The sequence below is a fragment of the Streptomyces aureus genome, assembly GCF_000725495.1.
Lineage (GTDB): Bacteria > Actinomycetota > Actinomycetes > Streptomycetales > Streptomycetaceae > Streptomyces > Streptomyces aureus_B.
In genome coordinates this window covers 1-46,623 of record NZ_JNZD01000038.1, presented here as the reverse complement: position 1 = coordinate 46,623, position 46,623 = coordinate 1, and the positions used below count along the sequence as shown (strand labels likewise).

38 protein-coding genes are annotated in these 46,623 nt (G+C 73.4%); 12 read left to right on the top strand and 26 right to left on the bottom strand.

The features are described from left to right. Window positions 1-367: 367 nt before the first annotated feature. From IO36_RS33430 to IO36_RS33395, 8 genes are all read left to right on the top strand, one after another. Window positions 368-1,591 (top strand): ParB/RepB/Spo0J family partition protein, encoded by a 1,224-nt coding sequence (locus tag IO36_RS33430; RefSeq protein ID WP_037625515.1) that lies wholly within the window; start codon window positions 368-370, stop codon window positions 1,589-1,591. Between the two features lie 689 nt (window positions 1,592-2,280). Beyond that, window positions 2,281-2,610, top strand: coding sequence for a 4Fe-4S dicluster-binding protein (locus tag IO36_RS33425; RefSeq protein WP_037625536.1), 330 nt, complete (start codon window positions 2,281-2,283; stop codon window positions 2,608-2,610). Continuing rightward, a complete protein-coding gene (locus IO36_RS33420) occupies window positions 2,607-4,535 on the top strand; it encodes a hypothetical protein (protein ID WP_037625513.1) in 1,929 nt (642 codons plus the stop codon). Before IO36_RS33425 ends, IO36_RS33420 begins: the two co-directional genes overlap by 4 nt. A gap of 101 nt (window positions 4,536-4,636) precedes the next feature. Next, window positions 4,637-6,130, top strand: a complete 1,494-nt coding sequence (locus tag IO36_RS33415; RefSeq protein WP_037625512.1) for a type I glutamate--ammonia ligase — start codon at window positions 4,637-4,639, stop codon at window positions 6,128-6,130. 105 nt (window positions 6,131-6,235) lie between these two features. Next, window positions 6,236-7,522 (top strand): adenylosuccinate lyase, encoded by a 1,287-nt coding sequence (gene purB / locus IO36_RS33410; protein WP_078943606.1) that lies wholly within the window; start codon window positions 6,236-6,238, stop codon window positions 7,520-7,522. A gap of 79 nt (window positions 7,523-7,601) precedes the next feature. Beyond that, entirely contained in the window at window positions 7,602-8,210 is a 609-nt protein-coding gene (locus IO36_RS33405) for a GNAT family N-acetyltransferase (protein ID WP_037625509.1), read from the top strand. Continuing rightward, window positions 8,207-9,250: a C45 family autoproteolytic acyltransferase/hydrolase gene (locus IO36_RS33400; RefSeq protein WP_037625507.1), complete on the top strand. Its 1,044-nt coding sequence runs from the start codon at window positions 8,207-8,209 to the stop codon at window positions 9,248-9,250. Before IO36_RS33405 ends, IO36_RS33400 begins: the two co-directional genes overlap by 4 nt. Window positions 9,251-9,437: 187 nt before the next feature. Next, window positions 9,438-10,364, top strand: a complete 927-nt coding sequence (locus tag IO36_RS33395; protein WP_078943605.1) for a response regulator transcription factor — start codon at window positions 9,438-9,440, stop codon at window positions 10,362-10,364. A 111-nt stretch (window positions 10,365-10,475) separates the two neighbouring features. Here IO36_RS33395 and pcaB read toward each other — a convergent pair whose 3' ends face one another. From pcaB to IO36_RS33375, 4 genes are all read right to left on the bottom strand, one after another. Continuing rightward, window positions 10,476-11,918, bottom strand: coding sequence for a nitrosuccinate lyase (gene pcaB / locus IO36_RS33390; protein ID WP_037625505.1), 1,443 nt, complete (start codon window positions 11,916-11,918; stop codon window positions 10,476-10,478). Continuing rightward, window positions 11,915-13,942 (bottom strand): FAD/NAD(P)-binding protein, encoded by a 2,028-nt coding sequence (locus tag IO36_RS33385; protein WP_425535566.1) that lies wholly within the window; start codon window positions 13,940-13,942, stop codon window positions 11,915-11,917. The genes pcaB and IO36_RS33385 overlap by 4 nt, the downstream gene beginning before the upstream one ends. Before the next feature lie 276 nt (window positions 13,943-14,218). Next, on the bottom strand, window positions 14,219-15,691 hold the full coding sequence (locus IO36_RS33380) for an FAD-dependent monooxygenase (RefSeq protein WP_037625502.1): 1,473 nt from the start codon (window positions 15,689-15,691) through the stop codon (window positions 14,219-14,221). Window positions 15,692-15,846: 155 nt separating this feature from the next. Beyond that, window positions 15,847-17,325, bottom strand: coding sequence for an FAD-dependent monooxygenase (locus tag IO36_RS33375; protein ID WP_037625500.1), 1,479 nt, complete (start codon window positions 17,323-17,325; stop codon window positions 15,847-15,849). Window positions 17,326-17,825: 500 nt separating this feature from the next. On the opposite strand from IO36_RS33375, the gene IO36_RS33370 reads away from it, so the two are divergent. Then, the gene (locus tag IO36_RS33370; RefSeq protein WP_078943604.1) at window positions 17,826-18,908 is read left to right on the top strand and encodes a methyltransferase; all 1,083 of its coding nucleotides are present in this window, start codon (window positions 17,826-17,828) and stop codon (window positions 18,906-18,908) included. Window positions 18,909-19,062: 154 nt separating this feature from the next. On the opposite strand, the gene IO36_RS33365 is transcribed toward IO36_RS33370, so the two are convergent. From IO36_RS33365 to IO36_RS33320, 10 genes are all read right to left on the bottom strand, one after another. Beyond that, on the bottom strand, window positions 19,063-20,583 hold the full coding sequence (locus IO36_RS33365) for an FAD-dependent monooxygenase (RefSeq protein ID WP_051901141.1): 1,521 nt from the start codon (window positions 20,581-20,583) through the stop codon (window positions 19,063-19,065). Window positions 20,584-20,712: 129 nt separating this feature from the next. After that, window positions 20,713-22,239 carry an FAD-dependent oxidoreductase gene (locus IO36_RS33360; RefSeq protein WP_051901140.1) on the bottom strand — a complete coding sequence of 509 codons (1,527 nt, stop codon included), beginning with the start codon at window positions 22,237-22,239 and terminating at the stop codon, window positions 20,713-20,715. A 2-nt stretch (window positions 22,240-22,241) separates the two neighbouring features. Then, window positions 22,242-23,186 (bottom strand): aromatase/cyclase, encoded by a 945-nt coding sequence (locus tag IO36_RS33355; protein ID WP_037625497.1) that lies wholly within the window; start codon window positions 23,184-23,186, stop codon window positions 22,242-22,244. A gap of 100 nt (window positions 23,187-23,286) precedes the next feature. Next, the gene (gene fabG, locus IO36_RS33350) at window positions 23,287-24,075 is read right to left on the bottom strand and encodes a 3-oxoacyl-ACP reductase FabG (RefSeq protein ID WP_037625495.1); all 789 of its coding nucleotides are present in this window, start codon (window positions 24,073-24,075) and stop codon (window positions 23,287-23,289) included. A gap of 12 nt (window positions 24,076-24,087) precedes the next feature. Next, the gene (locus tag IO36_RS33345) at window positions 24,088-24,357 is read right to left on the bottom strand and encodes an acyl carrier protein (RefSeq protein WP_037625492.1); all 270 of its coding nucleotides are present in this window, start codon (window positions 24,355-24,357) and stop codon (window positions 24,088-24,090) included. Between the two features lie 63 nt (window positions 24,358-24,420). Continuing rightward, on the bottom strand, window positions 24,421-25,635 hold the full coding sequence (locus IO36_RS33340; protein ID WP_037625490.1) for a ketosynthase chain-length factor: 1,215 nt from the start codon (window positions 25,633-25,635) through the stop codon (window positions 24,421-24,423). Next, window positions 25,632-26,903 carry a beta-ketoacyl-[acyl-carrier-protein] synthase family protein gene (locus IO36_RS33335; RefSeq protein ID WP_037625488.1) on the bottom strand — a complete coding sequence of 424 codons (1,272 nt, stop codon included), beginning with the start codon at window positions 26,901-26,903 and terminating at the stop codon, window positions 25,632-25,634. The genes IO36_RS33340 and IO36_RS33335 overlap by 4 nt, the downstream gene beginning before the upstream one ends. Further along, complete coding sequence (locus IO36_RS33330) at window positions 26,900-27,229, bottom strand: TcmI family type II polyketide cyclase (protein WP_037625486.1); 330 nt, start codon at window positions 27,227-27,229, stop codon at window positions 26,900-26,902. Before IO36_RS33330 ends, IO36_RS33335 begins: the two co-directional genes overlap by 4 nt. Before the next feature lie 258 nt (window positions 27,230-27,487). Then, window positions 27,488-28,186 carry an antibiotic biosynthesis monooxygenase family protein gene (locus IO36_RS33325; RefSeq protein WP_037625484.1) on the bottom strand — a complete coding sequence of 233 codons (699 nt, stop codon included), beginning with the start codon at window positions 28,184-28,186 and terminating at the stop codon, window positions 27,488-27,490. 49 nt (window positions 28,187-28,235) lie between these two features. After that, window positions 28,236-29,708, bottom strand: coding sequence for an FAD-dependent monooxygenase (locus tag IO36_RS33320; RefSeq protein WP_037625481.1), 1,473 nt, complete (start codon window positions 29,706-29,708; stop codon window positions 28,236-28,238). A gap of 166 nt (window positions 29,709-29,874) precedes the next feature. On the opposite strand from IO36_RS33320, the gene IO36_RS33315 reads away from it, so the two are divergent. Next, window positions 29,875-30,345, top strand: a complete 471-nt coding sequence (locus tag IO36_RS33315; protein ID WP_051901139.1) for a nuclear transport factor 2 family protein — start codon at window positions 29,875-29,877, stop codon at window positions 30,343-30,345. Window positions 30,346-30,435: 90 nt separating this feature from the next. Here IO36_RS33315 and IO36_RS33310 read toward each other — a convergent pair whose 3' ends face one another. The 10 genes from IO36_RS33310 to IO36_RS33270 all read right to left on the bottom strand — a co-directional run bounded on the left by IO36_RS33310 (window position 30,436) and on the right by IO36_RS33270 (window position 42,001). Continuing rightward, window positions 30,436-30,855, bottom strand: a complete 420-nt coding sequence (locus tag IO36_RS33310) for a pyridoxamine 5'-phosphate oxidase family protein (RefSeq protein WP_051901138.1) — start codon at window positions 30,853-30,855, stop codon at window positions 30,436-30,438. 313 nt (window positions 30,856-31,168) lie between these two features. Next, entirely contained in the window at window positions 31,169-31,327 is a 159-nt protein-coding gene (locus IO36_RS47175) for a hypothetical protein (protein ID WP_158997653.1), read from the bottom strand. Window positions 31,328-31,361: 34 nt separating this feature from the next. Further along, window positions 31,362-32,849, bottom strand: coding sequence for a condensation domain-containing protein (locus IO36_RS33305; protein ID WP_051901137.1), 1,488 nt, complete (start codon window positions 32,847-32,849; stop codon window positions 31,362-31,364). Between the two features lie 195 nt (window positions 32,850-33,044). Further along, window positions 33,045-33,866 (bottom strand): 4'-phosphopantetheinyl transferase family protein, encoded by an 822-nt coding sequence (locus IO36_RS33300; protein WP_037625479.1) that lies wholly within the window; start codon window positions 33,864-33,866, stop codon window positions 33,045-33,047. A 132-nt stretch (window positions 33,867-33,998) separates the two neighbouring features. Further along, a complete protein-coding gene (locus IO36_RS33295; protein WP_051901136.1) occupies window positions 33,999-35,783 on the bottom strand; it encodes an acyl-CoA dehydrogenase family protein in 1,785 nt (594 codons plus the stop codon). After that, the gene (locus tag IO36_RS33290; protein WP_037625477.1) at window positions 35,780-36,736 is read right to left on the bottom strand and encodes an aromatase/cyclase; all 957 of its coding nucleotides are present in this window, start codon (window positions 36,734-36,736) and stop codon (window positions 35,780-35,782) included. Before IO36_RS33290 ends, IO36_RS33295 begins: the two co-directional genes overlap by 4 nt. Window positions 36,737-37,739: 1,003 nt before the next feature. Continuing rightward, window positions 37,740-38,981, bottom strand: coding sequence for a ketosynthase chain-length factor (locus tag IO36_RS33285; RefSeq protein ID WP_037625475.1), 1,242 nt, complete (start codon window positions 38,979-38,981; stop codon window positions 37,740-37,742). Beyond that, complete coding sequence (locus tag IO36_RS33280; protein ID WP_037625473.1) at window positions 38,978-40,252, bottom strand: beta-ketoacyl-[acyl-carrier-protein] synthase family protein; 1,275 nt, start codon at window positions 40,250-40,252, stop codon at window positions 38,978-38,980. Before IO36_RS33280 ends, IO36_RS33285 begins: the two co-directional genes overlap by 4 nt. Then, window positions 40,249-41,085 carry a thioesterase II family protein gene (locus IO36_RS33275; RefSeq protein ID WP_063764932.1) on the bottom strand — a complete coding sequence of 279 codons (837 nt, stop codon included), beginning with the start codon at window positions 41,083-41,085 and terminating at the stop codon, window positions 40,249-40,251. The genes IO36_RS33280 and IO36_RS33275 overlap by 4 nt, the downstream gene beginning before the upstream one ends. 94 nt (window positions 41,086-41,179) lie before the next feature. After that, the gene (locus IO36_RS33270; RefSeq protein ID WP_037625471.1) at window positions 41,180-42,001 is read right to left on the bottom strand and encodes an AfsR/SARP family transcriptional regulator; all 822 of its coding nucleotides are present in this window, start codon (window positions 41,999-42,001) and stop codon (window positions 41,180-41,182) included. A 306-nt stretch (window positions 42,002-42,307) separates the two neighbouring features. Between IO36_RS33270 and IO36_RS33265 the strand changes: the two genes are divergently transcribed. After that, window positions 42,308-42,523: a hypothetical protein gene (locus tag IO36_RS33265; protein WP_037625469.1), complete on the top strand. Its 216-nt coding sequence runs from the start codon at window positions 42,308-42,310 to the stop codon at window positions 42,521-42,523. A 194-nt stretch (window positions 42,524-42,717) separates the two neighbouring features. Next, window positions 42,718-43,671, top strand: a complete 954-nt coding sequence (locus IO36_RS33260) for an AfsR/SARP family transcriptional regulator (protein WP_037625467.1) — start codon at window positions 42,718-42,720, stop codon at window positions 43,669-43,671. A gap of 115 nt (window positions 43,672-43,786) precedes the next feature. Here IO36_RS33260 and IO36_RS33255 read toward each other — a convergent pair whose 3' ends face one another. Together IO36_RS33255 and IO36_RS33250 are read right to left on the bottom strand one after the other, a co-directional pair. Next, the gene (locus IO36_RS33255; RefSeq protein ID WP_037625465.1) at window positions 43,787-44,641 is read right to left on the bottom strand and encodes an AfsR/SARP family transcriptional regulator; all 855 of its coding nucleotides are present in this window, start codon (window positions 44,639-44,641) and stop codon (window positions 43,787-43,789) included. 993 nt (window positions 44,642-45,634) lie between these two features. Further along, the coding region (locus tag IO36_RS33250; RefSeq protein ID WP_037625463.1) for an acyl-CoA carboxylase subunit beta at window positions 45,635-46,623 on the bottom strand (989 nt) is incomplete at its 5' end.

Below are 46,623 nucleotides of genomic sequence, written 5' to 3'. Positions count from 1 at the left end.
CTCGTCCGGGCTGGTCTCAACCCGGCTGGTGTTGATGGTGGAAGTCCTCTGGGAGCGCTGCTCCCGGGGGCGGCCTGAGCCAGGAATCCCCGTCCTTTGAGGCGGGGAGGATGTCAAGCGAAGGTATGCGGAAGGCATTCGGCTGCCGCGCCGCACGGGCTTGCCGCATGTCCGCCCCATGGTCCGCCGGGATGCTCGCCCTCCGGGCGGCCGGCCTTCATCGCGGTGCTGCCACGGCGAGTGTCCGCTGGTGGGCCGGCCTTCGTCGCCGTGCTGCTTTTCCAGGAAGCCTCGATCCCCCCTCAACTGCAGCTGGAGCCCCTCCTGCGACGCTCATCGGCAGCGGCGGCAGAGAGGAAGTGAAGGAATGGCTCAGAGCAGCGCGCAGGCCATCTTGATCACGAACGCGTTCGGCTCCGTCGGGGCGGAAGACGTCGACGCGTCGGCCGGCAGCGAATTCGATCTGAAGAACCTCGAGCAGCTTCCCGCCCGCGATGTCCTCGTCACCATGTTGTCGGCGGGCATGTTCCTGCGCCAAAGCGGCACGGACGCCGCACACATCCGGCTTCTCGCCGACGCGGCAGGCTCGGTGGAGCTGCCGCCCATCCTGGTTCAGATCGACGGCTACCGCGTCATCGACGGCCTGCACCGGCTGGAGGCCGCCAAGCTGCGCGGCGACAGCAGCATCAGGGCGCGCTTCGTCGACTGCTCGAACTCCGAGGCGCTCGTCATCGCCATGAAGGCGAACGGCTCGCACGGACTGCCGCTGTCGAAGTCCGACCGCATGTCCGGAGCCCAGCGTGTCCTGAGTTCCCACCCGGACTGGTCCGACCGTGCCATCGCCCGCATCACCGGGCTGAGCGCGAAGACGATCGCGTCGCTGCGCGAGAAGTCGGGTGAGGCGACCTCGCTCGACGGCAAGCGCATCGGCGTGGACGGCAGGCGGCGTCCGGTGGGCCCGGGCGAGGGCCGGCTGCGGGCCGCCGAATACATCGCCGCGCACCCGGACGCCCCGCTCCGTCAGGTCGCCCGGGAGACCGACGTCTCGCTCGGCACGGTCCACGACGTGAGCGCCCGGCTGCGGCGCGGCGAAAGCCCCGAGCGCGGCGGCCGCCGGACACCCGACGCGGCGGCGCAGCCCCTGCGATCCGTCCCTCCCGTCCACCCTGTCCAGCCCGTGCAACCCGTCCAACCCGTGCGGTCCGTACGGCTTTCCGGGGAACCTTCGCGGCCCGTGTCGGCGGTTCCCGGCGGCACGGATCGCGACGGCGCGGCCCCTGTGCCGCTGCGGGTGGCACCGGGCATCGACGGCGCGCCGCAGCGCAGGAACCACACCGACGAGATTCCGGCCTGGACGACGGTGGTGGCGAAGATGGCCGCCGATCCCACCATCCGCTACACCGCGGGCGGCCGGGAGTTCCTCCGCTGGATGCAGTTGCACGCCGCCGAGCCGGACGACGGCTGGCGGGAGCTGGTCGACGCGGTTCCGGCCCACTGGCTCGGCGTCATCGCCCCGATCGCCGAGCGCATCGGCAAGGAATGGAGCCTGCTCGCCGAGGGGCTCAAGACCAGGCAGGACTTGATGCCTTGACCTGCGGGCACGCCCGTCACGGTACCGGCGCCGCGGACACCGGCCGAAGGTGGCCCGCGGCCCGGGGCCGGTCGTCTGCACCCTGACGCGGGGTGGCGGACGGGCGCCCGGGGGCCGGCACGAGGATGACCGGGGGCACGGGCCCGGGCCATGCCGGCAGGACCGGCCACTGGGCCGGCCGGCCCGGGCACGGCCGCACCCCCGCGCTTGCGGCGCCGTCACCAGTGACCGTCACGGACATCACGCCGCGCCCCCGACGAGCGGGGTCGGCGGGCCCCGTTCCGCGCCCGCCGCAGGAACCGGCCGGGGGACACTCCGACGCCGGCCGTGAAGCAGTTCGTGAACGAGCCGGGACTGTCGTATCCGATGTGCCCGACCGCGCAGGAATCCCCCGGTGATGCTCATCGAGGTCTTCTCGACCGGCCGCCGGAGGGGCCCAGGCCTCGTGGACGCGGACCGGGGCCGGGAACTGGCCGGGTGCCGTGTACGCATCGCGCGCGGCTTGAGTGACGCCGGCGATCCGGAGCCGTCAGTTCCACGAAACGCTCCTCCCCCGGCGTGACGGCGCCCCGCGTGTGACGCTCCAGCACGCCCCGACCGGGGTTCAGGAGTCGGTCGAGAGGAACCCCGGATGCTCGAGGCGTCCGTTCGATCCGTCATCGACACGACGCCTGAGGGGTCTCATGCCCGTGGAAAGCAACACTCCGTCAGATGTGCCGTCCGGGCGAGACCTGCGGATCGCCACGCGCAGCCGCGCCGACAACTGGACCAAGCCCCCGCGCCGCATCGAGACGTCCGAGTGCATCACCTGCGACAGCTGCCTGCGCGGCTGCCCGGAACAGTTCGGCGCGATCTTCGACCGCGGGCTCGACGTCGTGATCGTCCCCGAGCTGTGCTCGGGCTGTCCCGTCTGTGTCCTGGAGTGCCCGGTCGACTGCATCTACGTCGACGCGGACTGGACGCCCACCGACGACGCGATGTGGAGCCACATCGCACTCACCGGGGAAGGTGTCGCATGACCGCGCCCGTGGACCGCGAAGGCTCCCGTCGAGCCGCCAACTCCCGCAAGCGCCAGAGCCGGCGGCCCAGCCGCCTGGGCCTGGTGGCGGGCGCCACGCCCAAGCCGGACCGGGTACGCGAGGAGGACGCCGGGTTCCCCGGGCTGCTGGCCCGGGTGTGGCAAAAGGCCTCGGCCGCCGCCGACATGCGCGCGGCCCTGGACATCCTGCTCACGCTCGACGGACACGTGCCCGCGGAGGTCCAGGAGGGCGCCCTTCGCACTGCGGACGCCGCCGCCCTGAAGGTCGTCGCCGGTCTGTCCGCGGACGCATGCGAACCGGCCGAAGCCGTCGCGGACCCCGCGGAGCGCACCGTGTTCCTCGGTGAGATCGGCCTGACCACCGGCGGCCGGGTCGTCGTCCGCGTTCCCTCCCGGCAGCCGCTCGCCAAGCAGCACACGCTGGTCGCGGGCGTGCTGCGGGTTCCCTGGACCTCGCGGCACCTGGACGAGTACCGGCGCGAGGTGACGACGGCTCAGGAGCGGTTGGACCGCGACGCGGCCGACAGCCGCCGCTGGCTGGCCGAGCAGGGCAGCGAGGGGCGCGAGGCGCTGCTGGCGCAGATGACCGAGGGCGCGCAGCGCACCGCCCCCTTCATGCTCTACATCGAGGACAGGCAGTACACGAACTTCCGCGACACCAACACGGTCGTGGGCAAGACGCTGTGGCCGGGCCACCCGGACTGCGTGTTCGCCGGCCTGTCCGGCCTGCCGCTGGAGCTGTGGTCGGACCACGACGCCCTGCTGGTCGTGGGCATCAGCCTGCTGATCCGCTCGGCCGGGTACGGCCGCATCGAGGAAGTCAACGGCTCGCAGCTCACCCTGGAGAACGTGGGCCGGCTGCTGGAGCGCACCCGCCGCAGCTACAACGGGGCCCTGGGCGGGGAGAAGATCCCCGCGGCCGGTCCCGACGCCGGCGTCGGGGCGCTGATGGCCCTGGCCGCGGGGCTGGGCGCGCACCGCCCGGAGGTGGCCCGCACCGTCCAGCTGTACCGCGAGATCCACGGCGCCCTGATCCACAAGGTGGAGAAGGTGGCGGCCCCGTACGGCGAGGTGGCCGCGGAGCGGGACCGGCAGGTCACCGGCCATCTGCGTGCCACGCTGCCCGTGGTCGGCGACCGGCTGGCCGGGCTGCGGCTCGCCGACGACGCCGACCCGGCCTGGCTGGCCCGCCCCTACGGCGAGTTCGGCACCGGTCTGGAGGCGGTGGTGTACGAGGCGGTCGCCGCGACCACCGCCGCGTTCGGGGCCGACTTCTCGATGAGCCGCGGCATCCGGTCGCTGCCGAGACTGGTCCGCGCGCTGCGCGCGGAGGCCTGGGACGAGATCAGCGCCTGGGGCATCACGGACTTCTTCTGCTGCGTGGTCCCCGCGCAGGAGGCCCGGCGGCACTACGGCGACTCGCTCGCCACGCTCGCCGACACCGCCTGGGCGATGTCCTCGCGCATGCAGTACAACTCCTGGCACTTCATCGCCGGCAACCTGCCGCGGACCTCGAAGGTCCTGGAGCGCGACCACTTCGTACCGCCCACCATCCCCGACATCGCCCACTTCTCCGACCAGCACCACCACGGGCACGTCAACAACATGGTGCGCTTCACCATCCGCAGCCCCCACTCGGTCGAGGTGTGCGGCCGGCCCTTCAACGGATTCATGGACCTGCGCATCGTCCGCGCCGACGGGGAGCCGTACACCGAGCAGGAGATGCTCGCGGCGCACCAGGTGGCCGCCTTCATCGCCCGGATGACGCAGCAGGCGGCCGCGCTCGCCGAGCAGGGGGAGCAGGCCGATGTGACGGCCTTCGACTCGGCCTGGCACTGGAGGTCCGTCACCGGCACCCCGGTCGGGGGGGCCGCCCCGGAGCCGCCCCGGTCCTGGGCCACCTAGCCGACGCCCCGACGCCCCGTCGGCCGGCCGCCGGCCCGCGGGGACCTCCGACGCCCCTGACACGCCCCCCGTCGACCTCCTGACGAAAGGACGCTCCCGTCATGTATTCCAGATCGTGGTCGGCCCCTGCCACGGAGGGCAGCGTCGGGAGCCACGCGTTCGTCACCGAACACGGACTGTGGGACGACGCCCGCTCGGCGGCCGCCGAGCGGATCGAGGCGGGTCTCGACGGGATCGACCTCGTCCGTCTGGTGTGGGGTGACCCGCACGGCCTGGTGCGCTCCAAGACGCTGACCGCCCGCGCCTTCGGCGGGGTGCTGCGCAACGGCATGAACTACAGCCCCGGCCCGTTCCTGAAGGACACGGCCTGCACCACGGCGGTGGACTACCGGGGCGAGCACGGCATCGGCGTCGAGGAGATCGCCGGCCTGGGCAACTTCGTGCTGGTGCCCGACCCGCTGACCTTCCTGGTGCTGCCCGGCGAGGGGGCGCGCACGGCCTGGGTGATCGGCGACGAGTACCTGCGCGACGGCCGCCCCCACCCGCTGTCCTCGCGGCACGTGCTGCACCGGGTGCTGGAGCGCTACGCCGGCCGCGGGCTGACGCCCGTACTGGGCCTGGAGGTCGAGTGGTACCTGGCGCGGCGCCTGGACGACGAGCCGGGCAACGAGGGGAACGGCTTCGGCCTGCAGGGCCCGGCCCCGCGGGTGGCCGCGATGAACGCGGGCTACCAGTTCAACCTGGACGCCGCGTACGACACGGTCGCCCCGGTCACCGACCCGCTGGCCCTCGCCCTGCTCGGCCTGGGGCTGCCGGTGCGGTCGATGGAGCACGAGATGGGCCCCGGGCAGGTGGAGACCACGTTCGACCCCATGTCGGCGCTGGACACGGCGGACGCGATGCTCTTCTTCCGCGTCTTCACCAAGCGCTGGTGCGCGGCCCGGGGCCTGCACGCCTCGTTCATGTCGCAACCGGCGATCGCCGGGGCGGACCCGAGCGGCTGGCACCTGAACCAGTCCGTCCTGGAGACGGCCACCGGCCGCAACATCTTCAGCGCCGAGGGCCTCTCGGCGGGGCTCTCCCCCACGAGCAAGGCGTACGCCGAGGGCCTGCGGGACTGGCTGCGCGACCTGTTCCTGCTGTCGGTGCCGACTATCAACGGCTACCAGCGCCTGGGCACGCAGCACGCCCTGTCCCCGACCCGGGTGAGCCTGAGCCTGGAGTCGCGCACGGCCATGCTGCGCGTGGTCGGCTCGGGGGCCGGCGCGCACATCGAGAACCGCATCGGCGAGCCGAGCGCGAACCCGTACCTGAACATCGCCGCCCAGCTCTTCGCCGGCCTCGATGGCCTCGACGGGGGCTCGGCCGACGGACCCCACGAGGGCTCGGACACCGTCCCGCAGTCCCTGCGCGAGGCCCTGGAGGCATTCACGGCGGGCCGGGCCGCCCGGCTGCTGGGCGACCCGCTGGCCGCCTGTCTGGCCAGGCTCAAGGAAAGCGAGGTGCGCCGGTACGAGGCCTGGGCCCTGCAGGCCGCCCCGGTGCCGGGCCAGGTCACCGAGTGGGAGCAGCGCGAGTACTTCGCGGCCTTCTGACACCCCGCAACCCCTCCCGCGGGGTGGGCGCGCACCACCACCCCACCGTCCGCCGCCCGCTGGCCGCCCCGCCGGCCACCACCACAACCCGACGAAGGCTGTCCCATGATTCCTCGCTTCACCCTGCCCGAGATGGCGAGCCTCTTCTCGGACGAGTACCGCTACGAGACCTACGTCCGCGTGGAGATCCTCGCGACCGAGGCACAGGTGCGGCTCGGCCGCGTACCCGCCGCGGTCCTCGACGACATGCGCGCGGCCCGGACCCCGCTGCCGTCCCGTGTCGTGGAGATCCAGAAGGAGCGGGACCACGAGGTCATCTCGTTCCTCACGGCCTACACGGAGCAGATGCCGGAGTCCTCGGCCCGCTGGGTGCACCTGGGGATGACCAGCTACGACCTGGTCGACACGGCCCTCGGCTTCACTCTGGCCCAGGCCTGCGACGTCCTGCTGTCCGCCGGGCGGCGGCTGCGCGCGGTGCTGGTCGAGCGGGCCTTTGAGCACTGGGACACCGTGATGGTGGGCCGCACCCACGGCGTGCACGCCGAACCCACCACCTTCGGCCACAAGCTGGGCGGCTACGCGTTCGCCGTCGAGCGGTCCCTGGAGCGGCTGGTGGCCGCCCGCGAGGCCGTCGCGGTGGGCACGGTCTCCGGCGCGGTCGGCACGTACTCGCTCATCGACCCGGCCGTCGAGGAGTACGTGTGCGAGCAGCTGGGCCTGGGCGTGGAGCCCTCCCCCAGCCAGGTCGTGTCCCGCGACCGGCACGCGCAGTTGCTGCAGGCGGTGGCCGCGCTGGGCGCCTGCATCGAGCAGATCGCGCTGGAGCTGCGGCTGTTGCAGCGCACCGAGGTGCGCGAGGTGGAGGAGCAGCGGGTGGAGGCGTACCAGGGCTCCAGCGCCATGCCGCACAAGGCCAACCCGACCGGCAGCGAGCTGCTGTGCGGACTGGCGCGGCTGCTGCGCGGGTACGCGAACATGGCGCTGGAGAACGTGGCGCTGTGGCACGAGCGGGACCTGGCCCACCAGGCGGTGGAGAAGGTGGTGCTGCCCGACGCGATGACCGTGGCGCACTTCCAGACGGTCAAGGCCGCCGAGATCCTGGAGAACCTGCGGATCAATCCGGACCACATGCGCAACTCGCTGGCCGCCACCCACGGCCTGGTGTGCTCCTCGTCGGTGCTGGTGGAGCTGCTGGAGGCGGGCGTCGAACGCGACCAGGCCTACCGGGCGGTGCAGTCGGCGGCCCGCAAGACCGCCGAGTACGGGCAGAACTTCGGCGAGGCGCTGGCCGAGGAGGGCATCGAGACCAGTGCCCGCACGCCCGACGACTTCCTCGTCAATCACGGTGTGGTGCACACCCGGTTGGAGCAGCTTCGCAAGCTGGCTGAGTGATCACCGAGTGCTCTTGGAACGCTCTGCCCGGCCGTCCACATTGACCTTCTGTCCGCAACTCGCCACACGGAGCCCCCTTATGAGCTGGTCCGAGAAAGTCTCCACCACCCTGGAGAACGAGCACGTCCTGCTGACCCCGATCGGCGAGGCCGACCGGGAGGGCGTCCGCGCGGTGGCGCTGGACCCGGAGATCTGGCGCTACTTCACCGTGGTCGTCGGCGACGACACCGACTTCGAGGCGTTCTTCGACTCCAACCTCGCCGAGCACACGGCCGGCCGCCGCGCCGTCTACGTGATCCGGGACAAGCACAGCGGCCGGATCGCGGGCAGCATGAGCCTGCTGAGTTTCGCCGAGAAGGACCGCCGGCTGGAGATCGGGGCCTCCTGGCTGGGCCACGACTTCCGCGGCAAGGGCATCAACCACTGGGCGAAACTGCTGCTGCTCCAGCACGCCTTCGAGGTGCTGGAGGCCGAGCGGGTGGAGTTCAAGACGGACCAGCTCAACGTCCAGGCACGCAAGGGCCTGCGCAACATCGGCGCCACCGAGGAGGGCACCCTGCGCTCCTTCAACTACATGCCGGGCGGCCGCCGCCGCGACGCGGTCTTCTACAGCATCCTGCGCGCCGAGTGGCCGCAGGTGCTCGACGCCCTCTCCCACGGCCCGAAGAAGGCGGCCGCCTCCGCATGAGCGTCGCGTACGTCAAGGCCGTCGGCACCCCGTTCGAGCTGGGGCACGCCCACGGGGCGGCACTCGCCGGCCCGCTGCGGGCGTTCCTCGACGACGGCCTGGCACGGCTGGACCACCTCACCGACAGGCCGCTGACGTTCACCGGGCTGCTGCCGTCGATCTCCGCCTACCGGGCGGCGATCGCGGCGGCGGTCCCGGACCTGGCCGAGGAGGTGGCGGGGCTGGCCGCGGGGGCCGGGATCCGCGAGGACGAGGCGTGGCTGCTGCAGCTGCGCCGCGAGGTGATGGGCTGCACCGGGGTGCCCACCGCCGGGGACTGCACGTCGTACGCGCGCACCGGGTCGGCCGGCCGGCCGGTGCTGGCGCAGACGGTGGACCTCAACGCGGACATCGACAGCCATATCGCGGTGCTGTCGCTGGCCCGGGCGGGGGCGCCGCGCCGGGTGACGGTGCTCAGCTTCGCGGGCCTGCTCGGCTACCTGGGCATGAACAGCGACGGACTGGCCATCGGGCTGAACCTGGTGACCGACGGCCGGTGGCGGCCGGGCATCACCCCCTACCTGGCCATCCGCCACCTGCTGGACGGTGCCGGGAGCGTGGACGAGGCCCTGGAGATGCTGGCCGGGCTCACCCTGTCCAGCTCGCGCAACCTGGTGTTGTGCGACCGGCGGCGCGCGGTGTACGCCGAGATGTGCGGGACCGAGCTGCGGGTGACCGAGCCGGCCGCGCGGGAGGCCGTGCACACCAACCACTACCTGCACGAGGACTTCATCCCGCTCGACCGGCAGTCGGCCCCCGACCGGGTCAACTCCGACGAGCGGCTGGAGGCCGTGGCCAAGGGGCTGGCCGGGCTCGGCCCGCAGGCCGCCCCGGAGGAGCATTTCGGGGTGCTGTCCCGGCCACCGGTCTGCATCGCCGCCCACGGGGACTTCCGCCTGGAGCGGACGGTGGCCTCGGTGGTCATGCTCCCCGGGGCGGGCGAGCTGCACCTGCGGGCGGGCGACCCCAACCACGGCGCCACCGAGGTGTTCGCGGTGTAGGGCCTGTCTGACAATTCGCGTCGCCGGGCAGACGGGAATTGTCAGACAGGCCCTGGGGGGCGGGCGGGCGGGTGGCGGCCGGGCGGACCCTGGAGCGGCCCTGCACCAGGATTCGACCGCGCACCGCTAGCGTCGGCGCGGACGGCGGCCGAACCGGTCCGGCCCCGCTACGACCCCCGGGGGAGGCATGAGTCAGGTTCAGGCGCCGGCACTGCCGGAGCACCAGACGTCCGCTCCACACCCCGAGCACGACGAGCCGGGGGCCCGCGCGCCGGTGCGGGAGGCGTGGCCGCCGCGCCCCGGATCCTCCGGCGCGTGGCCCCCCGTCCAGCACGCGCCCGGCCGCAGGAGCCCCGTCCAGAGCGTGCCCGGGCCGGGCGCCCCCGGTCGGTCGTCGCCCCGTGACGGACTGGGCAGGGCCGCGCCCTGGCCGGCGCCCGCGGTCTTTGGGCGCCGCATCCTGGTCGTGGGCGCCGACGCCGGGGACGGGCTGTCGAACCAGCTGCGCCGGCACGGCCACACCTGCACCGGGGCGGCCCACGGCGGCGCGGCCCTGCAGGCCTACGGCAGCGCCGACCTGGTCCTGCTCGACCTCGAACTGCCCGACCTGGACGGGCTGGAGGTGTGCCGGGCGATCCGGTCGGTCAGCCGGGTGCCGCTGATCATCGTCACCTCCCGCGAGTCCGAGATCGACTGCGTGCTCGGACTCCAGGCGGGCGCGGACGACTACGTCACCAGGCCCTTCGGGATCCGCGAGCTGATGGCCCGGATCGAGGCCGTCATGCGCCGCGTGCAGTGGCAGCCTGCCGCCGCCGCGGGTCCGGCCCAGGAGATCCTGCGGCACGGCCGGCTGTGCATCGACGTGGGCTCCCGCGAGGTGAGCGTCGACGGCGCGCCGGTCACCCTCACGCGCAAGGAGTTCGACCTGCTGTGCCTGCTGGCGCAGCATCCCGACACCGTCGTTTCGCGCAGACAGCTGCTCCAGCAGGTGTGGGGCGACTCCTGGTCGCGCCGCACCGTGGACACCCATGTCAGCAGCGTGCGCGGGAAGCTGGGCGACCCCGGCTGGATCGTCACCGTGCGCGGCGTCGGCTTCCGCCTCGGCACCGTCTGACCCGTTGCCCCCGCCTCCCGTGCCTGCGCACCTGATTCCCGACGGGGCGCGGCCCTGCTGCCGCGGTGTCGCCGGCCCGGTGAACGGGCCGGCGACACCGCGGTGTTGTCCTCAGAGCACGCGGGCGGTACGGCCCGCCGTCTTTCGGGGCGCCGGTGCCGAGCCGGCCAGCGCCCGGTCGACCAGCGGGCCGGCCGTGCCGGTGTAGCCGGCCGGGTCGAGCAGCGCGGTCAGCTCCGCGGGCGTGAGCATCCCCCGCAGCGCGTCGGACTCCGCCAGCACCTCGGCCAGCGGGCGGCCGGTCTTTGCGGCCCGCAGCGACGCCCGGGTCAGCAGTTCCTTCGCGGCCGCCCTGCCCAGCTTCGGGGCGAGCACCGCGGAGACCCGCTCGGAGACGAGCTGCCCGCCGGTGGCCGCCAGGTTGCCAGCCATCCGCTCGGGGTCCACGGTGAGCCCGCGGACCAGTTCCACGGCGGTGTGCGCGGCCCCGCCGGTCAGCCGCAGCGCCTCGCGCAGCGGCTGCCACTCGGCGTGCCAGACCCCCGCCGACCGCTCGTCCTCGTGCGCCAGGCACTGGGCGAGGACGGCGGCCAGCGCCGGGACCTGGAGGGCGGCGGAGCGGATCAGCGTCGACAGGACCGGGTTGCGTTTGTGCGGCATCGCCGAGGAGGCGCCCCGCCCGGCCGCCGCCGGCTCGGCGACCTCGCCGATCTCGGTGCGGGCCAGCACCAGCACGTCGGCGGCGATCTTCCCCAGCGCCCCGGCGGTGTGCGCGAGGGCCGCTCCCAGGTCGGCGACCGGCGTGCGCAGCGCGTGCCAGGGCAGCACCGGTGCGGCCAGCCCGGTCTCGTCCGCGAACGCGGCCACCAGCTCGGCCAGGACGGCCGCCGGGTCGGCGTCGTCGCCCGCGTGCTGGAGGTAGCCGGCCAGCGTGCCGGCCGCGCCGCCCAGGGAGACCGGCAGGCCGCCCTCGGCCGGCCGCTCCAGCCGCTCGATGGATTCCAGGACCAGCTGGCGCCAGCCCGCCGCCTTCAGCCCGAAGGTGGTGGGTACGGCGTGCAGGGCGAGGGTGCGTCCCGCCATCGCCGTGTCCCGGTGGTCGGCCGCCAGGCCGGCGAGGGCGTCGGCCACCGCCCTGAGGTCCGCGACGATCAGCCGCAGGGCCCGGGTCGCCACCAGCATCGCGCCGGTGTCGAAGACGTCCTGGCTGGTGGAGCCGCGGTGCACGTACTCGGCCGCCTGCGGTGAGCGGGCCGCGACCCGGGCGGTGAGCGCCGCGACCAGGCCCACCACCGGATTGGCGGTCTCCCGCGAGGCCAGCGCCAGCTCCCTGGTGTCGAAGTCCGAGGCCCGGGCGGCTGCGGTGATCGCGGCGGCCGCCGCGGGCGGGACCGTGCCGCACCGCGCCTGGGCGCGGGCCAGCGCGGCCTCCGCGTCGAGCATCGCCTGGACCCAGGCCGCGTCGGCGACGGCGGCCTCGACGGGGGTGCCGGCCCGGACCGGGGACAGCAGCCCTGTGTCCGGGCCCACGGGTCGGTCGGCGGCCCGGCTCACGCGACCGCTCCCGCACCCGCGTTGCCGGACAGCGCCCGCCCCGCCGCGACCGCCGGCGCCCCGGGCAGCCGCGGCGCGGGGCGCGGCTCCGGCAGCGTCAGCACCGCCGCCGCGATGGCGTCGGAGTCCTCCAGCGTCACCGAGCCCACGCCCGGCCGGATGCCGGCCGCGGTCACCCAGTGCACGGCTTCGGTGGGCACCCCGTACGCGAACCGTCTGGGGTGCGGCGCCCCCTGCCCGTCGAGCAGGTGGTACGGGCGCTCCGTCACGGCCAGGCCGCCGGTCTCGTAGGACGAGCCGTCCGCGCCCGCGACGCGGTGGGTGCGGGCCTGGCCGGTGCTCAGCAGCCGGTCCATGAGCGGATCGGCGGTGCGCCGCAGGTCGATCTCCGGCAGCCGGGCCTCGATCAGCACCGTGGCCCGCACCCGCAGGCCGGTGATGTCCGGTGAGGTGCCGACGAAGGCCGGGCCCGCGGGGTCGAGGGGGTCGGTGGCCACGTGCAGTCCCGGACCGGTCACGTCGAGGACGCCCGCGTCGATCAGGGCGGCCATCTCCTCGATGCGGGAGGCCGGCGGGCCGATCGACAGGTAGGCGTTGAGCGGCGTGTACCAGCGGTCGAGTTCGTCGCGGTGCGAGTCGGCGTCGAGGCCGCCGTGGTCGATCGCCAGGCGCAGTTCGTTGCGCAGGTCGCGCAGCAGGTCGAGGGCCGCCTTGAACGGGCTGCTGACGTTGCCCTCCCGGGCCCGGCGCACGTCCTCGTCGAGGTAGCCGCGCAGCCAGCCGCGGAAGGAGGCCAGGTCCCGGAAGGTCCGTTCGCCGTACGGCCGGGCGACCGTGTCCCAGTCCCAGCGCTCGTCGTCGCCGATGCCGGCCGCGGTGAGCAGTGCGTCCTCGGCAACGCCCTCACCGGCCCGCAGGAACGCCTGCGCGAAGGCGGCCACCACGGCCGGTTCCGCGCGCTGCGCGAGCAGCGTCTCGTAGTAGACGGTGCGCACTTCCTTGGAGATCAGCGGCCACAGTTCGGTGCCGAAGCGGATCGGCTCCCCGTCCCGCACCCGGGCGCGCAGGGCCGCCACGAAGTCGGTGGTCAGCAGCCGCGGGTGGTAACGGCCGTGCGCGCCCTTCTCGTTCTCGCCGCGCGCCTGGTACGGCACGCCGCGGCGGGAGCCCGCGTACAGCCGCGGCTCGCGGCCCGAGGGGCGGTACACCAGGCGGCCGTCGACGCGCTCGAACAGCCCGCCGCGGGCGTGCGTGAACAGCGCCATGTAGTCGAAGAAGTTCAGGCCCAGACCGCGCAGCAGCACGGTCTCGCCGGGGGCGACGGCGGACAGGTCGACGTCCGCCGGGTTGCCCGGCGCGATGTAGGTCAGCCCGTGCCGGCCGGCGTACGCGGCGAACTCCCGTTCCGCATCGGTCGGCCGCACCTGCACGTGGCCCTGCGCGAGCACCACCGCGCCCAGGCCCGTCAGCCGGGTGCCGTCCTCCAGGAGCACGCTCTGCGCCCCGCCGGGGCCTGTGCCGGGCTCGGCGTCCTCCAGGGCCACGGCGCGCGAGGCGTGCACACGGACGGTGGTGTGCGCGGCCGCGCTCGCGGTCACCCGGCCGAACACCCAGGTCAGGTACTGGCCGTACAAGGCGCGGGTGGGGTAGGTGTCCGGCCCCAGGTCCCGGGCCTCGGCGAGGGTCTCGTCGTCGTAGGGCGTGCCCGCTCCGGGCGTCAGGGCGCTGGGGCCCAGCGCCTTGGCCCACTGGTACAGGCTCGGCCCCTCCTCCAGCGGCCCTTCGACGGCCACACTGGCGTCGGTGTAGACCGTGACCTGGCAGGAGACGGTGTTCATCAGGAGGTGCCGGGACTGGGAGGGCCGCCAGACCCGGCCGGAGCCCGGTGGGTCCGGTTCCACGATGTGCACGGTCAGCTGGTCCCAGCGGGGGGACTTCCGCTCCTGCGCGCAGAGCCGTTCCAGTACGGACAGCCCGCGGGGTCCGGCGCCGACAAGGCACACTTCCATACGTCCGCTAGTCACGAAGCACTCCGCTCAGGAGACGGGGGACGGCTGGACGTCGGGGCCGACGCGTCGGCCCCGACGGTGTGCCTGCCCGGCCTGCCCCGGGGGTCGGGGTGGTGTCCGCCAACGGTCGGTCCCGCCGCTCAACCAGTGCTCGGATCCGGGTGGAAGACCCGTCCTGGACCGGCTCGGGGCGCCTTCCCGGCCGCTCGGGCACGCGTACGGCGCCCCGCGGGGGCACCGCCGCGGGGTGCGGGGGTGCTCCCGGGGGCGCCGGCGGAGTCGTCGGGCGTCTCAGGCGGCGCCGAACCAGCGTTCCAGTGCCTCCTGCAGGCTCGCCTCGTCCGGGGCGGCCCAGGCGATGTAGCCGTCGGGGCGGACCAGCAGCGCATGCGGGGCGTCCTGCATGTCCGCCGCGTCCTGGGCCCAGTCGCCGGTGACCGTGTCGACCCGGTCGCCCCAGCGCGCCGCGGTGGCGCGCAGCGTGTCGGAGTCGGCCGCCGCGGGGGTCACGAACAGCACGCCGCGGGCCGGCTTGAGCAGGTCCCGCACGGTGGCGGGGCTGCCGTCGGTGAGCTTGAGCGGGGTGTCGGGGCGCAGTCGCAGGCCGAGCCGGGGGTGGCTGCCGGGGCCCATGTCGTAGCGGACGTCGAGGCCGGAGACCTGGCCGGCCAGGTGGCGGGCCACCGCGGCGTCCTGGACGAGCTCCTGGATGACCGCGCGCAGCGGCTCCATCTCCTGGCCGGAGAGGTAGAGCTTGGTCTGGGCGCGGGTGTTGCGCATGAGCAGTTCCCCGACCGGGTGCCGCTCGGAGTGGAAGGTGTCGAGCAGGCCCTTTGGTGCCCGGCCGTTGATGGTGGCCGCCAGCTTCCAGCCGAGGTTGACCGCGTCCTGCACGCCCACGCTCATGCCCTGCGCGCCGGCCGGCATGTGGATGTGGGTGGCGTCGCCGGCCAGGAGGATCCGGCCCTTGCGGTACTGGGCGGCCTGGCGGGTGGTGTCGGTGAAGGAGCTGATCCAGCGGACCTCGGCGTCGTGCAGGCGCTCGCCGGTCATGTCCTGCCAGGCGTCGGCGATGGTCTCGAAGGTGAGGCCGCTCTTGTCCTCCGGCGGCCGCAGCGACTCGTTGTGGATGACGATCCGGTGGACGCCGTCCTCCAGGTTGAAGGCCATGACCATGCCGCCGGGCACGCGCTCGCCGATCGGGCGCTGGCGCACGTTCGCGCCGACGATGTCGGCCATGTACATCCCGCGGGTGGGCTCCCAGCCGGGGAAGTCGATGCCGGCGAGCCGGCGGACGATGCTGCGGGCCCCGTCGCAGCCGATCAGGTAGCCGGCGCTCTCCTCGCCGCGGCCGGCGGGGCCCTCGTACTCGACGACGACGCCGTCCTTGTTCTCGCGGAAACCGAGCACCTCGTGTTCGCGGCGGATATCGACGCCCAGCTCCGTCAGCCAGCCCTCGAGGATCTCCTCGGTGCGGTACTGCGGGATGCCGCGGACGCTGAAGTGGTTGTCGTCCAGCTTGGAGAAGTCGATGTGGACCCCGCCGAAGTGGCCCTGGGCCCATTCGACGTCGCCGAAGCGCTCCAGCAGGCCGCGCTGGTCGAAGACCTCGGCCGCGCGCCGGGTGAAGCCCACGCCGCGGGACTCGCCGCTGGGCGCGGGGAGCTTCTCGAGGACGACGACGTCCGCGCCGCCCAGTTTCAGTTCGCCGGCGAGCATCAGCCCGACCGGCCCGGCGCCGACGATGATCGCGCCCTTTGCCATGTCCTACTCCTCAAGCATCAAAGCCGCCGCGCATGGGGCAGCGCCGGGTCGGCGGTGGTCGCGTACGTGTGGCGGGACCCGACGCCCGGCAGGGGGACGGTCGGCTCGGCGAGCGTCCCGCTGCGGGGTGGGGCGGGGGTGTCGTGCGGCGGGCCTCAGGCGGCCGCGGGCGTCCCGAACCAACGGGTGAGGGCGGCTTCGAGGTCGCCGCCCGCCGGCGCCGCCCAGGCGATGTGGCCGTCGGGGCGGACCAGCACGGACTGGGGGGCGCCCGGGTGGCCGGCCTCCTGGTCGGCCCAGGCGCCGGTGATGACGTCCACGCGGCCGGCCCAGCGGGCGGCGAGTTCGGCCGGGCCGCCGTCCTTGTCCGTGACGATGAGCACGCCGCGGCCTGGGTGCAGCAGTTCGGCGACCTTCGTGCGGGTGCCGTCGGCGCGCTCGACGGCTCGGTGCGGGGCCAGCCGCAGCCCCAGCAGGGGGTGTCCCTCGGCGCCCATGTCGTAGGTGATGTGCAGGCCGGAGACGCGGCCCGCGAGCCGCCGGGCGGCCTCGGGCAGGGTGACGAGTTCGCGCACGACGGCGCGCAGTGGCTCCATCTCCTCGCCGGCGAGGTACAGCATCGACATGGAGTGCACGTCGCGCATCAGCTGCTCACCGATCGGGTGGCGCTCGGTGTGGTAGGTGTCGAGCAGGGACTCGGGCGCCCGGTCCCCGAGCACGGCGGCGAGTTTCCAGCCGAGGTTGACGGCGTCCTGGAGACCGACGCTGACGCCTTGGGCGCCGAGCGGGGCGTGGTCGTGGGCGGAGTCGCCGGCGAGGAGGACGCGGCCCTTGCGGTACTGGGCGGCCAGGCCGGTGGCGTTGGTCAGGGCGCACATCCAGGAGGCGGAGGCGCCGTGGATGTCCTCGCCGGTCATGCGCTGCCAGGCGTCGGCGAGTTCCGAGAACTCCAGCTCGCCCTCGCCGTGGTGCGGGCGGACGCCGGGTTCGTGGATGACGATGCGGTCCACACCCGGCTCCAGGGTGACGGACAGCACCATGCCGCCGCCCTCGATGCGCTCGCCGATGGGCCTCATGCGGATGTCCGCGCCGACGACGTCGGCCAGGTACATGCCGCGGGTGGCCTCCTGGCCGGGGAAGTCGATGCCGGCCAGGGTGCGCACGGTGGACTTGCCGCCGTCGCAGCCGATGACGTACGTGCCGGTGGCCTCGGTGTAGCCGTCGGGGCCCTGGAAGCCGAGGACCACGCCGTCCTCGGTCTCGGTCAGGGTGGTCAGGTCGTAGCCGCGGCGCACCTGGACGCCGAGCTCGTCGGCCCAGCGGCCGAGCATGTCCTCGGTGACGGACTGGGCCAGGCCCATGATGCCGAAGTGGCTCTCGTCCAGGAGGGAGAAGTCGATGCGGACACCGCCGTAGTGGCCCTGCTTGCCCCAGCGGATGTCGCCGAGCCTTTCGAGCAGCCCGCGCTGGTCGAGGACCTCCGCGGTACGGCTGGTGAACCCCAGGCCGCGCGACTCGCCGCTGGGGGCGGGCAGCCTGTCGTAGACGACGACGTCCGCGCCGCCCAGCCGCAGCTCACCCGCGAGCATCAGACCGACCGGCCCGGCGCCCACGATGATCGCGCTCTTTGCCATTTTCGATTCCTCCATGCAGACGGTTTGATCCTCAGAAAAGACCAGGGGGGTCGAGGGGCGGTGCAGCGGGACCGCAGGATCGCTCAGGCGATCCTTGAGGTCGGCTTCCCACCCGCGTGAGGCAACTGCCGGTGTGCGGCGGGGCCGCCGCCCAAGCGGTGGAGACGGCGGTCACGCCGGTGGGGGGGCTCGCTACGAACGGACACGGACGGCCTCCAGGAGCGGACTGCGCAACGCGGTGCCGGGCCCAGGATGCCGAGTACCTCGTCCTGGACGAACCGGTCTCCGGCCCGCGTCGAGCGGGCGCCGAGCGGTTCTGGGCCAAGGCCGCCGTCCGGCGGCCGCGGCGAAACTCCTGGGGTGTGCGAGGCGTCCGGCCCGCTCCAGAGACGTACAAGTCGCTTTCCAGGGCGGGTCCATCCCTCCTCCTTACCGTGGCGGGACGGGTCCCTTCCGGCGGTTGGGACGGAGTTCTCGCTCTTGTGTCATGGAGGAACCACATGTCCGCTGTACCGCCCCCCGAAGTCGTCCGCGCCGCGGAGAAGACCCGGGCGGACCTGCACAAGCAGGTCCGGGAGCTGGCCCCGCCCCCGTTCGCCCTGCTCGAACTGGCCATGGGCTCCATGGTGACCCAGGCCCTGTACGCCGCCGCCGAACTGCGCGTGGCCGAGGCGCTGCAGGCCGGTCCGCGACCGGTCGAGGACCTGGCCGCCGAGGTCGGCGCGGACGCCGGGGCACTGGGCCGGGTGCTGCGTCTGCTCGCCTCCCAGGGCGTGTTCACGCGCCAGGACGACGGCCTGTGGGCGCTGACCCCGATGGCCGACGCGCTGCGCGCCGACCACCCGGTGACGATGCGCGACCTGTGCGTGCTGATGGGCCACCCGACGCACTGGGAGGACTGGAACGGTTTCCTGGACTCGGTGCGGACCGGGGAGCCGAGCCTGCCGAAGCGGCGCGGAATGGGCGCCTTCGAATACCTCATGCGCAATCCGGAATACGGCGCGGTGTTCATCGGCGGGATGGGCAACATGTCCGCCACCGAGACCGCACCGGTCGTGGCCGCGTACGACTTCTCGCAGTTCGGCACGGTCCTGGACTTCTGCGGAGCCGACGGCGGGCTGCTGGCCGGCATCCTCAACAGCGCGCCCGACACGAAGGGCATCCTCTCGGACCCGCGCGTCGCCACGAACGGCGCTGCTCAGTTCCTGGCGGCGCAGGGTGTCGCGGACCGGGTGACCCTGGCCGACGGCGACCTGTTCGACCCGATGCCGTCGGGTGCGGACGCCTACGTCCTCAAGCACATCGTGCACGACTGGCCGCAGGAGCAGGCCCTGCAGATCCTGCGCAACGTGCGTGCCGCGATCAAGCCGGGCGGCAAGCTGCTGCTGGTGGAGATGGTGGTCCCCGAGGGTGAGGAGCCGCACTCCGGCAAGCTCGTCGATCTGTGGCTGCTGCTGCTCGTGGGCGGCAAGGAGCGCACCCGGTCGCAGTACGCGGAGCTGGTGGCGCAGGCCGGGTTCAAGCTGGAGCGGGTCGTGGAGACCGCCGCGGCCGTCTCGGTCGTGGAGGCCGTCGCGGTCTGACGCGCCGTTTTCGGGCTGCCCCGGTTCCGTGTTTCCCCCGACACGGAACCGGGGCTTTGCGTATGCCCGTTCCCCGTACGCCGCAGCCCGCATGCAGCAAGCCCCCGCCCCGCCGTGCGAGCGGCGGGGCGGGGGCTGCGGCGCCCCGGGACGGTCAGGCCCAAGCGGCTCCCAGCCACCGCTCCAGCGCGGCCGCGAGCCCTTGCGCGGGCTCGCCGGCCCAGGCCACGTACCCGTCGGGACGCAGCAGCAGCGCGGGGACGCCGGCCAGTACGTCCGGGCCGTCGACCGGCTCGGCGGACACGGTGTGGACGTCGAGGCGGCCCTGCCAGCCGGCTGCCGTACGGCGCGCCCGGCCGTCGTCGGCGAAGTCGAGCAGTACGGCCCGGCCCGGGTGCAGCAGTCGCGCGGTGCGCTGCTCGCCGTCGGCGCCGGCCAGCAGCCGCGCCGGCATGCGTCGGCCGACCAGCGGGTGGGCGTCCTTGCCCGCGCCGAGGTCGTAGCGGATGTCGAGGTGGCTGACCGCTCCGGCCAGGTGCCGCTTGACGTCGTCGTAGCGGACCAGCTCGCCCAGCAGCTCGCGCAGCGGGTCCGACTCCGCGCCGCCGAGGAAGACGATCCCCTGGGCGCGGGTGTTGGCCAGCAGGCGGCGGCCGACCGGCCATCGCTCGGCGTGGTAGGTGTCCAGCAGCGTCGCGGGGGCGTCGCCGCGGACCACGGCGGCCAGCTTCCAGCCGAGGTTGGCCGCGTCCTGCACGCCGGTGCTCAGGCCCTGGCCGCCGGCCGGCAGGTGGATGTGCGCCGCGTCGCCGGCCACGAACACCCGGCCCCGCCGGTACTCGGAGGCCTGGCGGGTGGCGTTGGTGAAGGAGGACACCCAGTCGGCGCCACCGTGCGAGATGTCCTCGCCGGTGATGCTCTGCCAGGCTTTTGCGACCTCCTCGAAGGTGACGGTCCGCTCGCGGTCGTGCGCCGGCCGGCCGTCGGGGCAGACGATGATCCGGTCGACGCCCTCGGCGAGCGGGGCCGCCATCACCATGCCGTTGCTCAGGCGCTCGCCGAGGAACCGCGGCCGCAGCGAGCAGCCGGTGACGTCGGCGAGGTACATGCCCTGGGTGGCGTCGGTGCCCGGGAACGCGAAGCCGGCCGCCTTGCGGACGCGGCTGGAGCCGCCGTCGGCGGCCACCAGGTACGCGGCGCGCAGCCGCTGCCGGTCGCCCTCGGGGGTGCGGACGGTGATCTCGACGTGGTCCTTGTCGAGGAAGCCGTCGGCGAGCGAGACGAACTCCCAGCCGCGCCGGATGTCGGCGCCGAGTTCGGCGGCCCAGTCCTCGAGCACGGCCTCGGTCTGTCCCTGCGGGATGCCGCGGGCGCCGAAGTGGGCGCCCTCAAGGACGGTGAAGTCGAACTGGGCCCCGCCGAAGTGTCCTACGGGGCTGGTGGCGAGGGTCTCGCCCTGGCCGAAGCGGGGCAGCAGCCCGCGCTCGTCGAACACCTCCATGGCGCGGGCGGTGAAGCCCAGGCCGCGGGATTGCCCGGTGGGCGCCGCCAGTTTCTCGATCACGACGACGCGGGCTCCGCCCAGGCGCAGTTCGCCTGCGAGCATCAGTCCGGTCGGGCCGGCGCCGACGACGATGACGTCGGGGTCCGCCACTGTCCCTTCGCTCCCTTGCATGGGCTGTCCTTCCTGACAGTGGGGATCACTGGAGAGTGGGTGTGCGGGTGGGTGTGCGGGTGGGGTGCGGACGTGCGCGTGGGGACGCACTCGTGGGGGGGCGCGTACGGGCTGCCGGTCCGGGGACGCTCAGGGGGCCGGTGGGCGGGGCGGGCCGAACCAGCGGCCGAGCGCCTGGGCCAGCCCGTCCTCGTCGTGGCCGACCCACGCCACGTGGCCGTCGGGCCGTACGAGAACGGCCCCCGGTTCACCGGGGAGCGAGCCGGGCTCCGGGGCGCCGGCGACCGTGGTGACCCGGTCGGCCCAGCCGGCGGGCACCCGTAGGCCGGTCTTGTCCAGGTCGAGCAGCAGACCGCCGCGGGCGCGCAGCAGCTCGGCGGTGCTGCCGAGCTCGCGCCCGCCGGAGCGCACGACGGTGTGCGGCAGCCGGGCGCCGAGCAGCGGGTGTGCGGGGCCGGGCACCGGGTAGCGCACGTCGAGTGCGCTGATCATCCCGGCCAGGTGGGCCCGTACCTCCTCCAGGCCGGTCAGCTCGGCCACCAGTGCGCGCAGCGGTTCCACCTCGGGGCCGCCGAGCAGCAGCAGGGCCTGGGCCTCGATGTTCGCCAGGACCCGGCGGCCGGCGGTGTGCCGCTCCTGGTGGTAGGTGTCGAGGAGGGTGTCGGGAGCCTGTCCGCGCACGGTGAGCGCGAGCTTCCAGCCGAGGTTGAAGGCGTCCTGCAGACCGAGGTTGAGGGCCTGGCCTCCGATCGGCATCTGCCGGTGGGCGGCGTCCCCCGCGAACAGGATGCGCCCGTGCCGGTAGGAGGTGAGCTGGCGGGAGGCGTCGCCGAAGGAGTTCACCCACAGCGGGGTGCCGCCGCTGATGTCCTCTTTCGTGACCCGCTTCCAGGCGGTGGCGACCTCCTCGAACGGGGCGTTCGCGGTGCGCGGGCCGGCCGCCTGGCCGAACTCGTGGACCATGACGCGGGTGACGCCCTTGTCGTTGCGCCAGGCGATGGCCAGCCCCCGCTCCAGGCGCTGGAAACGCCGGTCGGGGATGTCGATGCCCTCGACGTCGGCGCGCAGCAGTTCCCGGCCGGCGTCGTGGCCGGGGAAGTTTGCCCCGGTCAGCCGCCGTACGGTGCTGTCCTCGCCGTCGCAGGCGACCAGGTAGCGGGCGCGCAGCCGCAGGACTCCGTCCCGGCCGAGGGCTTCGGCCTCGACGTACTGGCCGACCTCGCCGGCGGCGACCAGTTCGTGGCCGCACCGGATGTCGACGCCGTGCGAGATCGCCCACTCCTCCAGGACCGCCTCGGTCTTGGTCTGCGGCACCTTCCACTGGCCCGGGTGGGTGCTGGGCCAGGTGAGGTCGAGCGGGAGGCCGCCGAAGTGGCCGCGCGGTTCGTGGGGCGGCGTGCCGATGTCGGGCAGCAGTTCCCGGGCGTCGAGGATCTCCATGGTGCGGGCGTGCAGTGTGGAGGCCCGGGACTCGGTGGAGGGGGCCTTGCGTTTCTCGACCACGACCACGTCCACGCCGCCGCGTGCGAGTTCGGCGGCGAGCATCAGCCCGACGGGGCCGGCGCCGACGACCAGGACCTCGGCGGCGAGCCGGTCCGGGCGGCCCGTGCCGTCCGGTGCCGGCTCGCCGCCGCCTGTTGCAAGGTCGGGCGCCATGCTCAGGAGGCCTTCGACTCGGCGTAGGCCTTCGCGTGCGCGAGGGTGGCGCAGCTGTTGGTGGACAGTGCCGTGTGCACGTAGGCGCGGGCGTCGGCGACGGTGGCTTCGTCTCCGAGGATGCGGGCGATGTTGTGCGTGTTGAGGCTGACGGTGTGCTGCGAGGATGCGGTGGTGCCCTCGTCGGTCTCGGTGAACGTCCACTCGCCGGTGTGCAGGGTCATCAGGGCCGGCAGGGTGACCTGCTTGTAGGCGATCTTGTCGTGGGGGAAGACCACCCGGTACGACTTGGTGGTGTGCACCGAGCCGTCCTTGGCGCGGGTGTCCATCTCCAGCTCCTGCAGGCCCGGGGTGTCCTCCTCGAGGCGCACCACGGCCACGTGCGGGAGCCGCTCGGCCCACAGCTGGGCCTCGTTGATGAAGTCGAACACGTCCTTGGCGGAGCCCGCGACCTGGACGGTGTCGGTGAAGGAGAAGGTCAGTTCCTCGGTCTGCGCGGCGTGCGCCGCCTCGACGTTGACCTTGAGCGCGGCCAGTTCGGAGGTGCTGTTCTTGTCCACCGCCTGTGCGATCCACAGCAGGTCGTGCGCGTCGTCGTTGATGGCGCTGTAGTCGTGCAGCAGCCGGACGCGGGAGGCGGCCTCGCCGAGCGGCTCGATGATCCAGGTACCGCCCATGTGCTTGACGGGCTCGGCGGGGACCTCCTGGCGGAAGGTGATGCGCAGGCCCGCGGGGTCCAGGGTGCGGCGCGAGGTCCAGTTCTTCGGCCGGCCGTTGGCGGTCGCCCAGATCCGGATCTTCTCCTCGGCGCCCCGGTCCTCGATCCGGTCCACGTGGATGGTGGGCGGGAAGATGCGCGGCCAGTTGCCGACGTCCGCGAGCAACTGGTAGACGGCGGCGGCGGGGGCGCCGACGGTGATCTCGTGCTCGACCTCACGCGTGGTCATGGCGGGTTCTCCTCGGGTGGTGTTCGGGGGTGCGTGGGGGCGGGCCCTGCCGGGCGGTGTCCGCAAGGTCCCGCCTGTCCCGCGACGTTGCGGACAGGGCCTAGAAGTTGCCCAGGCCGCCGCAGACGTTGAGCGCCTGCGAGGTGATGGAGGCGGCGGTGTCGGAGGCCAGGTAGCCGACGAGGCCGGCCACCTCCTGGGGGGTGGAGTAGCGGCCGAGCGGGATCTTCGCCTGGAACTTCTCGAGGATGGCGTCCTCGGAGGTGTCGTAGGCGGCGGCGTAGCCCTGGCGGACCTTCTGGGCCATCGGGGTCTCGACGTAGCCGGGGCAGACCGCGTTGACGGTGATGCCGGTGGGGGCCAGCTCGTTGCCCAGTGCCTTGGTGAAACCGACGACGCCGTGCTTGGAGGCGGAGTACGGGGCGCCGAGGACGACGCCCTGCTTGCCCGCGGTGGAGGCGATGTTGATGATCCGGCCGCGGTTCTTGTGCCGCATGCCGCCGGTGCCGAGCACGGCGCGGGTGACGCGGAAGACGCTGTTGAGGTTCGTCTCGATGACGTCCTGCCACAGCTCGTCGGTGATGTCGGCGGTCGGTCCGCCGCCGGAGCGGCCGGCGTTGTTGACCACGACGTCGACGGTGCCGAAGCGGTCGACGGCGGCCTGGACGAAGGCGTCCACCGAGGCGGTGTCGCGGACGTCGACGACCGCGCCGTCCACGTCCAGGCCCTCGGCCTGGAGCTCCTTGACGGTGGCGGCTATGTTGTCGGCGCTGCGGGCGCCGATGAACACCTTGTGGTTCTGCGAGGCGAGCAGGCGCGCCGAGGCGAGGCCGATGCCGCTGGTGGCGCCGGTGACGACGGCGACCCTGGGGGTGGCGTGCTGGGTCATGTCCGGATCCCTTCAGGCAGCCGTGGCAGGAGCGAGCTGCATGTTGACGACGTCGATGAAGGTCCGCGGCGTGTGCGCGTCGTTGACGGCCTCCTCGTCGAGGGAGATGCCGCACTCGCGCTCGATGAGGCTGCCGGCCTCCAGCAGGGCGAGGGACTCGTAGCCGAGCACCTCGAACTCGGTGTCGAGGATGTCGCCGTCCAGGTCGACGCCCTCGGCCACGCCCGCGGCCTCCTTCAGGATGCGCTTGAGGTCGTCGAGGGTGAACGCCTTGGTGGCCATGGTGGAAGTCCCTTTCCTCAATGGTGCTTGGTGGGTGGTGGTGTGGGTGCGGGCGCGGCCGCCCTACCGGGCGGCGCGCACGACCATGGCGGAGTTGAAGCCGCCGCTGCCGCGGGCCAGGACCAGCGCGCTGCGCACCGGTGCCGGGCGCGGCTGGTCCAGGACCAGGTCGAGCAGGTGGTCCGGGCAGGGGTCGACGTGCACGGTGGGCGGGATGACCCCGTCGCGGATGGCGAGGAAGGCGGCGGCCAGGTCCAGCGGGGCCGCGCCCGAGTACAGGCGTCCGGTCATCGTCTTGGGCACGGTCACCGGGACGGCCCGGGCTCCGAAGACGGCGGTGATCGCCTCGGCCTCGGTGCGGTCCGGTTCGGGGTCGCCGGCGCCGTCGGCGAAGACGACGTCGATGTCGCCGGGGTCGGCGCCCGCGTCGGCGAGGGCGAGCTCGATGGCCTTGCGCAGGCCCGGCTCGCGGCCGCTGCCGGGCCTGGGGTCCATCGTCGAGCCGTGGCCGGCGATCTCGCCGTAGCTGCGGGCGCCGCGGGCGCGCGCCGCGTCGGCGTCCTCGGTGATGAGGATCGCGCCGCCCTCGCCGGGCACATAGCCGCGGCAGTCGCGGTCGAAGGGCAGGTAGGCGCGGGCGGGTTCGTCGCTGGTGGACAGCTTGCCGGTGGACAGCTGGGCCACCCAGCCCCACGGGCAGATGGAGGCGTCGACGGCTCCGGTGACGATCAGCGAGGTGCCCTTGCGGATCTGGCGGCGGGCGTGGGCGACGGCGTCGAGGCCGCCGGCTCCCTCGCTGACCACGACGCCGGCCGGGCCCTTCATGCCGTTGCGGATCGAGATCTGGCCGCTGTTGACGGCGTAGAACCAGGCGAAGGACTGGTACGCCGAGACGTACTGGCTGCCCCGGCCCCACAGGCTCTGCAGCTCACCCTGGCCGAACTCGAAGCCGCCCGCGGCCGAGGCCGTGATGACGCCCATGTCGAACTCGGACATCTGCGCGGGGTCGGCGCCCGCGTCCTTCAGTGCCCAGTCCGTGGCCACCAGCGCGAGCCGGGTGACCCGGTCGGTCTGCGGCAGGATGCGGGAGGGCAGATGGTCCTCGGCGACGAAGCCGGGGATCTCGCCCGCCAGACGGGCAGGGTAACTCGACGGGTCGAAGCGGGTGATGCGGCCGATGCCGTTCTTTCCGCCAAGAGTCGCCGACCAGTAGTCCTTGACACCCAGCCCGTTGGGCGAGGCGACGCCGAGGCCGGTGACCACTACCGACGCGGTCATAGAAGATTCCTTTCCGGGCTGGCCAGCACCATGGCGCTCTGGAAGCCGCCGAATCCGCTGCCGACCGTGAGGACCGCGTCGACCAGCTGTTCCCGTGCGATGACGGGGACGTAGTCGAGGTCGCACTCGGGGTCGGACGTCGTCAGGTTGGCCGTGGGCGGTACGAGGTCGTACTCCATGGCCAGGGCGGACGCGGCGATCTCGATGGAGCCGATCGCGCCGAGCGAGTGCCCGACCATCGACTTGATGGAGCTGACCGGCGTGCGGTAGGCGTGATCGCCGAGGCTGCGCTTGAAGGCGGCCGTCTCGTGCCGGTCGTTCTGCTTGGTGCCCGAGCCGTGCGCGTTGATGTAGTCGATCGTCTCGGGGTTCATGCGGGCCTCGCCGAGGGCGGTGTCGATGGCCTCGGACATCTCCAGGCCGTCGGGGCGCAGGCCCGTCATGTGGTAGGCGTTGGAGCGCGTGGCATAGCCGGCGATCTCGGCGTAGATGTGCGCGCCGCGCATCCTGGCGCTCTCCAGTTCCTCCAGGACGAAGAAGGCGGTGCCCTCGCCCAGCACGAACCCGTTGCGGGTGCCGTCGAAGGGGCGCGAGGCGCTCTGCGGATCGTCGTGGCGGGGGGTGGTGGCCTTGATGGCGTCGAAGCAGGCCATCGTGATCGGGGAGATGGGGGCGTCCGAGGAGCCCGCGATCACCACGTCCGCCGACCCCTCGCGGACCAGCTCGACGGCGTAGCCGACCGAGTCGAGGCCGGAGGTGCAGCCGGTGGAGACCACGGTGGAGGGGCCTTCGGCGCCCACGGCCCAGGCGACCTCGGAGGCGAAGGAGCTCGGCACCATGTGGTTGTAGAGGTGCGGGACGGCGTAGGTGTGGTCGACCAGGTCGAGCCGGCCGCCGTCGCTGACGGCCCGGTACTCCTCGTCGAGGCTCATCGTGGCGCCGACCGCGGAGCCGACGGTGACACCGATGCGGTGCGGGTCGATCCCGCCCAGCTCGATGCCGCTGTCGGCGACCGCGCCGCGCGAGGCGACCACCGCGAACTGCGCGGTCCGGTCCAGGCGGCGCACCTCCTGTGCGGTCAGCCCGTGGGCGTACGGGTCGAAGTCGATCTCGGCGGCCACCCGGGAGCGGAAGGGCGTGGGGTCGAAGAAGGTGATCCCGCGGGTGGCGGTGCGGCCCTCGCTCAGCAGGTTCCAGAACTTCTCCTTGCCGATACCGCCGGGGGCGATCACCTCGATTCCGGTGATGACGACGCGTCGGCGGGTCATGCGGACGCTTCCCAGTTGTAGAAGCGTGCGGCCATCGCGTCGGCCGGTGATCGCCAGGTCTTGGGGTCGTAGGCCTCGATGAACGGCTTGAGGTCCTGGCTGATCCCGACGAAGCGCGCATCGCCCTTCGCCTGCTCGATCAGTTCGCCCCCGTTGTCCTCGTCGAAGTCCTGGAGGTGGAAGTACAGGCCCCGGTACGAGAACAACTGGCGGCGCCGCGTTCCCATGCGCTGGGGCATGTCCGTCGCGTCGAATTCGGAGAACAGTTTTGCCACATCGGCGGACGAGGCTGCTGCCATCCGGGCGACAATCAACGTGCTGTGCATAAGGTTTGGCTCCTCGGCGTGTGCGCGGGAGAGCGCGGTGCAGACGCGTCCTGGGTGGCGGCCTGAATTCGCCACTGGCTTGACGGTCCCGCCCGGCGATAGCGCGCCGCACGGGGGATTCTCGAATTCCGCCGGAGCGGGTGCACGGCGCGCTTTCTCATGGATGGGGGGCACGTACGCGGGACGCCCGGCGCCCTGAGCGGGGTGCCGGACGTCCGGGGCATTGCGGTGCGTCGCGCCGTGGGGGGCGCGACGGTTTCACTCGCCGGCGGAGCGGGAGTGCACCACGGTGTACGAGTTGATGTACGGGTCGGCGGTGGAGACGGCGCGGACGCGGTTCTGGGCCTCCTTGCGCGCGGCGGACTGCTGCTCGGGGGCCTGGTCGCGGTAGGAGTCGAAGGCCTCCTTGCTGTCCCACTGCGAGTAGGAGACGACGAACTTGCCGTCCAGGCCGCGGGCGCGCAGGCCCTTGAGGACCACGTGCGAGCGGAAGCCGGGGACCTCGGTGAAGAAGTCCTGGCCCTTGCCGAGGGCGTCGATGGCCTCGTCCTGGCCGTCGTCGGTCACGGAGAAGACGCCGAGGACGGTGTAGTCGTCGCGGTGCGGGCCGACCTCGACCCTGCCGTCGAGGGCGTCCGAGGTCAGCGTGTAGGCGACCTCGTTCTGCAGCAGCCTGATCGAGGTGGTGATCTCGCCGAAGACGGGGAGGGTGCGGTGCTTGAACTCCTCGCCCTCGTATCGCCGCTCCAGGTCCTCGCCGCTGCGCCACTGGATGAAGTTGGCGGTGCCCAGGCTGTCGACGCCCGCGTGCACGGTGCTGTTCATCCAGCCGTCGTAGGCCGCCGCGTCGACGATCTTCCGCATCTCCTCGATCAGGCTGTCCTGCTTCTCGGGCGTGTCGGTGGTGAAGAGGTTGAGGACGGTCAGGTGCTTGTCCTCAAGGGAGATGAAAGGCATTCTTCTTCGCTTCCTGTGGAGGTACGGACAGAGCGGGACCAAGAGGCGCTCAGCCGGCGGGACCGAACCAGCGGGCGAGAGCGTCGGTGAGGCCTTCGGAGCCGGCGCCTTGGGGCGCGAGCCAGGCGACGTAGCCGTCGGGGCGGACGAGGATGGCGTCCACCGGGGCGTCGCAGTCGGGCTGGTCGGCGCGGACCACCTCGACGCGGTCGGCCCAGCCGGCGGCCGCCTCACCCAGGCCGTGGTCGCCGCCGAGTTCGAGGAGCACGGCGCGGCCGGCGTGCAGCAGTGCGAAGACCGAGGTCTTCTCGCCGTCGACGACGAGTTCCCTCTCGGGCAGGCGCCGGCCGAGCAGCGGGTGGTCGCCCGCGCCGACGTCGTGGCGGATGTCGAGGCCGGTGACCATGCCGACGAGGTGGCGGCGCACCGATGCGTGGTTGTCCACCAGTTCGGTGAAGACCTCGCGCAGCGGGGTGATGTCGTCGCCGCCGAGGTAGAGGATGCGCTGGGCGAGCGTGTTGGTCAGGATCCGGGCCCCGACCGGGTGCCGCTCGGCGTGGTAGGTGTCGAGCAGGCCCCTTGGCGCCCGGCCCTGGATGTCCAGGGCGAGCTTCCAGCCGAGGTTCACCGCGTCCTGGATGCCCGCGCTCATGCCCTGCGCGCCGATGGGCAGGTGGATGTGCGCGGCGTCACCGGCCAGCAGGACCCGGCCGCGCCGGTACTCGGTGGCCTGGCGGCTGTTGTCGGTGGTGGAGCTGACCCACAGCGGCGTGGCGGCGCTGATGTCCTCGCCCGTCAGGCGCTGCCAGGACGCGGCCACCTCCTCGAAGGTGATCGCCTCGGGGCTCTTGCGCAGGGGCTCGGCGCTGTCGAAGTAGATGACGCGGCTGCGGTCGGGGCCCATGGGGATGACCATCACCATGCCGCCGGGGACGCGCTCGCCGCTGAAGCGCGGGCGCAGCGCCACGCCGGCCACGTCCGCGAAGCGCAGCTCGATGGCCGGCTCGGTACCGGGGAAGTCGATGCCGGCGAGCTTGCGCACGATGCTGCGGGCGCCGTCGCAGCCCACCACGTAACGGGCGCGCAGGGTGTGGATACCGTCCGCGCCCTGCGCGGTGAGCGTCACGCCCTCGGCGTCCTGGGCCAGGCCGGTGACCTCGACGCCGCGGCGGATCTCGGCGCCCAGTTCGCGCGCCCAGCCGCCGAGGACGCCCTCGGTACGGGCCTGCGGGATGCCGCGGGCGCCGTACGAGCCGCCTTCGAGCACCTGGTAGTCGAGCCCGACGCCGCCGAAGTGGCCGACCGGAATGACGCCGACCTCGCCGAAGCGGGCGATCAGGCCGCGCTGGGCGAATTCTTCGATGGTTCGCGCGGAAAAGCCGAGCGCCCGGGATTCCACAATCGGCTCGGAAAGTTTGTCAAGGATTATCACCGAGGCTCCGTTGAGCCTCAACTCGCCCGCGAGCATGAGTCCGGTGGGCCCGGCTCCCACGACAACGGCATCTGCATCAAAGGTGCTCATCCCGCCTCTTCCCACTGGTGTTCGGCCAGTATCACGAGGGCCCGGGCGGGGCGTAAAGACGGATCGATACAGACCTTCGACAATCAATGACAGAAAAGCGTCAGCAATGTCAGATCTTTGTCAGGCGGGGTTGCCCGGACGGGACGGACGAGGCGCATTCTCAAGGATGACCTCCACCGAAATCCTCGAGGAATCCGGCACCGCAAGCCTTCTTGTGGCGGCCCTTTTGAACCGCTATCTGGTCTCCCTCGACGACGAAGAACTCGACGACGTCTGGGCGGCGGAGCTGTTCACCCCGGACGCGGTGGTGGCCTTCCCGCCGATGAGCCGGCACGAGGGCACCGAGGGCATGGCCCGCTTCCACCGCACGGCGCTGTCGTCCTTCGCCGCCACCCAGCACCTGGGCTCCCCGGCCGTGGTCGTCCTGGACGGGGACCGGGCCGCCCTGCGCGCCAACCTGATCTCCACCCATGTGCACCACCCGCGCCACGTCCCGCCGCAGGGCGTGCTCGCGCCGCTGTTCACCACCGGCACCTTCGTCGACGGCGAGGCCCTGCGCACCCCCGCCGGGTGGCGGCTGACCCTGCTGTCCTTCCGCCTGCTGTGGGCAAACGGCACTCCCCCGCCCCTCGCGTAGGCGCGCGAGACGGGTGAGCGCGCGGCGGCAGCCGGGAAGGCTGCCGCCGCGCGCTCGGGTGCCGGGGCCGCGGTGGTGCGCGGGTACTGCTCAGGTGTTGAGGGTCAGTACCCGGTCGACCTCGATCTCGATCACCACCCGGCCGGGCGGGTTGGGCGGCGCCGAGAGGTACCGCCTGGCGTACCGCTCGGCTCCCTCGGCCACCCGCCCGGGTTCGCGCACCACCGTGGCGGAGCCCTCCAGCGTGACCCAGGTGAAGCCCTGCACCTGGCAGATCGCCACCCGGCCGCCGGGGCCGGCCAGCAGGTTGCGCGCCTTGCGCGAGGAGGCGACGGTCATGACCCGGACAAGGCCGGCCGCCTTGTCCCAGGTGAACCGTACGGGCGCCGTGTGCAGCGTCCCGTCGGGCCTGACGGTGGTGAGCACGCCCACGTGCTCGGGGTCGTCGAGAAACGCCTCGACCGAGGGCGACACCCACGGTGCGCCGGCGCGCTGCTTCGACAGCGGCATCGGGTGATTCCTTTCTCTCGCCGGTGCTCGCCGGCCGCGGCGGGGCCGGCGGCGCTGCCGGGCACGGGGGCGGACCCGGCGGCGGCCGAACCGGTCCGCCGGGCGGCCCGGGCCCGGGCGGGCAGCGTGCAAAAGACCGCTGGAGCGGGGCTGGAGCGGGGCTGCGCGATGGATCGCGTCCCGCCCGGAACCATCCGGTTTCGAGCCATGGGCCGCCCGCGGGGGGCGGGCCGGCCGGGGGGGGTGCTGACGGCCCGGTCCGCGCCCCGCGTCCCGCGTCCCGCGTCCCGGGGCATGGGCTGCCGGACAGGTCCTAGTCGATACCGCGGACGATGGCGGACTCCTTGAAGAACTCCGCGTCGTCCTCGTCCACGCCGGCCAGCCGCAGCGGCGGCGCGAGCTCCACCGGGACCAGGCCGAAGAAGAACATCTCGACCTCCCGGAAATCCTGCCTGATGTCGTAGGTGAACATGGGCGGCTCCTTCACGATGCGTCGCCCCACGGTGTCAAGACCCACTAGGGATCCACTCGACGCCGGATCGCTCACCGATCGAGTGAAGGCGCAAGCGGGCCGCGCGCTGAGCGGCGGAGCCGCGCCGCCGGGCGATCCGCGGCGGCTCGTCCCCCTCGAGGACGGCGAGCACCTGGGCGAGCGTCGTCTCGGCGCCGGTGGCGGGCAGTTCGCGCAGCAGCCGCGCGCAGTGGCCGACCAGACGGAGGGCGTCGGCTGCGGACATCCGGGACCGGTCGTGCGCGGCGGTCAGCGTCAGCGAGCCGTCGGGCCCGCGCTGCGTGAGCAGGGCCACGGGGAAGGCGGTGTGCGCACCGCTCGCGTACAGCGGCTCGATCCGCACGCCGTGGCCGGCCAGATCGGCGCGCAGCTCCCGCGGCGGGCGGGGCACGCTCGCGACGGCCACCAGGCTCGCCAGCAGCGGCCCGCCGCCCGTGGCCCGGCCGGTCCACTCGTGGATCTGCCCGGCGGAGACCCACTCGTAGGCCGCCATGTCCAGCGCGCGGTCGCGCAGCACCGTCAGCAGCCGCCCCAGCCGGTGCGCCGGGTCGATCTGGACGGACATCGGCAGGCAGTTGCGCATCGGCGCGGGCAGCCGCTCGACGGCCTCCAGGGCGATGCCGCGCCCCGAGACGGTGACGCCGAATCCGACCTGCGCGGGGCCGCTCAGGCCCGCGCCGCGATACAGCAGCATCGCCCAGACCGCCTGCAGTGCACTGGAGTCGGGCACCGCCTGGGCCGCGGCCCAGCGGTACAGCCGCTCGGCCTCCCGGGCCGACAGGCGCGCCTCGGCGCGGCCGCAGCCGCTCTCCAGGGTGTCCGGGCCGGGCGCGGCGGGCAGCACGGCAAGCGCGCCCTCGGGTACCGTCCGGGTCCAGAACTCCCGTGCCGGGCCCGGGTCCTGGTGTTCCAGCCAGCGCGCCCAGTCGCGGATGTCGGGCCGCCTCTCCCCTCCGGGCAGCGCGCCGCCGGCCAGATAGGCCCGGTAGAACTCGTCCAGGAGGACGAACACGCTCCAGGCGTCCAGCAGGGCGTGGTGGAAGGTGAGCAGCACACGCGTGGCGGGCGCGGCGGGCGCCGGGTCGTCGACCAGGGTGACCCGCAGCGGTCCCGGGCCGCGCAGGTCGAAGCCGCGCAGCCGGTCGCGTTCCACCAGCTCGTCCCAGTCGACGCCGCCGGCTTGGTGGCGTACGACCTCGACGGCGGCCCGCTCGTGCAGGACCACGCGCGGCCGCGGCTGCCAGTCGACGGCGGCGCGCAGCACCGTCTCCCGGTCGGTGACGGACTGCCAGGCCGCGGTGAACCGCTCGGTGTCCAGCGGTCCGCACCAGCGCCAGGACAGCTGTTCGACGTGGCGGCCGGTGCCGCGGTGCTCCAGCGAGTCCAGCAGCAGGTCGTGCTGCCACCAGGTCAGCGGCAGGGCGGAGTCCGCCCGGCGACCGCCTCGTTGCCGGCCCGTGCGCGGGCGGCTCGGCCTGGCCATGTGGTCGCCCTCCTTCGGTCCGGGTCATCGGCTACGGGGCGCCCGGAACGCCGGAGGGCCCGGAGAGCGGGGCGCCCGGGGGCGCGGCACTCCCGGTTCCACTGTGGAGCACCCCGCTGCCGGAAGGCTGGCACAGCGCTGGTACGCCTCGAGGTGCGCCGCAGAGCGCCTGGGGCCCCGGACCCGGGCCGCGGTTCAGCCGGCGCTCTGGTTCATCGCCGACAGGAACCCCCGGTCGAGCATGGTCCCCACCGAGGTGTCGTCCGCGGTGGACAGCCCCGCGTCGTGGCAGGCCGTGCTCAGCAGGTAGCGGCCCATCACCGGATGCGTGGCAAAGCCCCACTCCCCCCGGGTCGCCGCGCTGCCGTCCGCGGCGTGCAGCCGTGCGCCCGTCGGGCCGGACTCCTTGAAGCCGAACTCCTTGAAGCCCAGCCGCAGTCCCTGCCCGAGCGCCTTGCTGTACGCCTCCTTGAGGGTCCACAGCTTCAGCGCGTACGGGACCCGCTGCGCCTTTGGCAGACCGGCGATCTCCGCCACCTCGGCCGGGGTCAGGATCTGCGCCTCCAGCAGCTCCAGGCGTACGTTGCGGCCGGCCGGCTCCACGTCCACGCCGATCCGTCCGGTGCGGCTCAGCCCGACGGCCATCAGGTCGCCGGTGTGGGACAGGCTCAGCTCGATCTGGTCGAAGCCGCGCAGATAGGGGCGCCCTCCCAGCCGGTAGGCCAGGTCGAGGTACTCCGGCGGGATGCCGAGCGCCGCCGCCGCCGTGTACTTGATGAGCAGTCGGGCGGCCGCGAAGCGGTAGCGCACGGTGGCGTCGGGGGTACGCCGGTAGCGGTCCCAGTCCGGTCCGAGCAGCTCGCGCAGCCGGGGTGTGGTCAGCACGCTGGGCAGCCATTCGCTCCAGGTCGTGTGGACCACCGCGTTGCCGAGCCCGGTCAGGTTCTCCTTCACTCCCTGCCACGGACCGTGCGGCCGCGGCACACGAAGGGGGGCGGCGCATCTCACCTGGTCCATCGTCGTCTCCTGCGGGTAGTGCCGTCCGTCCCGGTCCCGCGGGGCGGACGGCGATCTGGCCGGGGCGTTCGTCCACCGCCCCGACACGTCTTGGGTGCCCCGGCCCGCGGGCGGGCGGGGTCACCGCACGCCTCAGCCCGCCAGCGCCGTCCCGTACAGGTCCAGGCTCCGTCCCTGCCGGCACCGCTCCAGCACCTCACCGAGCACCGAGCCCACCACGCTTGGGGGAAGGTCGGGCACCACCGCACCCAGCCGCCGTGCGATCCGGCTCAGCGCGAGCACGGCCCAGGCGGGCTCCTCCAGGAACGATCCGGTCCCGGCCTGCCCCTCCCACATGCCCAGTACCGCGGCCGCCGCGAGCACCAGCGCGTACCGGTCGGCCAGCGCGCAGGCCTGGGCATCGAATCCGGTGCCGCCGGCCGGCGCGCTCAGCGCGGCGCACCGCGCCCTGAGCACCCGCAGCTCCGCCACGAACGCCTGCGCGAGCCTGGCCAGCGTCGCGTGCGGCGACCCGTCGGCGTACCCGCGGCGCCGCTTCGCCAGCCGGCCCGCCGCGCCGACCAGGGTCGCCGTCAGCAGGTCGTCCGTACCGCAGTGCGCGAGGCGCCGGTGGTCGAACGGGGGCAACGGCGCCCCCGGTTCGAACAGCTGTGCCGGCGGCTCCGGTGTACGGAACCACGCCGTGCGCGCCAGCGCCGGCAGCTGCGGCACCAGCACCGCCTGGCACACGGCCGTCCCCGCGTGTCCGAGCCCGGCCACCGGCAGGTCCCGTACGAGCTTTTGGAAGCCGCCGTGCAGCGGCCCGCGGTCGTAGCCGCGGGCGCCGAGCACGGTCGCCAGCTCCTCCAGGTCCTCGCGCAGCAGGTCCGGCATCGTGTACTTGACCGCGGCGGCCAGCAGGTAGGAGTCCTCCGGCAGCAGGCTCATCGCCCGCAGTCCGGTGACGGCCATGCTGTCGCAGGCCAGCAGGTCCGCGAAGACCCCGGCGAGCACCTTGTGCCACCGGCGGGCAGGCCGCTTGTCGGGCCGGTTCTCCACGGCCGCGCGCACCGCCTGGCGCAGCACGCTGTCCACGCCGGCCAGCACCACGCCCGGGATCAGGCAGTGGCTGATCTGGAAGCTGCGCAGCGCCAGCGACACCCCTTCGCCGGCCTCGCCGACCAGCGCCTCGGGTCCCGCGGCCACATCGGCGAATTCGAGTCCGGAGAAGTGGGCGCCGCGCATGCCCGGCATCTCGACCCTGCCGAGCCTGCGCACCTCGCCCGAGGCGGGCGGCTGGGGGCCGAGCAGCAGCACGGAGTGGCTGCGCGGGCCCTCCTCGCGCGCGGTGCGCGCGTACACGACGAAGGCCTCGGCGCGGTGGGCGTTGATGACCGTGTCCTTGTGCCCGTTGAGCACCCAGCCGCCGTCCGGGCCGGGCTCGGCCGCGACCTCGTTGCGCAGGATGGCGTTGGCGTGCGCCACCTCGCGGTGCACGATCGTGACCCGGCCGCCGTCAAGGAGGTGCGCGGCCAGCGCCCGGCGCTGCGGCTCGTCACCCGCGGTCCACACCGCGCAGGCGGCGAAGAGCGAGGTGATGCCGAATCCGTAGCCGAGCGCGAGATCGCGGCGGAACAACGGGCGCAGTACCCGGGCGAGTTCCTCCAGGTCGGTGAGCCGGCCGCCGAGGTCGCAGGGGACGAACTCGGCGCCCAGGCCCGCCTCGGCGAGCAGTGCCTCGGTGGCCGCGGGCGCGTCGCGGGCCTCGTCGGCGCGCAGCAGCGCCAGGTGTCCGTGCGGGTTGTCCGGATCGAGGGGGTCGCCGAGGGCCGCCTCCAGCCGGGCGGCGCGCTCGGACGCGGGCGCCGCCTCACCTTCGTCCCGTACGGGGGCGTGGGTGTCCCGTACGGGGGCCGTGGTGTCCTGGAGCGCGGTCACAGGACGTGGATCGAGTCGATGGCGTACTGCGCGGCGTGGCGCAGTACGGACAGGCTTGCCTGGCCCATCGCCTCGCGCACGTGCCGGCCGGCACTCACCGCGTCGGTGTCCTCGCCCAGCACGCTGTGCATGTTCTCCTCGCACAGCAGCACGCTGTGCCGGGCCGTCAGGTTCACCCCGCCCTCGTCGGGCTCGATCGACCACTCGCCGGTGTGCGCGGCCAGCAGGGGCGAGGTCCGGGTCTGCTTGTAGCAGATGCGCTGGGTGGCCGGGAAGCAGATGCGCACCGATTCGGTGCTGTGCGCGCCGCCGTCCAGGGACAGGCTGCCCATGGACAGCAGTTGTACCCCCGGCTCGTCCTCGACCAGGTCGGCCCGGTTGACGTGCGGGAGTTCGGCCGGCCAGTCCCGCACCCGGTACAGGAAGTCGAACACCGGCTCGCCGGGGGCGTTGACCCGTACGGTGTCCTCGAAGGACCACACCAGGTCGTCCAGACGCGTCCAGCGCTCGGCGAGCTCGGCCAACCGGTCCAGCTGGGCGCGGCTGTTGTCGCGGGTGACCTGCTCGACCCAGGCCACGTCCGCCGGCACGTCACGGGCGACGGTGAAGGCGTGCTGCAGGGTCACCTTGGAGGCGTACTCCCCCAGCGGCACCACCGTCCACACGCCGCTCATGGACCGTGTGGGCGCGGCGGGCAGGTCATGGGTGAACTCCACGCGCAGCCGCTCCACGTCCAGGTGCCGGCTGGACACCCAGGACTTGACGCTCTCGCCCGCGGTGACCCACATGCGCAGCCGCTCCCGCTGCCCGTCGAAGTCGAGCTGCTCGACGTGGACGCAGGGCTGGAAGAACAGCGGCCACCGGGTGGCGTCCGCGATCAGCCCGTACATCACTCCGGCCGGGGCCGCCGCGATCACTTCGTGGACCGTGCGGTGCACGCGCGCATCCGACATCTTCCACACCTCCTCTTTGGTACGCCGGCCGGCTCCGACCGGCGGCGTCCGGGCTGCGGCGGACTGCGGCCTGCGCCCGGCACGGTGCCGTCACTGCGCCGGTGGCCTCGCACCGGCGACCTTGTCCGCCTGCCGCCGGGGGCGGCCGGCAGACGGTGTCGTGCGGCGCTGGGTTGACGGCCGTGTCCACGACACTGTCCGGAACCGCTCGCGGACCGCACGGGCCCGGCTGGAGCACGGCTCGAGCCGCCCGCCGCGTCCGCCTCGACCCGAGGGCCCGGCCTCGCCCTTTGGACGTAGGCCGCTCTCGCGGGAGGCCCCGGTCCCCCGCCGGTCCCCCGCCGCTCGAGCCGTCCGCGAGCCCGGCCGCCGAGACTGTCCGGGCGAAATCCCAGACGTGCGCCGGCCTGATGGACAACGCCTTCGCCATCCCGGGGCAGCTCCCCCTTCCCCGGCCCGGCTCGTGATCGCCGTCCACCCGGCCGCCCCCGTCCTGGTGGGCGGCTTCGGGCTGCGCGCCGCCGGGGTGTGCCGGACTTCCGCGGCCGGGCGCACCAGGGCTCACGCTTGCTCCTGGTACGCGGCGCCGGCCCCGAAGCCCTCGGCCGGCGCGCCCTGCGGCTTCGTCCCGCCGCGCGAAGGCGGCGGGCTGCCGCACGGCGTGGGAGGGAGTGGTAGGGACGGCTGTCCGGCTCCCGGCCGCCCGTTGGGGGGGTGCGCCCTGCCGGGACACCCGGACCGGATGCGGCCCGTTCTGCCGCCGAGCCCGCCGCGGCGCCGGCTGCGGCGCGAGCCGGACCCGATGCCCGCGCCACGAGGGCGGCGTGCCGGCGCGGGGGGCTGGGACTCGGTTGCGCATCCTCGGTCCGGCCTCGTGGGCGCTCAGCCGGTTCGAAGCGGTCCGTGTGTTGTGTCTCTTCGGCGCGTGCGGTTCCCGCGGCGCCGGTGCGTCGGGCGGCCGGTCCGCGGGCGGGCCGGCCGGCCCGCCCTTGCGCGGGCCGGGTCAGGCATCGGCCGCCCGCAGCACCGCGGCCGAGTTGAAGCCGCCCCTGCCCCGCGCCAGCACCAGCACGGTCCGCAGCCCGGGCAGCTCCCGCGCCGCGCCCGTCACCAGATCCAGCGGGCAGTCCGCGGCCAGTCGCCGCGTCCCGGTGGTCGGGGGCACCACCTTGTCGCGCAGCGCGAGCGCCGCCGCCGCCAGGTCCAGTGAGGAACCCCCGGCGCCCAGCCGGCCCGTCATCGACTTCGGCGCGGTCACCGGCACCCCGCGCGGCCCGAACACTGCGGCCAGCGCCTGGGCCTCGGCCCGGTCGGCGGCCCGCTGTCCGGCTCCGTCGGCGAACACCACGTCCACCTGGTCCGGTCTGACCCGGGCGTCGGCCAGAGCGAGTTCGGCCGCCTCCTTGAGCCGCTCCTGCCCGGGCTCGCCGTCGAAGGTCGCCGCGCACCCGGCCACCACGGCGTAGCCGCCGGCGCCGCGCGCGGTGGCGGCCGCCGCGTCCTCCAGCACCAGCAGCGCGCCGCCCTCGCCCACGACATGGCCGCGGGCCCCGGCGTCGAAGGGCCGGTAGGCCCGCGCCGGATCGGGGTCGGTGCTCAGCCGGCCGTCCGCCAGGTGCGCGGCCCAGCCCCAGGGGCACAGCGTCGAGTCGACGCCTCCGCTCACCATGAGGCCCACGCCCTTGCGGATCTCGCGCCGGGCGCGGGCGAGCGTGTCGATGCCGCCGGCCTGTTCGCTGACCATGGCGGAGGCGGGGCCGCGCAGCATGTGCCGGATGGAGATCTCGGCGGTTCCCGCCGCGTGGAACCAGGCGAAGGACTGGTACGCGCTGACGTACTGGGCGCCCTTGCCCCACAAGGCCTCCAGCCCTCGCTGGCCGAACTCGGTGCCGCCTGCGGAGCTGGCCGTGATCACGCCCGCCCGGTGGCCGGGCAGCGCGGCCGGGTCGGCACCCGAGTCCTCCAGGGCCTCCTTGGCCGCGACCAGGCTCAGGCGGGTTGCCCGGTCGGTGGAGGGGAGCAGGCGGCTGGGGATGTGGTCCTCGTCGACGAAGCCGCGGATCTCGCCCGCGATCCGCACCGGGTAGCCGGAGGCGTCGAAGCGGGTGATCGAGGCGATGCCGCTGCGGCCCTCCAGCGCGGCGCTCCACCAGGCCTTGGTACCCAGTCCGTTGGGCGCGGCCACGCCGATGCCGGTGACCAGCGCCCGGGCCCGGCTGCGCACGCCCCCGCCCGCGCCGCTCATGCCGTCTCCCGCAGCCGGGGCCGGGTCAGCACGGTGGCGGCGTGAAAGCCGCCGAAGCCGCTGGCGACGCTGAGCACCGTACTGCTGCGCTGCTCGCGGGCGAACAGCGGTGTGTAGTCCAGGTCGCAGGTCGGGTCGGGCTCGTGCAGGTTGGCGGTCGGCGGCACCGTACTGTGCTCGATGGCCAGCACGCTGGCCACCACGTCCAGGGCTCCGGCGGCGCCGAGCGCGTGTCCGATCATCGATTTGATGGAGCTGACCGGGACGCGCCGGGCGTGGTCGCCCAGTGACTGCTTGAAGGCGTGCGTCTCATGCCGGTCGTTGTGCAGGGTGCCGGCCCCGTGCGCGTTGATGTAGTCCACGTCGACCGGGTTCAGCCGCGCCTCGTCGAGTGCCGCCCGGATGGCGTCGGCCATGTCCCGGCCGCCCGGCCGCAGCCCCGTCATGTGGTGCGCGCTGCTGTACGAGGCGAAGCCGGACAGCTCCGCGTACGCGTGGGCGCCCCGGCGGCGCGCGTGCTCCAGCTCCTCCAGGATCACCACGGCCGCGCCCTCGCCGAGCACGAAGCCGTCGCGGGTGCGGTCGAAGGGGCGCGAGGCGGTGGCGGGGTCCTCGTTGCGGGGGCTGGTGAGGCGGATGCGGTCGAAGCAGGCCATGGCGATGGGAGAGATCGGTGCCTCCGCCCCGCCGGCGATCATCACGTCGGCGCTGCCCTCGCGGATCAGTTCGGCGGCGTGCCCGATCGCGTCCAGGCCCGAGGTGCAGCCGCTGGAGACCAGGCTGACCGGGCCCTGCGCGCCGCTGTCGCGGGCCACGGCGGCCGCCAGCGAGCTGGGCACGAAGTAGTCGTAGAGGCACTCGGCGGCCCGGGAGTGGTCGACGGTCCAGGTGCTGCCGAAGTCGCTCAGCAGCGCGTACTGGGTGGCGAGTCCGGTGGTGCAGCCTGCCGTGTTGCCCAGGCTGACCCCGGTGCGCAGCCGGTTGCCCGCGGCCAGTACGGCGTGCAGGCCGCTGTCGGCCACCGCCTCCCGGGCGCTGACCAGCGCGAACTGGGCGGCCCGGTCCATGCGTTCGGTGTCGGCGAGGGTGAAGCCGTGTGCGGCGGCGTCGAAGTCGACCTCGGCGGCGACCTGCGAGCGGTAGCTGGCGGCGTCGAAGAGGGTGACGCCCCGGGTGGCGGTACGGCCCGAGGTCAGCAGGGACCAGAAGGCGGCGGTGCCCACGGCTTGGGGGGCCACCACGCCGACCCCGGTGATGACCACGCGCTTCACCGCACACCCCCCGCGCCCGTGCTCGCCGCACTCTTGGCGGCGTCCGCCGTGCTCGCCGCGGTCTTGGCGGCGTCCGCCGCCTCGTACTCGCGGCAGGCCTCGCCGACCAGGGCCGGCAGTACGTCCGCGCCCGCGAAGAAGTGGTCGCCGTCGACGGTGCGTACGGTGATCGGCCCGGTGGTCCACTGCCGCCACTCCTCGAGGGCGGCGGGCACGGCGAGGGGGTCGTCGCTGCCGGCGAAGACGAGCAGGGGCAGGTCCACGGATCCGCCGGTGACGGGGTCCAGGGCCGCCTGGCGCAGTGCCCGGGCCAGGCGCAGGTCGTCGCGCAGGACCGGCAGCACGCTGCGGCGCCACAGCCCGCCGGGGCGGGCGGCTGCGCCCTTGGGCAGCGAGCCGAGCTCGCCCAGGAGGGGCAGCAGCAGTTCGTCGGGGTGTTCCGCCGCGGCCACCAGGGCGGCACTGGCGTGCGGGGGCAGGCAGGCGCCCACCGCGAGGAACAGGGGCTGCGGCACCCCGGCGTCCGCCAGCGCCCGGGTGAGCGTGTACGCCACCAGGGCGCCCAGGCTGTGGCCGTACAGCGCGTACGGTCCGCACCGGGCCGCCTCCAGCAGCGGAGGCAGCAGATCCTCCAGGAGTCCCGCGCGTTCGGTGATGCGCGGCTCCCGCCGCCGCTTGTCACGGCCCGGCAGCACCAGCGCCGCGACGTCCACGCCCGGCCCGGCCGCAACGGGCCAGCGACGGTAGCTGGCCACCCCCGCGCCCGCGTGGGCAAGGCAGTGGAGCCGCACCCGCCGCCCCACCGCCCCCTCTACCGCCGTCAGCGAAGCCATCGGTCGCCCTCCTCAGGGAAGCTGTGCGGATACGTCCGTCGTACGGCGCCGCCGCGGCCCGAGCGTCACCTGTGCGGCTTGAGCGGTGCTCGATTCAGGCTGCGTACAGATCGAAGGTCGAGGTGCGCCGGGGCCCGCTGGCCACGTCCAGGCGCGGGTCGACGGCGAGCATCGCCTGGTGCAGCCGCTGCAGTTGCGGCGAGGGCTCCACGCCGAGCTCGGCGATCAGCCGCTGGCGCAGCCGGCGGTAGACGTCGAGCGCGCTGGCCTGGCGGCCCGACCGGTAGAGCGCGACCATCGCCTGCGAGTGCAGTCCTTCGTGCTGGGGGTGGCGGGCGATCAGGTCGGTGAGCTCGGCGATGAGTTCGATGTGCCGGCCCAGCCGCAGGTCGGCGTCGATGCGGCGCTCGCGGGCCACGAGCCGGCTCTCCTCCAGCCGCATCACCTCGATGTCCAGGATCGGGCCGACGCGTACGTCCACCAGCGCGGGCCCCTCCCACAGGTCCAGTGCCGCGCGCAGACACTCGGCCACCCGGGCGTCCTCGCCGTCCTCGTGCGCCTGCTGCCCCTCCGCCACCAGGCACTCGTACGCGCGCACGTCGACCGCCTCGGCCGGGATCTGGAGCAGGTAGCCGCCGTAGCGGGTGGCGAGCACGTCCTTGGCCGAGCCGGGCGCGTCCGGGCCCATGGCGGTGCCCAGCCTGCGCCGCAGCTGGAGGATGTAGGTCTGCAGCGTGGTCAGCGCACTCTGTGGCAGGTGGGTGCCCCAGATCTCTTCCATCAGCGTGGACACGGGCACCACCCTGCCCGGGTAGAGCGCGAGCAGCGCCAGGATCTGGCGCGGCTTGCCCGCCGTCGGGACGACCGATATACCGTTGACTTCGACATTCAACGGACCCAGCACCTTGATCTTCATGATTCCCCTCCGTGCTTTGCCGGCCGACTTCGACAGCAAGTCGGTGTTCGAGTTTTCAATAGTGTCGCCTTCCGGCCCTTCTTGTCTTTTCCGTCGACGGCGGACGAGTGGCACCATATCCTCCCCCGACCGCCACATATGCAGAAATTGAGTGCGTCTTGAGCGGCCTTCCGGCGGGGCCGCCGGACCCGGCGCGCAGACAGCCGACACAGCGCCGGGGAAACACCGACGCCGTCGTGTAAAGGCCCATATCGGCCGACCGATTTCTCTTCCGGCGCCCTAGGCGGCGCCGTTAGGTTTTTGGCCATGGCAACGGATTCGACGGCGCGCGGCGCCGACCCGCTCACCCGCGGACTGCTGAACCGGCTCGCCCGGGACCGGGCCGCGGGCCCGCCCGGACTGCAGGGCCCGCACGGACTGCAGGGCCTGCCCGATCCGAAGACCCTGCTGCGGCTGCTGAGCGCCTGGCACCGGCGCGGGGTGCAGGTGGGCTTTCCGGACCTGACCGGCGACCGGCCGTGAGAACGCGAGGCACCTGAATCCCCCTCGAGGAACACTCCACGACTCCCCGCGTACGGCCGATGAATCCTCCACCGGCGCCGCGAGGCGCCTAGAGTCCGGTAAGAGCGAAAGGATCCGTCCGCGGCCTTTTCCGATTGAATGCCGAATACGGATCCGCGGCCGCGTACTTGCCGACTCTCCCGTGCGAGGATGAGATGGAGTTTGGGATTCTGGGCCCCGTCCAGTTCTTCGGCGAGCGCGCCGATATGCGGATCACACCGGCCGGCGCCAAGCAGCGCGCCCTTTTGGGCGCGCTCGTCGTGAAGGCCGGCCAGGTCGTTTCCCCGGACCGGCTCGTCGACGAATTGTGGGGCGAACATCCGCCCGCCAACGCCGCCAATGCCCTCCAGACCCATGTCGCCCGGCTGCGCCGGCTGCTGCCCGCACCCGCACCCGGTTCCCCTTCCGGTTCCGGTTCCGGCGGGAGCCGCCAGGAGTGGCTCGTGACCCGCCCGCTGGGCTACGTACTGCACCCGGGCCGGGCCGGCACCGACGCCCAGCGCTTTTGCCGCCTCGCGGCCCGGGGCCGCTCGCTGGCCGCCGCCGACCCGGCCCGTTCGGCCGAGGTCCTGCGCGAGGCGCTGGCGCTGTGGCGCGGCCCCGCGCTGGAGGGCGCGGGCCGCGGCACCATCTGCTCGACCGGGGCGTCGCTGCTGGAGGAGAGCCGGCTGATCGCCCTGGAGACGCTGTACGACGCCTGCCTGCGGGCCGGCCGGGCCGGGGAGGTCGCCGGCGAGCTGGCGGAGCTGACGGCCTCTCACCCGCTGCACGAACGGTTCTACGAGCTGCTCATGACCGCGCTGTACCGGTGCGGGCGCCAGGCCGAGGCGCTGGGCGTCTACGACCGGGCGCGGCACCGGCTCGCGCACGACCTCGGGGTGGAGCCGGGGCCCGTACTGCGCGGCCGTATGGAGTCGATCCGCCACCGGCAGGACCCGCCCCCCGCAGAAACCGCAGAATCCGGAGAGGCGAAGGGGGCGGCGGGCCCGTACCCGCTGGGCTCCGAGGTGGCCCGGCTGCGCCACCGCATCGAGGTCCTGAGCCGGCAGCAGCGAGAGTTGAGCGACCGCTTCGAGCGGCTGGCCACGGACCGCGCGGCGAGCCGCTGACGGCCGCCGCGGCGCCCCGTGCACAGCACGCAAGCCCTTCTCCCGGCCCCTGGTTCGAGGGAGCGGGAGAAGGGCTTGCGTGCTCGTGCCGCGGGCCGCCACGAGGCCAGGGCGCTCAGTTCGCCCGCGCCGCGAGCCGCCCGCCGCCGGCACCCGCCGCGGCGGTCACCGGCAGAGCCGCCTTGGGCGGGGCCGCACTCTCGGGGTGCGCCATCAGGATGGAGCGCTGCAGCCTGCTCAGCGCGGCCGAGGGCTCAAGGCCCAGCTCGGAGACGAGCGTGGTGCGCAGCCGCTGGTAGACGTTGAGCGCCTCACCGCGCCGGCCCGAGCGGTGCAGCGCCAGCATGAACTGACCGTGCAGGCTCTCGTGCAGGCGGTACTGCTTGACCAGGACGGTCAGCTCCGAGAGCAGCTCGCGGTGGCGGCCCAGGCGCAGATCCGCCTCGATGCGCTGGTCGAGCGCGCACAGGCGCAGCTCCTCCAGGCGCCTGACCTCCGTCTCGATCCGGCTCCCGGCCTGTACGTCGGTGAGCGCGGGGCCGGTCCACAGCGAGAGGGCGTCCGCCAGCCGGCGCGCGGCTCCCTGGTAGTCGTCGGCGTCCATCGCCCGGTAGCCGGCACCGGCCCTGCGCTCGAACTCCCGGTAGTCGACGCTTCCGCCACGGGTCTCCAGACGGTAGCCGCCGGGGACAGTGGCCAGAATGTCCTTCGGGGTGCAGCGCTCGTTCTCGCCGTACGCCAGTGCCACGCCGATGAGCTCGCGCAGTTGCAGGACGTACGTCTGCAACGTGGTGCGCGCACTGCGCGGCGGGTTCTGCTCCCACAGCTCCTCGACCAGCGTGGCCACAGGGACCGCATGGTCGGCGTGGAGCGCGAGCAGGGCCAGGACCTGCCGCGGCTTGGGTGCCGTCAGCGTGATCGACACCCCGTTTTCATGAACGGACAGCGCACCAAGCACTTCGATGTCCACGTTTTCCCCAAAGGTCGCCCGGAGCCGTTCCCGGCCTGCGCGTCTTCCCGCGTTTCCTGCCGCCGGGGCCCGGGTGTGCAGCCAACCGGACCCCTTGATAAAAAAACAGCACAGTCGGTTTGTCAATCTCGGATGCTTACCCGACGAGCCCGGCAGACCTTTTCCAGCCATCCCTCGACTCCGCGGCCACCCCGACCGCTCCCCTCCGGGCGCCAATTGACCTGCTATTTCCAGGCAAGCCGACGCACCGATCCAGCCGAACACCGACGAAGGAGGGGTGCCACGACATGTCCGAAACCTTCCCCACCGCCGCACGCAGGCGGCCCCGACCCCCTCGCGTCTCCGCGAAGAGCGGGGGCCATCTGACGCACCCGCTCTCACCTGCTGAAACTCGATGAACGGGTAGCCGGGGCCGGGATTTCGTCCAGCGGGCCAAAAACAAACCGACCGGTCTCTCCTGGTCGCTGGACGACCCTTCCGGTTCCCGCTCCGCAAGGCGATCCCCTGCTGCCGGCGCCGCCCGCAGCTCCCGGAACCGGACGATCGCAGGCGGCACGAGCCAGACCTCTCCCCCGGAGCCGGGCGATCGCATGCGGCACAAGCCAGACCTCTCCCCCGGAGCCGGGCGCCTCGAAGCCCGCGGTCGCGGCCACCACCGCGGTCACGGTGTTCTCCGGCGCCGCCCCCGGCCGAGCCCCCTCGCAGCGCCCCCTCGCCCTCCCGGCCTCCGCCGCGGCCTCCTCGGCCCGGCACCGCCGGTGCTCACACAGAGGGCCGGGCGTCACGCGGGCCGGTGTCGCGCAGCACGCCGGTGCTCACGCAGAGGGCCGGGCGTCGCGCAGGCCGTGTCGCGGCCCGGCCCGCAACCCCCGCGACGCCACGTCCCCGCGCGGCCCGAGGGCGAGCCGGTGGGTCACATCGACCGGGCGCCGGGGCCGGCCCGCCCCTTTCGCGTTCGCACCGCACGTTCTGGTCCGGCCGTCGAGTGCTCCGTCACTGCGGGGGATTGCCGTGCTTGCGGGAGGGCAGGTCCGCATGTTTGCTGCGGAGCATCGCCAGCGAGTTGATGAGGACCTCGCGGGTCCGGGCCGGGTCGATGACGTCGTCGACCAGGCCGCGCTCGGCGGCGTAATAGGGGTGCATCAGCTCGGTCTTGTACTCCTTGACCATGCGCTCGCGCATGGCCGCGGGGTCTTCGGCCTCGGCGATCTGGCGGCGGAAGATGACGTTGGCGGCGCCCTCGGCGCCCATCACCGCGATCTCGTTGGTGGGCCAGGCGTAGGTCAGGTCGGCGCCGATGGACTGGGAGTCCATGACGATGTAGGCACCTCCGTAGGCCTTGCGCAGGATCAGCGATATCCGCGGGACGGTGGCGTTGCAGTACGCGTAGAGCAGCTTGGCGCCGTGGCGGATGATCCCGCCGTGCTCCTGGCCGACACCGGGCAGGAAGCCGGGCACGTCCAGCAGTGTGATGATCGGGATGCTGAAGGCGTCGCACATCTGGACGAACCGTGCGGCCTTCTCCGAGGCCTCGATGTCGAGCACACCGGCCAGCGACTGCGGCTGGTTGGCCACCAGGGCGACCACCTGGCCGTCCAGCCGCCCCAGGGCGCAGATGATGTTGGTCGCCCAGCGCTCGTGGACCTCGAGGTAGTCGCCGTCGTCGACGAGCTCCTCGATGACCTTGGTCATGTCGTAGGGGCGGTTGCCGTCGGCCGGGACCAGGTCCAGGAGGACCTCGCTGCGGCGGTCGGCCGGGTCGGAGGACTCGGCGCGCGGGGGGTGCTCGCGGTTGTTCTGCGGGAGCATCGACAGGAGGTAGCGGACCTCGGCGATGCAGGTCTCCTCGTCGTCGTAGGCGAAGTGCGCCACGCCCGAGGTGCCGGCGTGCACGTCGGCGCCGCCCAGGCCGTTCTGGGTGATCTCCTCGCCGGTGACCGCCTTGACGACGTCCGGGCCGGTGATGAACATCTGCGAGGTCT

What these genes read in the sequence shown, in the direction of transcription:
- IO36_RS33430 (WP_037625515.1), top strand. Translation starts at nt 368, where the DNA reads ATGGCTCAGAGCAGCGCGCAGGCCATCTTGATCACGAACGCGTTCGGC.
- IO36_RS33420 (WP_037625513.1), top strand. Translation starts at nt 2,607, where the DNA reads ATGACCGCGCCCGTGGACCGCGAAGGCTCCCGTCGAGCCGCCAACTCC.
- IO36_RS33415 (WP_037625512.1), top strand. Translation starts at nt 4,637, where the DNA reads ATGTATTCCAGATCGTGGTCGGCCCCTGCCACGGAGGGCAGCGTCGGG.
- purB (WP_078943606.1), top strand. Translation starts at nt 6,236, where the DNA reads ATGATTCCTCGCTTCACCCTGCCCGAGATGGCGAGCCTCTTCTCGGAC.
- IO36_RS33405 (WP_037625509.1), top strand. Translation starts at nt 7,602, where the DNA reads ATGAGCTGGTCCGAGAAAGTCTCCACCACCCTGGAGAACGAGCACGTC.
- IO36_RS33400 (WP_037625507.1), top strand. Translation starts at nt 8,207, where the DNA reads ATGAGCGTCGCGTACGTCAAGGCCGTCGGCACCCCGTTCGAGCTGGGG.
- IO36_RS33395 (WP_078943605.1), top strand. Translation starts at nt 9,438, where the DNA reads ATGAGTCAGGTTCAGGCGCCGGCACTGCCGGAGCACCAGACGTCCGCT.
- IO36_RS33380 (WP_037625502.1), bottom strand. Translation starts at nt 15,691, where the DNA reads ATGGCAAAGGGCGCGATCATCGTCGGCGCCGGGCCGGTCGGGCTGATG.
- IO36_RS33375 (WP_037625500.1), bottom strand. Translation starts at nt 17,325, where the DNA reads ATGGCAAAGAGCGCGATCATCGTGGGCGCCGGGCCGGTCGGTCTGATG.
- IO36_RS33370 (WP_078943604.1), top strand. Translation starts at nt 17,826, where the DNA reads ATGTCCGCTGTACCGCCCCCCGAAGTCGTCCGCGCCGCGGAGAAGACC.
- IO36_RS33365 (WP_051901141.1), bottom strand. Translation starts at nt 20,583, where the DNA reads ATGCAAGGGAGCGAAGGGACAGTGGCGGACCCCGACGTCATCGTCGTC.
- IO36_RS33360 (WP_051901140.1), bottom strand. Translation starts at nt 22,239, where the DNA reads ATGGCGCCCGACCTTGCAACAGGCGGCGGCGAGCCGGCACCGGACGGC.
- IO36_RS33355 (WP_037625497.1), bottom strand. Translation starts at nt 23,186, where the DNA reads ATGACCACGCGTGAGGTCGAGCACGAGATCACCGTCGGCGCCCCCGCC.
- fabG (WP_037625495.1), bottom strand. Translation starts at nt 24,075, where the DNA reads ATGACCCAGCACGCCACCCCCAGGGTCGCCGTCGTCACCGGCGCCACC.
- IO36_RS33345 (WP_037625492.1), bottom strand. Translation starts at nt 24,357, where the DNA reads ATGGCCACCAAGGCGTTCACCCTCGACGACCTCAAGCGCATCCTGAAG.
- IO36_RS33340 (WP_037625490.1), bottom strand. Translation starts at nt 25,635, where the DNA reads ATGACCGCGTCGGTAGTGGTCACCGGCCTCGGCGTCGCCTCGCCCAAC.
- IO36_RS33335 (WP_037625488.1), bottom strand. Translation starts at nt 26,903, where the DNA reads ATGACCCGCCGACGCGTCGTCATCACCGGAATCGAGGTGATCGCCCCC.
- IO36_RS33330 (WP_037625486.1), bottom strand. Translation starts at nt 27,229, where the DNA reads ATGCACAGCACGTTGATTGTCGCCCGGATGGCAGCAGCCTCGTCCGCC.
- IO36_RS33325 (WP_037625484.1), bottom strand. Translation starts at nt 28,186, where the DNA reads ATGCCTTTCATCTCCCTTGAGGACAAGCACCTGACCGTCCTCAACCTC.
- IO36_RS33320 (WP_037625481.1), bottom strand. Translation starts at nt 29,708, where the DNA reads ATGAGCACCTTTGATGCAGATGCCGTTGTCGTGGGAGCCGGGCCCACC.
- IO36_RS33315 (WP_051901139.1), top strand. Translation starts at nt 29,875, where the DNA reads ATGACCTCCACCGAAATCCTCGAGGAATCCGGCACCGCAAGCCTTCTT.
- IO36_RS33310 (WP_051901138.1), bottom strand. Translation starts at nt 30,855, where the DNA reads ATGCCGCTGTCGAAGCAGCGCGCCGGCGCACCGTGGGTGTCGCCCTCG.
- IO36_RS47175 (WP_158997653.1), bottom strand. Translation starts at nt 31,327, where the DNA reads ATGTTCACCTACGACATCAGGCAGGATTTCCGGGAGGTCGAGATGTTC.
- IO36_RS33305 (WP_051901137.1), bottom strand. Translation starts at nt 32,849, where the DNA reads ATGGCCAGGCCGAGCCGCCCGCGCACGGGCCGGCAACGAGGCGGTCGC.
- IO36_RS33300 (WP_037625479.1), bottom strand. Translation starts at nt 33,866, where the DNA reads ATGGACCAGGTGAGATGCGCCGCCCCCCTTCGTGTGCCGCGGCCGCAC.
- IO36_RS33290 (WP_037625477.1), bottom strand. Translation starts at nt 36,736, where the DNA reads ATGTCGGATGCGCGCGTGCACCGCACGGTCCACGAAGTGATCGCGGCG.
- IO36_RS33285 (WP_037625475.1), bottom strand. Translation starts at nt 38,981, where the DNA reads ATGAGCGGCGCGGGCGGGGGCGTGCGCAGCCGGGCCCGGGCGCTGGTC.
- IO36_RS33275 (WP_063764932.1), bottom strand. Translation starts at nt 41,085, where the DNA reads ATGGCTTCGCTGACGGCGGTAGAGGGGGCGGTGGGGCGGCGGGTGCGG.
- IO36_RS33270 (WP_037625471.1), bottom strand. Translation starts at nt 42,001, where the DNA reads ATGAAGATCAAGGTGCTGGGTCCGTTGAATGTCGAAGTCAACGGTATA.
- IO36_RS33265 (WP_037625469.1), top strand. Translation starts at nt 42,308, where the DNA reads ATGGCAACGGATTCGACGGCGCGCGGCGCCGACCCGCTCACCCGCGGA.
- IO36_RS33260 (WP_037625467.1), top strand. Translation starts at nt 42,718, where the DNA reads ATGGAGTTTGGGATTCTGGGCCCCGTCCAGTTCTTCGGCGAGCGCGCC.